The sequence below is a fragment of the Psychromonas marina genome (assembly GCF_030161115.1).
Classification (GTDB): domain Bacteria; phylum Pseudomonadota; class Gammaproteobacteria; order Enterobacterales; family Psychromonadaceae; genus Psychromonas; species Psychromonas marina.
Window position 1 is genome coordinate 1 of the sequence record NZ_BSPQ01000005.1, and the last position, 57671, is coordinate 57671.

Genomic DNA, 57671 nt, shown 5'->3' on the forward strand with positions numbered 1-57671 from the left:
CAGTTGCGCCGATGGTAGTGTGGGGTCTCCCCATGTGAGAGTAGGTCATCGCCAAGCGCCTAATTTAAAAAAACCCAGTGAGTTAACGCTTACTGGGTTTATTTAATTCTGATGATTCAAATAATCATCCAGAAATTTATAATAATAATTATTATTTACAGATTTTTTCTGACGACAATAGCGCTGTGGTCCCACCTGATCCCTTTCCGAACTCAGTAGTGAAACGCAGTTGCGCCGATGGTAGTGTGGGGTCTCCCCATGTGAGAGTAGGTCATCGTCAGATCCCCTTTTGCTGATATGGCTCAGTTGGTAGAGCGCACCCTTGGTAAGGGTGAGGTCGGCGGTTCGAATCCGCCTATCAGCACCATATCTTCATATTAATACCTCCTTTGAAACACAATCCTTAGCTAAATCGCTATAAACATTACTATTTAAATACTTTTCAGCTTAGCTATTTCTGTTAATATTTTGTAATACCTATCATTTAATGTAACCCTGCTCTTACACATTTTAATTTTGTCTGTGTAATCGTATTTAATTTACTCATTTATATTATTCCCAATTCTGGTATCAAAGCCACTTGCCGTTAGTTTATGAAGGAAAACATGAATAAAAGACAGTTTATCGCACAGTGTTTGCGTTTTAATCGCAAGTCATACATTCTTGCCGTTATTCTGATTTTTATCGTGAATTGGCTTCAGGTCGAAATACCTCGCTATATTCAGTTAGCAATTGATTTAATTGACGATTCATCAGCAACGGGTCATGCAGACCTTTCTCGTTATGTGTGGGTAGTTGTGGCTATGTCTGCTGTGATGATTGTGGCGCGTATATTCTCACGTATTTATGCACTTAACCCTGGTCGAATCATTGAAGCGATGTTAAAAAATAAGCTATTGCAAAAGCTTAACCGTCTACCTAACTCTTTCCATGAAAAATTTTCTTCAGGCTCGCTAATTTCTATTATTAATAACGATCTTAACGGTGTCCGTATGATGTTTGGCACTGGTTTTTTGCAGCTAGTAAATGTGTTCTTTGCTCTTTCATTAACCCCTTTATGGATGTGGCGTATATCACCTGAACTCACGCTTTATTCAGCTATTCCAATTTCTATCGCATTTGTAATTTTTCGTATCGGTTTTAAACGTATGAAAAAATATAATGCAGAGCACCTTTATCGCTTACAGGACCTGTCTGCTCAATTAATGAAGTTTTTAGCAGGTATCGATCTGATTAAAAATCAGCAAATGTCTCCTTGGGTGCAAGCAGAAGTAGAAAAACGAAATCAGCGTCTATTACGTTGTAGAATACAAATCTCCCGCATTCAAATATTTATTATGCCTGTTCTAGACTATGCCAATAACGTGATGAAAATTCTAATTCTTGGTTTAGGTGGTTATATGCTAATGAAGCAAGAGCTTACATTGGGCGAAATAACTGCTTTCTTATCCTATTCAGTTTTGCTCGCGATGCCATTAATGCAATTAGGGCGCATCGCCACTATCTACCAGCGCGGTATGCTCAGTATTGAGAGTGTGCAGCGAATTCTTAATGCACAAGTCCCCGAACAAGATCAGTCAATTCTTTCTCAGCCCGAAGTGGATCAACTTAAGGGAAAAACATTGTCGGTACGCAATCTAAACTTTAGTTATGATGATTCACGACTGGTGCTTAAAAACATCAGCTTTGATGTACCAGTCGGCAAAAAAGTTGGCGTGCTTGGTAGTATTGGCTCAGGAAAAACTACCTTAGTTAATTGTCTTAATCATTATCTTGAGGTGCCTAAAGGCACTGTTTTTCTTGGAGATAGAGATATAACTTCCTTTGCACGAAGTGATTTGCATCGTTATATGAAGACGATAACGCAGACCCCTTATCTATTCTCAGCAACGATCGAAGAAAATATCCGTTTCGGTAGTGATAATGAAAGTATTGATAAATATAAAATTGAACAAGTACTGGAATTAAGTCAACTGGCTAATGATGTTTCTCGTTTCGATAAAGGAGATCAGACCCTAGTCGGGGAGAAAGGCATTATGTTATCCGGCGGCCAAAAGCAACGTTTAAGTATTGCACGTGCGCTACTTAATCCTATTGATTTGATTATTATGGATGATGTCCTTTCGGCTGTTGATTATGAAACGGAACGTAAAATTTTGCTGGGAGTCTTTCAGCGACTAGAAAATCAATCCGCCTTGGTGGTCTCTCACCGTGTAAGCGCGTTAGAGTATATGGATGAAATTATCGTGCTTCATGAAGGCGCAATGATTGCGAAAGGAAGTCATCAAGCATTGTTGAAAACCTGTCCTTATTATTATGAGACTTGGCAGTTGCAACAGAATGAAGCCGAGGAGCAGCAATGCTAAATTATAATGGTGATATCTATTATTTAAAAAACTTCTTCCGCTTTGCGAAAAAATATAAGGCTTCTGCTTTATTGGGTATCGCTATGTTGCCGCTTTCCATTATCACTAGTTTATTATTTCCGTGGCTGATTATTCAAGTCATTGATGTGCACCTAGTGCAAGGAGATATGGATGATTTATGGTGGTATATTTTCTACTTACTTGCTGTGTTAGCAATAAACTATGTTGTTGATGCGACCTATGCATACAACTTAAGAAAAACCGGCCAATATGCCATTACAGATATGCGCTCGGCATTATTTGCTCGGGTGCTAAAATTACCGCGTAGCTACTTTGATAACAAACCGACAGGTGTCACGCTCTCTCGTTTAACCAGTGATTTAGAAGCGATAGGTGAAACCTTTGTACAGGCTATTGTGGGTTTAGTAAAAGATTCAATTAATACCATTGCGTTATTAATCATGATGCTATTTATTAATTGGCAGTTAACACTTGTGGTATTAATTGTAATGCCACCCGTTATGTATCTGACCGTGTATGTGCGTAATCGTCTGCGCGCGATGAACTTAATTACTCGATCTTCTCTAGCACGTGGTATTGGTTTTTTACAAGAGGTGTTGTTAGGCGTGAAAACGGTTCAGTTTTACCGAGCTGAAGAGCAGGTTGAACAGAAATATAAAAATTTTAACGATGAATTTTTAACCGCACAGAAGAAGGCTAATAAATATGATGCGGTCTTATTTGCCTTTATTTCTGGGATTACCTCAATAACCATTGCATTAATGATCTGGTATGGCTCAGGGTTAGTTTTAGCGCAAACATTAACATTAGGTGTTTTGATCGCTTTTATTAATACGCTTGAGAAGGTTTTTGTGCCGATACGCGATTTTACCTCGCAAATTGCAGCTATTCAGCGATCATTTGCTGCCTTTGAACATATTGAAGAGCTCTTTGTTGAACCTATGGAAGAAGATGGTCGAAAGCTACTTTCGACAGAGCAAGTTGCGCCACAGTTAGCCGTTTTTCATCGCTTAGAGTTCAAAAATGTTAGCTTTCGTTATACGCCTGATCTGCCCTATGTTTTGAAAGATGTCTCCTTTGTGTTAGAAAAAGGCAAGCAAATAGCCTTAGTTGGATCAACGGGCTCAGGGAAATCCACCATTATTCGTTTGATTGCAAAAACCTATCAGGACTATGAAGGCAGTATCCTTTTAAATGGTATTGAGCTTTCTGAAGTTTCAGTTGATGATTGTACTCACTTATTCTCATTGATGATGCAGGATGTTTATCTGTTTGAAGAGAGTATTCGCTTCAATATTGCGTTGGGTAACGCAGACATTTCAGCAGCGCAGGTCGAGCAGGCTGGTCGTTATGTTTATGCTGATAACTTTATTCAGAATTTGCCTGGAGGGTATGATTTTTGTTTGGATAAAAACGGCACAAATCTTTCTAATGGTCAGACGCAACTTATCTCTTTTGCTCGATCCGTTGCTCAAGGCGGGCAAGTGATGATGCTCGATGAGGCAACTAGTTCAGTTGATTCTATTACAGAGAACCTCATCCAAAAAGCAATGCAGCGCTTGTTTAGCGATAAAACAGTTATTGCAATTGCACATCGCCTTAGCACTATCCGTCATTCTGATACTATCTTGGTATTAGAACAAGGTGAAGTTGTAGAGAAAGGAAATCACCAGCAGTTGGTTGCTAAACAGGGCATCTATGCAGGGTTGTTGAGTGAATCAACCCTCTCATTATAAATACAAAAAAGCAGGAGCCAACACCCCCTGCTTTAGTGCCGTTTTGATATAACCTACTTGGCATTCTAATAAATTTAATAAGAAATTTCGCCTTATCTTAATATTGAGGTTACCTTACTATTTTGCTGGTAAATTGAACTTCTGTTTTAGGCTGTAAATTAAATGACAAACCGATGTTGCTTCAATCTTCACACTGTAGTGACCTTTTAAAATTTTACTAATTCTCTTATACTCTGTTTTAATATTCTGATTATCATCATCTTTATTAAGAGATCTCATGACCACAAAAACTATACGTATCGCAACACGACACAGTCCTCTTGCTATGTGGCAAGCCAATTTTGTAAAAGCTGAACTGCTAAAATTTCATCCTGATTTAATTGTTGAATTATTACCGATGAAAACCAAAGGCGATATTATTCTTGATACCCCACTTGCTAAGGTTGGTGGTAAAGGTCTTTTTGTTAAAGAGCTTGAAGTGGCCATGTTAGAAGGGCGTGCTGATATTGCAGTACACTCGATGAAAGATGTACCGGTCGAGTTTCCAGAAGGTTTAGGCTTAACCATTATTTGTGAGCGTGAAGACCCACGTGATGCATTTGTCTCTAATAATTACACTAGCATTGATCAACTTCCACAAGGAGCAGTTGTGGGCACTTGTAGTTTGCGTCGTCAGTGTCAGTTGAGTGAATTAAGGCCTGATTTAATCATCAAAGAGTTACGTGGTAATGTGAATACACGTTTACGCAAGCTTGATGACGGTGAATATGATGCGATTATTTTGGCTGCTGCAGGTTTAATCCGTTTAGAGATGCCAGATCGAATTGCGAGTTTCATTGAACCAGAAATAAGTTTGCCTGCTGTTGGGCAAGGCGCGGTTGGTATTGAGTGTCGTTTAGATGATGCACAAACTATTGCGCTATTAAAACCGCTTGAACATCACAAAACCCGTCAACGTGTTACTGCAGAACGTGCCATGAATCTTGCTTTACAAGGCGGGTGTCAGGTACCAATTGGAAGTTATTCTATATTTAAACAAGATAAACTTTTCCTACGTGGTTTAGTGGGAAGTGTTGATGGTACAAAAATTATACGTAAAGAGATAACGGGTAACCCAGAGGATGCTGAGCAGATGGGGCTTACCTTAGCGAAACAATTATTAGACAGCGGTGCAGAGCAGATTTTAGCTGAAGTTTATAAAAATAATGGCTAAACCAAGGTTATTAGTTACCCGCTTCGCACCCCATGCACAGCGATTAAGTGATTTATTGAATGAGCATGGTATTTTTACTATTGCTCAACCCCTATTAGAAGTAAATGCTATTGAGGGGAAGGGCTTTCCATTGAGTAAGTCCTATGACTTTATTGTTGCGGTTAGCTGCAATGCGGTTACTTATAGCCATCTCAACCTACAAGGGAAAGAATGGCCTAAAAGTCATTATTTAGCGGTTGGTGAAGCAACTAAATCACTATTAGAAAAGAAAACCAAGCAATTAGTTACTATCCCTGAGACTGTCTTTAATAGTGAGGGGTTGTTGGCATTACCGATCTTAAAAAATGTAGATAATTGCTCTATTCTTATTCTACGTGGGTTAGGTGGGCGAGAGTACTTGAAGCAGCATTTATGTAAACGTGGTGCCTTTGTAGACTATTATGAATCATATCAGCGCGTTGCTATCGCGTTACCTACAATAATGATGTCACAGAAATGGCAACAGCAGGGTATTAATGGTGCTATTATCAGCAGTATTGAATTATTAGAGCAGTTAATCAAAGTGACTGCAAAAGAACAGCAAAGCTGGCTTAAATCGATAACGCTATTCGCTGCTAGTGAACGAATTATAAATTATGCCCAAAGCTTGGGCTTTCATCATACAGCGTTGTTACCGAGCATCGCTAATCAAGATATTATCGATTATTTTACTAACGAGGATAGTTATGACTGAAATTGAAAATAAGATAGAGCAGGATGTACAGCCTGTTATTCCCCAGACGGACAGTCAGAAGTCATCAAAACGTGCGTTAGGCGTTGCTTTGTTATCCTTGTTTTTAATCATTTTTTTTATGATTACCGTTTTCTATTTTCATAAAAGTAATAATGCATTAGTTGTTGCTCAACAACAGCAAATAGAATCATTATCTAAGAGTGTTGCCACTCAGTCTGCACAGCAAAAAACGCAATCAGGTCAATCGTTACAAACTAAAGCGTCTCTAGAAGCACAGCTTGAAAAAGTAAATCTTCAGTTGCAGCAGGTTAATAATGTAAACAAGATTGTTAAGACAGATATCCAATCCTTACAACGTAGTTTCTCTGCTTCAACTATTCGTCACCCAAACGATTGGATCCTAGCGGAAGTTGAGTATCTCATCTCTCTTTCAGGCAGAAAAATTTGGTTAGAGAATGATACTAAAACAGCGATTTCACTATTAGTTGCCGCTGATCAGCGTATTGTCGAACTTAATGATGCCAGTCTAAGCCCGCTACGTGGTGCTCTGCTGGATGACATTAACAAGCTGGAAGCGTTACCCAATCTAGATACGGATGGTGTTATTTTAACATTAACTAGTTTAGATCGTACCGTTGATAAATTACGCTCAACCAGTTTGCTCATGCCTGATGCAAGTGAAAATAACGATACAGAAGTCTCCTCAGACATTAATGACTGGAGTGCTAATTTAACTAAATCTTGGCATGTCTTTATCGATAGTTTTATCACGGTTAATAAACGCGACAGTAAAGTTGAAGCGTTATTATCGCCAGAACAAAGCTGGTATTTACGTGAGAATATACGTAATAATTTATCAAAGGCTGAGTTTGCAATTTATCGTCAGCAGCAGGATGTTTATGATATTGCTTTACAAAATACGTTAACGTTATTGACTACTTACTACGACCTTAAAGATAATACTACGGGGCATTTCTATAAATCTATTCAGCGTTTAAGTAAGCGTAACGTATCGATAAAATATCCTGATCAACTAAAAAGCGCACCACTGCTAGAGCGCGTGATCGAACAACGTTTAAAAAAATCACTTGCTAGCTCAAATCTGAAATAGGAGAAACATGATGATTAAAATGATTCTGATTATTTCGGCCCTGATAGCTGGTTTGATTCTTGGCCCTGAAATTAGTGGTAACAAAGGTTATATCCTGATCTCCTTTGATAGTTATACCACCTATGAAACGACCATTATTAACGCTGGCTTTATAGCCATTATATTTTACTTTTTGCTATTACTTGCTGAATGGGTTTTACGTCGGTTACTCTCGATGAGTGCATTGACTCGAGGTTGGTTAGGGCAGCGTAAAACCAAAAAGGCACAAAAAAATAGTTTGTTAGGCATGTGGGCATTGTTCGAAGGTAATAATAAACAAGCACACAAATTACTTTCTAAGTCGGCACCACGAACAGAGTCCCCTGCACTAACTTATATTGCTGCTGCTAAGGCTGCGCATCTCCAGGGGTTATATGATCAACGAGATGATCATCTACAACTTGCTTCTGAAAGCCAAAAGGGCGCACAACTTTCAGTTGGTTTGGTTTGGGTTGAGCTACAGCTTGATGCAAAACAATATGAAAATGCCTTAGCTACCCTAAGTGAATTAGCGTTAGCTTTCCCTAAAAATAAACGTATTGCTTGTCTCTATTTGGAGATATACCCAGCGTTAAATGAGTGGAAAAAATACATTCAGGTTTTAAATGAGCAGCGTAAAGTGCTTAGTTATAATGAACTGGAGTTTGCTGCTCTGGAATTAAATGCTTATCAGCACTTTTTTAAACAGCTTGCATCGGACAGTGCTGAATTATTAAAACTATTTTGGGATAACAAAGCACCTCGTTGGATGCGAAAAGAGTTAAATTATCAAAAAGCGGTGTTAGATGCCTACATAGCAACAGATAATGGAAAATTTGCAGAGGCTTTATTAATTGAAAAACTCAATAAACAGTTCTCTATACCGTTATTAGAATATCTAGATAAAGTGGTCGTTGTAGATCATTATCCACTGATTCTATTGCTTGAGAAAAAGCTTAAAAAAGTTGAACAGAAAGGTCTCGTCCATCAAGCGTTAGCTAAATTAAAGCTCAAAGAAAATAATGTTGAGGCTGCGATCAAACACCTTGAGGTGAGTTTAGAGACAGAGGCGAATGTTAAGGATTGTGCACTGCTTGCTGAACTACTAGAGCAGCAAGATCGCAAACAACAAGCTGCTATCTATTATCGCCAAGGATTATTATTAGCGACTTCAACTAATCGAGCAGTCACAAAATTGTAATAATAAATTTGTAATATTAACGGGCAGGGATCTGCCTGCTTTTTATATAGGTGATTTCTATGTCAATACATCCACTTTTTCCACTTTCTATTAACAATAGTGAAGCAAAAATTATTTTGACCCCTTGTCCTGGCACGAAAGAGGCAGATCTTAGTAGTTCATTAAATGAATTAAAAGCTGCGGGTGCTGAGGCGGTACTTACTTTTATGACTCAGTCAGAGTTAGATAAAAATGAGTTGTCGAATATTGGCGAATCGGTCAAAGCCAAAGGGATGTCTTGGTTCCACTTACCTATTATTGATGATGAAGCGCCTGACGACCCTTTTTTATCTGCGTGGAAAACGGCGGGACCAGCCGTTCATCGTTTGATCGAACAAGGAAAAAACATTGCCGTTCATTGTAAAGGGGGCTCAGGCCGAACAGGTTTAGTCTCGGCACAAATTTTATTAGAGCGCGGAGAAAATATTGAGCCGTTAATGAAGCGTATAAAGGTATTACGTCCCAATGCATTTATACATGCCTGCCACCGTGATTACTTGGCTGATCTTAACCAACAACTGCATAATAAATAATTATACCTAATAAGCGCAATCATTTGGTTATGTGGTTGTGCTTCCCTACCTTTATTTTTTTACTGTCATCTACTTGTCATATTTCATCATTACCATTATGCTAACTATCAATATACGTTATTTCATATATACGAAAAATGGGATGTGATAATTTAATGCAAGCAATCGATCTTTTTAAAGCCCTTTCTGATGCAACACGCTTAAAAATAGTGATGTTAATTCAGCTTGAGGGAGAACTTTGTGTTTGTGAGTTAATGACAGCACTTTGTGATAGTCAGCCAAAGATTTCTCGCCATTTAGCGCAGCTAAAACGGATGGGGTTATTATTGGATAGAAAGCAAAAACAGTGGGTTTATTATCGATTAAACCCGGCGCTAAAGGGCTGGATGCTACAAGTGATTGTTGAAGCTTGTAATAACAGTGAGCAGTTTCTTAATACAAACAGGGCAACATTATTATCGATGAGTGATCGTCCTAATAATTGTTGTAGTTAAATTTAAAGGGCAAAAAATGAAAATTAAAGTAGGTATTAATGGCTTTGGCCGTATTGGTCGTCTAGCGTTACGTGCGGCATATGATTGGAAAGATGTTGAATTTGTATTAATTAATGATGTTGCTGGTGATGCTAAAACATTAGCGCATTTATTAGAGTTTGACTCAATTCAAGGGCGTTGGAATCATCAGGTAGAAAGCGAACAGCAGCAGATTATTATTGGTAAGCATAAAATTAAATGTACTCAAGAGTCTGAAATAGCTGCTGTAGATTGGTCTGCTTGTGACGTTGTGATTGAAGCAACTGGCGTGAATCGCGATGCTGCATTATTACAAACCTATTTAGACCAAGGCGTTAAGCGCGTTGTTGTTTCTGCACCAGTGAAAGCAGAAGGCATTGCTAATATCGTTGTAGGTGTAAACGATGATATTTTCGATCCGGCATTGCATAAAATCGTCACAGCGGCTTCCTGCACAACTAACTGTCTTGCACCTGTGATTAAAGTTATTAATGAGAAAATCGGCATTGAACAAGTTGCGTTCACTACTATTCATGATTTAACGAATACACAGACTATTTTAGATGCACCACATAAAGACCTACGTCGTGCACGTGCCTGTGGCATGAGCTTAATCCCTACTACGACCGGATCTGCAAAAGCGATCGTTGAGATATTCCCAGAGCTCGCAGGGAAAATTGACGGCCATGCAGTGCGCGTTCCACTGGCTAATGCTTCACTAACTGACATTATTTTTAATCTAAAAGAAGATGTAACGGCAGAGCAAGTTAATCAATATCTAAAAGATGCATCAGAAAATGAGCTGAAAGGCATTTTAGGTTTTGAAGAGAAACCATTGGTCTCTATCGATTACCGTGGTGACCAACGTTCGACAATTGTTGATGCCTTATCAACGATGATGGTTGGTAAGCGTATGTTGAAAATATATGCTTGGTATGACAATGAAATGGGCTATGCAACACGTACTGCTGAACTGGTGAGAACGGTCGGTCTGTCTGATAAATAATTATTTCCAGCTTTGGGTTAAGCAGAAAGCGTTTAACCCAAAGCATATACGATTAGTTTTTCAATATGTACCTTATACTGAGTAATCATTAAAAATGTTAAAAAATCTCTCGAGTGACCTAAAGCAATATCTTGTTATAACAGGTAATTACTGGGCATTTACGCTAACCGATGGCGCTTTACGTATGTTGGTTGTGCTGTATTTTCATCAGTTAGGTTACGATGCATTACAAGTGGCATTTCTGTTTTTGTTTTATGAGTTTTTCGGTATTGTGACCAATTTACTGGGGGGATGGTTAGGGACAAAACTTGGGCTAAACCGTACCATGAATATCGGCTTACTGTTGCAAGTGTTTGCATTGCTGATGTTGGTTTTACCTGATAGTTATCTCTCCATTGCTTGGGTAATGTTTGCGCAAGCGTTATCGGGGATAGCGAAAGATCTCAATAAAATGAGTGCAAAAAGTGCGATTAAGCTGTTTGTAAAAGAGGGCGATCAAGGTCAGCTTTATAAATGGGTGGCGATATTAACGGGTTCTAAAAACACTTTAAAAGGGATGGGATTTTTTCTTGGTGGTTTACTGCTGACGTTAATTGGTTTTCAGTCGGCGATGCTATTAATGGCCAGTGTGCTATTGGTGGTATTTTGTTGCAGCTTATTTTTATTAAAAGCAGATCTTGGAAAAATCGAGCGAAAAGTTAAATTCAAAGAACTTTTCTCTAAAAGTGATGCTATCAATCGCTTATCGCTTGCACGCTTATTTCTATTTGCTTCGCGTGATGTGTGGTTCGTGGTTGCTTTGCCTGTTTACTTTAGTGAAACATACGGTTGGAGCTCATGGACAATCGGTACATTAATTGCGATCTGGGTCATTGTATATGGTGGTATTCAATCAATTGCACCTTATTTTACCGGTAAAAAATCAGGTCGGGTGCCAGATGGAAGAAGTGCCGCTTTATGGGCCTTTGCATTGATATTTACGCCCCTATTTGTCTTTTTTAGTCTCCCTGTCTCACCGTGGTTAGTGGTGATTTGTTTATTTATATTTGGCGCACTATTTGCGATTAACTCTTCATTACATAGCTATCTGATTGTGAGTTATGCGCAACGTGAAGGTGTTTCATTAGATATTGGTTTTTATTATATGGCGAATGCGATGGGGCGGTTAATTGGTACACTTTTATCTGGTTGGATATTTGTCACCATGGGGCTCGGCGCTTGTTTAGTTGCTTCAAGTGTTTTTATTACCTTAGCAATGCTGTTCTCTTTAAAATTGCCAAAACATCAAACTCAAACAATATAGATAAGAATTACTCTCAACAAACTAGTATCAACAATTAAAATGTTATAGTATAACGTTCCAAAAAAGTAAGTGTTATAATGTAACACTTACTGATACTTGTTTTGTTGAGATGATACTATTATGTTGCTGCCACTAAGCATATTTGCCCTATTTCTTGGGCCTATTACTTACCGTTTATTAAAACGTCAACCAGGTTGGTTAGATCTGATGGATGCGTTTATTTTTGTCACTATTTCGGGGTTGGTACTATTTCATATCCTTCCTGAAGTGATGCACAGTGGCGGCCCTATCGTTCTCGTGTTAACCGCTATTGGTCTACTTGCGCCAAGCTGGATAGAAAAATACTTCCATAAAGCGGCGCATCAAGCCCATCAAACAACGTTATTTTTAGGTGTATTAGGTCTTGTTGTGCACGCTATTGTTGATGGTTCAGCCTTAGTCGTAGAGCCTGGCGATCATACTGCGTGGTTATTAGCCTTAGGAGTTTTATTACATCGCTTCCCTGTAGGATTAACCGTTTGGTGGTTATTACGTCCTCAATATGGTCGCACATTGCCGTTAGTTATATTAGGCGCTATGTCTGTTGCTACCGTAACGGGGGCTGTATTTGCAGAGCACTCAGTAGCGCATTTAAATGGGCAGTATTTAGCATGGTTCCAAGCCTTTGTAATGGGCTCAATTATGCATGTTGTATTACACCGTCCCTATTTAAAATCAGGTAAACACTCTCACGACCACAGTTCAGTGTCAGAGCAGGATGATGATAAATCAGAAAACCGTTATGCGGCAGGTATTGGTAGTATTCTTGGTGTGCTTGTTTTAGCGGCTGTCTTATTGCCTCATTGGTTAGGTTATGTTGAGCATAATCATGATCATGGTGCCCCTGCTGTTGAAGTCGTTCAGGCTAGCAAAATGGATGCTCATGACGGTCATGATCACGATACACTTGATCACAGTGCAGATGTTCATGAAGAACATGATCACGATGCGCATGAACCCAGTGTAGATACTCATGAAGATCACGATTTACATGATCACAGTGCAGATGTTCATGAAGGACATGATCACGATGCGCATGAACCTAGTGTAGATACCCATGAAGATCACGATTTACATGATCATAGTGCAGAGAATCATGAAGGGCATGAGCACGATTTACATGATCATAGTGCAGAGGCTCATGAAGAGCATGATCACGATTTACATGATCACAGTGCAGAGGCTCATGAAGAGCATGATCACGATTTACATGATCACAGTGCAGATACTCATGAAGAGCATGATCAAGATGCGCACAGTATAGAGACTCATCAAGATCACGATGTACATGATCACAGTACAGAGGCTCATGATGAGCATGATCACGCTTCGCACGAAGGACACGATCATGCTAGCCATGATGGTGAGGAATCGCATACTGCATTGACACTCATCAATCTTGTCAAAGTTGCATTGTATAGCGCACCGATGTTGCTATTAGCTTATTTTTTAAGTGCATTGATGCATTATTTCAAACCAAAATTTTCAATTATGCCGATGCAAGGTAGTAAAGATTTTTTCAAGGATAGCCTAAAAGGAGCGACCTATGGATTGCCACTGCCTGTTTGTTCGCCAAGTGCGAGCAAGATGCATCAACAATTATTAGGTTTAGGAGCAAACCAAACTTTTGCGACTGCATTTTTAATTGCGACACCAATTATCGGTTTTGATGCACTACTTATCTCATTGCCGTTATTAGGTGAGCAGATGTTGTTATTGCGTTTGAGCTTAGCGGCTATATTTGCGGTCTCTATTGCATGGTTATTAGGGCGACATTTTAAAACGCCAATTTCGTCGATTGCTGCACATAGCTGTCAAGGAACGAAACCGACGTCTCGATTCCTTACTGCGATAAAGCAAGGGTATCAGCATCAATTAGATCATACTGCGCCATGGGTGCTATTAGGTTGGGCTGTTGCTGCTTCACTATCAACAGTGCCTGTCTGGTCATTCTTTGATCAAGCATTATGGTTGCAGATATTAGTGATGCTGGTTATCGCTTTTCCATTTGCACTGTGTGCGACTGGTATTACACCAGTGATTGCGATTTTATTAATGGCTGGTTTATCACCAGGGGCGGCAATAGCTTTCTTTTTGATTGCACCAACGATTAGTCTTGAGCTGCTTAAAACGTTGCGAAAACAGCAGGGATTTTTTGCTGCACTGAGTCTTGCAATGTTGATGATGGTCGGGGCATTTTTAACGGGATTATCATTAAACCATTTAATTGATGTGTTTACACCAACTTGGCTGGAGCAAAGTATTGGTGATTACAGTCTATGGCAAATGCTAAGCTTGGGTATCATTCTCGTACTGTATTTCAGCTCTCTATTGCGCCGAGGTGCACGTAGCTTTATGGCTGAATTAGTGCCTGATAGCTTGTTGAAACATACTCATCATCACTAAGATTTTATGATGCCTTAAATCAATAAGGGGCTGCTGATAAGTAACCCCTTATTCGTCTACATTACTCGCTATGCAAAACGCTTATTTAAATATTCGCTAATGGCAGATGACTCATACATCCAGGTAATATTTTCACCCTCTTCAATACGTAAACAAGGAACTTGTACCTTGCCGCCAAGTGATGCGAGTTGTTGTTTATTTTGCTCATTTTTTGCATCAACGATTGCAATGTTTAAACCATTACGGCGAATATCGCGGCGGACTTTTACACAAAATGGGCATGCTTGATATTGGTAAAGCTGTAACGATTTAGTTTGTGCATCAATAGTAGCTTGGGCGGAGGCCTCTCGTTTTAATTTTTTAGGGCTAAATACAAAATTAAGTAATAAAATAATACGACCTAAAATCCAACGAATAATAAACATCTGGGCTCTCTTTTAATTGTTATAAAGTTGTAGCGCAGTGTAACGGAAGTGTTAGATACACTCAATTATTCCCTAAAAAGAGTTGATCATGAACAAAATAGAAAGCCCATGTGTACGTAATTGCTGCCTTAATGAAGAAGAAACCTGCACTGGATGTCTGCGTAGTTTAGATGAGATAAAAGCGTGGGGCGAGGCGAGCGATGAACTAAAAAAAGAGATTTTAGATCGCATTAATGTGCAGAAGCAGGCACTCAAATAATCACCTAGAAAGTAGTGTTTAATATTATTTCACTGCTGCTCATATTTCTTTGGAATGAAGAACTTAAAGAAGATCAAGTTGCGCTTGCACTTGCTCTAACTGAAATTGATTAAATACTAAGATTCCATTATCACGAAGTAGTTTAGTGGTCACTCCTTGTCCATCGATGATTGTTCTGGAAAAGTTACCGTCATAGATACTTGAACTCCCACAGGATGGGCTTCTCTCGGTTAAGATCACAATCTTTATTTGCTGCTTTAATGCCAATGCGAGTGTTTTTTCTGCCCCTCGTTGAAAAGCTTCCGTGACATCGGTATCTTGGTTTGTTTTCACGCTGCCATTGATTTGTATTTCGGCAGCTGGGCGTGGCGTTGTTAAGCCTCCCAATACTTCGGGGCAAACAGGTAATAAAAGTCCCTGTGAATGCCATCTTTCAATTAACGGATCATCTATTTTTTTTTGCTTTGCATCATAACGTACTCTCTCTCCTAATAAGCATGCACTGATTAATATCTTGTAAGTGTTGTTGTTCATATCCTAACCTTTATGTTGAATAAATGTGCCGGTGTTGCACTATATTAATGCGCAAATGTTCTATTTTTGTTAAATAACCTTTCTCATGGCAAGGTTATGTTGCCCGGTTGTTGTGTATTTGTTATCAAACTTTAATCAAATACATCATGATTATGGTGATCAAGTGAGTACTCTTGATATTTATCAAGACAATTAAATGACTTCTTAGTAGTCTAGCCTCGATAAAAATACAGTTAAATCTATCGAGGATAATATGAGTAAACAAAAATTAGTGATCATTGGCAATGGCATGGTTGGCCATCGCTTTATCGAAGACTTTGTTGAAAAGGCTGACTTAGAACAATTTGAAATTACCGCTTTTTGTGAAGAGCCTCGCGTTGCATATGATCGCGTTCATTTATCCTCTTATTTTTCTCATCATACCGCAGATGAACTTTCTTTAGTAAAAGAAGGTTTCTATGAAAAACACAATATTGAAGTGTTAATTGGTGAGCGTGCTTTAACTATTAATCGCCAAGAAAAAGTCATTCACTCGCAAACAGGTCGCGCTGTCTTTTACGACAAACTTATCATGGCCACTGGTTCATACCCGTGGGTGCCTTCTATTAAAGGTAATGAGAGCAAAGACTGTTTTGTTTATCGTACGATTGAAGATCTCAATGCAATTGAAGCAACAGCTCGTCGTAGTAAAAATGGTGTTGTAGTTGGTGGTGGATTACTTGGTTTAGAAGCAGCTGGCGCATTAAAAGCGCTGGGTGTAGAAACACATGTTATTGAATTTGCACCTGTACTAATGGCTGAGCAGCTAGACCAACACGGTGGTCAAATATTACGTAGCAAAATTGAAAGCATCGGTGTAAATGTACACACGGGTAAAAATACACAAGAGATTGTTGTGGGTGGTGAAACTGCACGTAACACCATGAAATTTGCTGATGGTACACAGCTAGAAGTTGATTTTATCGTATTTTCTACCGGTATTCGTCCACAGGATAAACTCGCTAAACAGTGTGGTTTAGCAACGGGTCGTCGTGGTGGTATTACGATTGATAATAACTGTATGACCTCTGATCCTGATATCTATGCGATTGGTGAATGTGCTTCTTGGAATGACAAATTCTTTGGCTTAGTGGCGCCAGGTTACAACATGGCAAAAGTGGCTGTGGATAACATTTTAGGTCGTGACAATGAGTTCACTGGCGCAGATATGAGCGCAAAACTGAAATTATTAGGCGTTGATGTAGGTAGTATTGGTGATGCCAATGGTCGTACGCCTAACTGTAAAAGCTATGTTTATTTAGATGAGAATAGCTCTGTCTACAAACGTATTATTGTATCGGAAGATGGAAAAGAGCTACTCGGTGCAGTATTAGTTGGTGATACAGATAGCTACAGTGATCTTCTACAGTATAAATTAAATGGTATTGAGTTACCGAAGCACCCTGATTCATTGATCTTACCTACTCATGCGGGTGGTGAAAAAGTTGGCCTAGGTGTTGATGCGCTACCTGAAACTGCACAAGTGTGTTCATGTTTTGATGTTAAAAAGTCAGATATCGCCGATGCTGTCGCTGCGGGTCATATAGCGATCGATGCGATTAAAGCAGAAACGGGTGCAGGTACTGGCTGTGGTGGTTGTGTACCACTCATTACGCAAGTATTAAATGCAGAATTAGTTAAACAAGGGATGGAAGTTAAAAACCACCTTTGTGCACATTTTGAGTATTCTCGCCAAGAGCTATTCCACCTAATTCGTATCGAAGGCATTAAAACCTTTAAAGAGTTGTTATCGAAATATGGTAAAGGTTATGGCTGTGAAGTGTGTAAACCAACAGTGGGCTCTATTTTAGCCTCTTGCTGGGGTGAGCATGTATTAACAAGAGACCATAATGGCCTGCAAGATACCAATGATATCTTCCTTGGTAATATGCAAAAAGATGGTACTTACTCGGTTATTCCACGTATGGCTGGTGGTGAAGTAACACCAAAAGGTTTAGCTGCAGTAGCAAGTGTTGCTGAGCAGTATGAGCTATATACAAAAATTACAGGTGCACAACGAATTGGTTTATTCGGTGCGCATAAATCAGATCTACCTGATATCTGGAAGCAATTATTAGAAGCTGGCTTTGAAACTGGTCAAGCCTACGCTAAAGCACTACGTATGGTGAAAACATGTGTTGGTAGCACATGGTGTCGTTTTGGTGTGCAAGACAGTGTTGGCCTTGGTGTGGAATTAGAACATCGCTATAAGGGTCTACGTACACCGCATAAAATGAAGTTTGGTGTCTCAGGTTGTACGCGTGAATGTGCTGAAGCACAGGGTAAAGACGTGGGTATCATCGCAACTGACGCGGGTTGGAACTTATATGTATGTGGTAATGGTGGTATGAAACCACAGCATGCATCACTACTTGCTTCTGATTTAGATAAAGAGACATTACTTAAGTACTTAGATCGTTTCATGATGTTCTACGTGCGCACTGCAGATAAATTAACGCGTACTTCTGTTTGGTTACAAAACCTAGAAGGCGGCATTGAGTATCTACAGCAAGTTGTGATGGAAGATAAATTAGGCATCAACGTTCAACTTGAAAAAGAGATGGCTGAGTCAATTGAAAATTACCACTGTGAGTGGGCGACAACACTAAAAGATGAAGAGCAATTACAACGCTTTACGCACTTCATTAATAGTGATGCACAGGATGATAACGTTGTATTTACACCTGAACGTGGCCAAAAACGTCCTGCATTTTTAGATGAAAAAGCACCAACGTATAAAATAAATCTGGAGGAAGTGTAATGAGCAAGTGGATTAAAGTATGTAATTTAGAAAGCGTTTTTCCTTCTACTGGCGTTTGTGCATTAGTAGGTGATAAGCAGGTCGCTATATTTCGCCCAAATGATGATGAGCAAGTTTATGCTCTGAGCAACATGGACCCATTTGCGCGCGCTAATGTATTATCGCGTGGTGTTATCTGCCAGCATAAAGATCAGCTCTGGGTTGCTTCTCCACTTAAAAAACAGCGTTTTAGTTTAGTTGATGGTAGCTGTTTAGAGAATGCAGAGGTTTCAATTGAAGCTTATAAAGTGCGTGTCAAAGATGGCGGCATTGAAGTACAGCTATAAGTAATGGCTGAGATTTAATAGATCAAAAGCTCTTTATCTATTGTGATGGCTTAACGGTTATTCATAATAAGTTGGGAGCTTTTCTCTATTCAATTTTAACTTTAACTTTAACTATAGGGATTTACCCATGTCTTACAATAAACCTGCTGATTTCGTACAAACCATGATCGATGTTGGCGAAGCGAAAATAAAAACAGGTACGCGCGATCTTATCTTACGTGGCACGATGGCTGGCATTATTTTGTCACTTGCTGTTGTTGTTGCTATCACTGCAATGGTTCAAACAGGTATACCGCTTGTTGGCGCGCTTGTCTTCCCCGTTGGCTTTTGTATCTTAAGCCTGATGGGCTATGACCTTGTTACAGGTGTATTTGGTTTAGCACCTTTAGCTAAATTTGAGAATCGCCCAGGTGTTTCTTGGGGTCGTATTTTACGTTGTTGGGGATGGGTTGGTTTAGGTAATCTGATTGGTTCACTGATTGTAGCTTACTTAATTGCTATCTCATTAACGATGAACTTTTCAATTGATCCAAATGCAGTGGCACAAAAATTTATTGCTGTTTCAACAGCACGTACTGTGGGCTTTGAAAACTTAGGTGCAGATGGTTGGATTACTTGTTTTGTTCGCGCTATTTTTTGTAATCTAATGGTTTGTTTAGGTGTTGTTGGTGGTATGACGGCACGCTCGGTAGCTGGAAAAATCGCTGCAATGTGGTTGCCTATCTTCATCTTCTTTGCTTTAGTTTTTGAACATACAGTAGTAAACATGTTCCTATTTCCTCTAGGCATGATTTTAGGTGCTGATTTTGGTATCGCAACTTGGTTGAACTTTAACCTTATCCCAACTATCTTAGGTAATGTTGTTGGTGGCCTGCTATTTGCTACTATCCCTCTTTACTTAACACATAAAAAAACGTCTGCTTCTTTAGACGCAAAGTAATAAACAATAAGTAATATGTTATCTATCTAGCCTCATGTATCTGCATGGGGCTTTTTTATTGGTTAGCTTTTATTCCAGGAACTTCATCATTTAGTTTCTAAAGCGGTTTAATCGTCTGTTTCAGTAGTTTGATAGGCATACCCGTATGTTACATATTTCTTGCGATGTTCACGGATTGTAACCAGCCACTATCTTCACGATACCTTGCTAGAGATGCACCAATTATGCCCCCTGATTTTCTCTGTTATAAATAACTATTTTGCTATCTTTTACTGCTTAGCTCTCGTTACATTTTTCTTTTATGAGTGTTAATGGGGAGGCATCTTGTTAAATTATAATAATGGATTGTTTATCAGAGATGACTCTGTATTTTTTACTTTATGGAGGCCGTGAGATGAAGTTTAACAATAGGGTATTTGAGATGGTTATGAATAAAATAACAAGGCGCTAATAATAAACACATTAGCGCCTTTTTATTAAGGAAAACGTTAAATTGTTATACGATAGTCTTAGTCATATCATTAAATAGCCAAATCATATAACCGATATAACCCGATAATAGTAATGCCCCTTCAAAGCGACCCAATCGACCTGTTTGACCTTTTCTCCACGCAATAGAGAAGAGCATCAATGCGACTGTTAAACCAATCATGACCGGGTAATCTCGCACAAGTACGGCCACTTCAAATGTATCTGGGTGAATTAATCCAGGTAATGCCATTACACCAAGGATGTTAAAGATGTTTGAGCCAATAATATTACCTACTGCTAGATCAAACTCTTTTTTACGTGCAGCAGCAACAGTTGCGGCTAGCTCAGGAAGACTAGTACCAATGGCGACAATCGTTAAGCCAATGATAAGATCGCTGACTTGGAAGTATTCAGCAACCTCTACCGCACCCCATACTAATATTCGAGAAGAGGCGATTAATACCACAACGCCAACAACAAGCCATTTTAGTGCAACACCTTTACTTACTTCTTCTGGCATCTCATCTAATATTTCTTGTGGTAACTCATCATCTCCATTTTTTCTTGCTTCCCACACGGTGAAGGCTAGCATTGCAAACATCATCAGTATGAGTATCAATCCATCAATAAAATCAAGGTGTTGATCCCATAAGATAAAGTAGCTAAAAAGTATGATTGCTAATAAAACCGGCATTTCACGTTTAAGTAGTTTAGAGTGGATTTGTAGCGGGTAAAAAACAGCAGTAATACCCAACATTAACCCTATATTGGTAATATTTGAACCGATCGCATTACCAATTGAAAGTCCTGTATTACCGTCTGCAGCTGCCATTGCGGAGACTAACATTTCTGGTGCAGAGGTTCCTAAACCGACAATGACAACACCCACAATCAGTGGTGAAATTGAAAAACTGCGTGCTGTATTTGAGGCGCCTAAAACGAATTTATCTGCACTCCAAATGAGTAAAGCAAAACCGATTAGGATGGCTAATGCAGGGTATAATAACGTAATCAAAATAATTCCTTTTAGACTATTGTACTATTAAAATATAATAAGCATTTATACTGATAAATACTTTAATTGGCTACACATAAATGATGTTTATGTCTTTGTAGTTGACTTTATTGTCACGTCTTGAGTTGTTGCGCTTAGTAATAAGCAATTAACAATTATACTATTTTTAAATGCCACCAGTAAAATAGTTCGGCAGGTATAAAAAAACGCCGAACATTTGCATGGTCGGCGTTTTTTTAAATTGGTAAAGTCTGTTGGTTATTAACCACGACCTTCTGCAATTGCAGCAACAGCAGCTAATTCAGCAGCTTGCTTCTCATGCTTTTCTTGACGATCTTGAACATCCATTAATTCGTTAGTAATTAAACGTTCTTCAATTTCACGTAAAGCAATAACGGTTGGCTTGTCATTTTCTGGATCAACTAAAGGTGTTTTACCTTGAGTTGCAAGCTGACGAGCTCGACGAGATGCCATTAAGATTAAATCGAAACGGTTACCAACTACATTTACTGCATCTTCAACGGTTACACGTGCCATTGCTGAACTCCAAAAATTAATTACATAAAAACGGGCGCTTATTATACAAGCATAATAGAGTTTGATCCAGCGCTACTTTAGCAGCTCAGCGATCATCTCTTGGTACAGCATAGATTGTTTGTTCTGTTTACTGCGCTGTGCAGCGACTATCTGCGCTAGCTCTTTACTTGCTACTTCAAAATCATCGTTAATAATCAGATAGTCATACTCATTATAGTGCGACATTTCTGATTGTGCTTGCGCCATACGTTTAGCAATAATTGTACTGCTATCTTGACCACGTTTATTGAGTCGCGCTTCCAGTTCATTACGATTTGGCGGAAGAATAAAAATACCCACTGCCTCTGGCATCATTTCTCGTACCTGTTGAGCGCCTTGCCAATCGATATCTAGGAAAATATCAGTACCTTTTTGTAATGCTTGCTCAATAGTAATACGTGACGTGCCGTAATAGTTTCCAAATACTTCTGCCCATTCAAAAAAGGCATTCTCAGCGATAAGTGATTTGAAGCTGTCAACGTCCACAAAATGGTAATGTTCGCCATGGTTTTCACCAATTCGAGCTGCACGTGTTGTGTGAGAAACAGAAACTTTTACATCCCATGAGCGCTCTTCTTTCAGTAATGCACTGATAAGACTAGATTTTCCTGCTCCACTTGGAGCTGAAATAATATAAAGAGTACCGAGTTGAGACATAGTTACTGTTCCTAAAAAAGATTGAAGCGCGGATTATCGCTTATTTTTTAAGTGATGTCTTTTAATTAGCATGCTTTTAATGGTTATTTAAGCGCACATTGACGACATTTTTTTATTTGCAGGGGCTGCTTGAGTTTTATCCATTAATTTTTAACGATTGAGGGCAATACTTTGTTCACGTAAAAAAGCTATTTTTTGGTCAAAATAGGATTCATCTAACCACCCCTTCGCAACTGCGATATCAATATGCAAGCCGATAAGCCAGATGTGACGTATTGATACGAGCGTATCGATCAAGTCTTGCTCTTTTGTATCTAATGGATAGTGTTTGAGGTAGCTTTGTAAAAAACGTTCCCAGATAGATAATGATTTGTTCTCAGTTAATAAAGACCATTTAAATACCGCTAAATCATAGCTTCGCAACCCTAAACCACAACAATCAAAATCAAAAAATCCAAGTTGTTGATTATTGATATGTGCGTTTCCACCGTGTAGGTCTCCATGGCAAAAAAATAGAGTTGGTGCCTTGTCTAAAGCTTGCTGCAACCTTGTTGATAGTGTTTGCGCATATGCTTCTATAAATAACCAATCATCATGACGCTTTGTTAAAAAAGGCTTAATGCGCTGCAATGGCTCTGTTAGTAGATGTTCAACATTTAGCTCTGCACGTTGATAGCTGCTATGAAATTGTGCTGAACTTTGGTGCAGTTTTGCCATATGCTTGCCGTATAAAGCACCATTTTCTGGGATTGAAAAGTCTAACTCTTTACCGGGGATATAGTGTGTAAGCACCGCGTAACGTAACCCTTCCGGTGCGTGAAATGGAATGATGTAATCTCCTTCACAGGTTGGAATTGGGAAAGCTACGTTAACTCCTTTTTTTTGCAAATATAGTAAGGCATCTAACTCAAAGCTTATTGCTTGATGAGTACGCCAATTATGACGGTACAGTCGTAAAATATAAGTTTGTGTCGCAGTAATTACTTTATAGGTATCGTTTAATCCCTGACACCAAAATAGACACTCCTCAGGTTTGTCTATTTTAAACAGTGGAATAATGTCACTTAATAGCGCGTTTGTGCAAATAGCGGAGTAGGTAGCGGGCAGTTGCAACATTATCTCAATCCTTTTTTAGGGATATTATCTTGTTGTTATTTCGAGAAAGCAATGAGGTTAGCTATTCATGGGCAAGTAGGGGGCATAAAAAAACCAAGGTATTAGCAACCTTGGTTTTTTATTTTACAGGTTTAAAGTAAGGGAAATATTATTTTTCCACTACAAAAGAAGGAGAGAAAACTGATACGCGGCGGTTTTTCGCGCGTCCTTCAGATGTTTCATTACTTGCAATAGGTGATAACTCGCCTTCACCAGAGGTACTAATTCTATCAGCTGAAATAGCATACTCTGTTGTTAAGAAATCACTAACGGTATTAGCGCGTTGCTCAGAAAGGTTTTGATTTAGCTCTGAAGAACCGCGTGAATCCGTATGACCAACAAGTACTACTGTAGATGTAGGGTACGCTTGTAAATGTTCAATAAGAGGTTGTAGTTGTTCAACTGACTGATCACTAAGCTCTTCTTTGTCGAAATCAAAGTAAACTTCAACAGTCATTGGTTCAACATCGATCATCTCTTTTTCAACAACGATCACAGCCACTTCTTCAACAACGACTTCTTCAACCATTACCTCTTCCACAACTTCAGTCATTGGTGCTTCAGTCACGGCTACATTTTTATGACCGCCCCAGCTATAAATGAACCCAAGTGCTAATAGGTGGGTATCCCATTCAGATTCATAAGGAGAATCATTTAATGTAAGGTTATTATAATATTGGTATTCTAAACGAACTGAAAAATCATCAGTAAAGTGTTGTTCGATACCGACACCTACTGTGCCATCAACATCTTTATCTTTTAAGCCAAAGCCTTCAGCTTGATAACCATAAACACCCGCTTTTAAAAATACATCAAATGAGTCGCTTGTTTCCCAAGTAAATTTACCGACAAGTTCGATTGCGTTAGATTCGACACTTTTTGAGTTATCGATCTCTAGTTCGCCGAGGTAGGTATAACCCGCTTCTAAACCAAACCAATCATTAAAGCTGTAGCCTAAAAAGACGCCTGCAGCGAGGTCTTTATCATCTTTAACACTATTTGACCCTGAAGCATTTTCGAAGTCAGCGTAGTGCGTTGCACCTACACGTGCACCGACATACCAAGGGTTATCTTGAGCATTTGCCGCTACATTACCTACAAAAAGTAGCGATCCTAAAACAACTATACGCTTATCCATTTTAAATTCCTTAACCTAGTTTAATCAATTTTATAACTTTTACGCTGCTTGTTATTTAATCCATCACCATCAGCAGCTGTCGTTTTACATGCAAAAAAATTAGCATGTAATCAAAAGCATAGTAAAAAAATATAAAATAGGCGAGTGATTTCACAAAGATAATTGTTATTAATGTAGTCACACTCAAATTTTTATTAATTTTGTTGTCAGGTTGAATAAGTTGTTGTAATAAAATTTCAGTTTTTCTTAAAAGTAGGGGTCTTATAGTGTCTATTTCTTAGTTTGTATCTTATGAACTTATAACGACTGAACGTGCGTCGCTTTGTTTTTTAGTTATACTGAGGATCATCCTGCCGTTAATTTAATGAGTTATTGATGAACTACCTTGCCCACCTCCATATTGCAGAACATACACAAACTAGTTTTTTGGGTAATTTTTTAGGCGATTTTGTGAAGGGAAACCCTGATGGGCAATTTAATCATAACGTAGTAAAAGGTATTCGTTTACATCGATTTGTGGATAGTTATACCGATAGTCATCGGCTTATAAAGTCTGTGAAACCGCTGTTTGATAAAGCGCTACGTCGGTTTTCACCTATTGCTTTAGATATGTTTTGGGATCATTGTTTAGCAAAGCATTGGTTAGATTTTTACGGTAAGCCATTAGCGGAATTTTCTGCTCAGGCACAAGTTGTTATTGCTAATGAAAAGAGCGAGTTAGTTGACCCATTGCCGCAACAGTTTGAAAAAGTATCTCAACTAGTGTGGCAAGGTGATTGGTTTGAGCATTATCGAGACATTCAAAATATTGATTTTGCATTGCAGCGTATTGCTTCTAGAAGGCCAAGAATGGCACCTTTAGCAGGGACATTTGTGACATTATCGCAACATTATGAGCAATTGAGTGACACTTTTTTTGAATTGTATCCAGATCTATTGCTTGCAGCGACCGCAGAAACAAAAAAAGAGACGATATAGTCTCTTTTTATGCGGATAATTAATGCTTATTAATCTTTAAACAGATGCTTGATATTTTCAAGGTCTGTTTTTCCGTTTTCGATCTCTTCAAGGTTTAATCCAGTCACTTCGTGTGGGAATACTAACCACTCTTCCGATTCGTGGATAAAGTAATCAGGAACCATATCAACGGCTTTATTTTTTGGTTTGTAGTACGGTGTTGCGATACGTACGTCACGTGGCATGTTAAGGCGCATTAATTCATTTAATTTTTCTTTTAATGCAACAACACTGCGACCCGAGTCGAATACGTCATCCACGATTAATAACCCATCGTCGGCATTTGCGTTTTCGATAATGTAGTGCAAACCGTGTACTTTGATGGTTTTGCTTTGCTTACCGATGCCGTAATAAGAAGAAGTTCGAACAGCAATATGGTCAGTTTCTACTTTTTTGAAATCAAAGTATTCCTGCACAGCGATACCGATCGGTGCACCACCACGCCAAATACCAACAATAAATTGTGGACGAAAGCCGCTTTCGTAAACCTGTGCGGCTAAACGAAATGAATCTTCCAACAGTGTTTTTGCGGTGATAAATACTTTGTCTGACATAGAACCTCTCCTGTTAATAGTTGGGAAAGTTTAGACTAACGTCACAAAAATTCAATAACTAAAATCAATCAGAGTGGGTTTCTAAGCGCATATTATCGTTATTTTATAAGCAATAATAAGTCATGATAGGAACTGGGATGATAATTTTTTACCATTTGCGGTTGAATGATCTGATTTAACAACTATTTTCCAAAAAATAGTTTTGTTTTAATGAGGAAATTAAGTACCTTTATTTATGGTTATTGCGTTATATAAAAGAGGAAGTAACGGATGCATCTTTGTTTTTCAATCACCGCTCATGGCAATGGTCATGGTGCCATCACATGTTCAGTGGTCAACCGTGTGATGCAACATTATCCACAAATAAAAATTTCGATAATGACGTTATTGCCAAAATGTTACCTCGACTCACGTTTAGTTGCTCAGTTTGACTATTACCCTGTAGGTTCAGATTTTGGCATGTTGATGTCTTCTGCAATTGGCATTGATATTGTGAATAGTCGTCATCAATATCAAACACTATTTGAAAATTGGCAAGCATACGTTGATCAGGAAAAACAGATTTTAAGTGCTATAAAAGCAGATGTGCTTATTAGTAACATCTCTCCGATAAGTTTAGATGCTGCACATCAGTTAGGTATCAAAACAGCTTCCGTTGCGCCATTTAATTGGGCACAAATCTATCAAGCATATTGTTTAGATGGCAGCCTGGAAACGTTAACGGTATATCAAAAAATGAATTCCGTTTATCAAGCGGTGGAACAGGTATTTAAGCCATTACCTTTTGTTCCCTTAAATGATGGTAAAGAGATCGCCATTGCTAGTATTAATGACCAACCGATAGCTGATTTATTGACTTTACAGCAGCGGTTACCAAGTAATGTAAATAAAATTGGCTTGGTTGCCTTAGGTGGGTTGCCTTTTCCTTTAGATTTAGGCCGTTGGCCAACAATAAAGGGAATGCACTGGCTGGTGGATCAAGATATACCAGCAGCACGAAAAGATATGAGTCAAATTAAGTCGCTAAATATCCCATTTCTACAGCTTGTTGGTGCCTGTGATGTGATTATTACTAAACCTGGTTATGGTACCTATTGCGAGATTGCTTCTTTAGCAAAATATAAAAAGATTCGAGCGATTAGTTTAAAACGTCCTGATTGGCCAGAAACCCCCTATTTGAATACTTTTTTAGCACAGCGAGTCCCATTTGTTGAGGTTGATCAGGTTAGTTTAAGCGGGCAAGCTTTAGAGAATGTGATTGAAAAATTAGATCGGCTTAATTATCCCGAGCAATTAGTTTGTGAAGATGGAGCAATGCAGTTGGTTAAAAGATTACTTAATTAAGAGGGCTGCAGAGGAAACTTTGGATGAATGCGCTTAATAGTCTTAAGCGCATTAAAAGTGCGATTAACTAAGCGGGTGCTTTACTGAGTTGAGGCCCTGCACTAACAAGGTCTTTACCTTGTTGTTTATCAGTGTAGCGATCAAAGTTTTCAATAAATAACTGCGCTAGGTTTTCTGCTTTTTCATCCCACTGTGTACTATCCACATAGGTATCACGAGGATCAAGAATGCCACTATCAACATCGTGAAGCGCTAAGGGTACGGTCAGATTAAACAGTGGTATCTGTTTAGTCTGAGCGTGCTCTATTGATCCATCTAGAATGGCATCAATAATACCGCGTGTATCTTGAATAGAGATACGTTTACCAGAGCCATTCCAGCCAGTATTGACTAGGTAAGCTTCAGCACCACAGGCTTCCATCCGTTTGACCAACTGTTCTGCGTACTGAGTTGGATGGAGGGTGAGAAATGCAGCCCCAAAACAAGCAGAAAATGTAGGAGTAGGCTCAGTAATACCACGCTCTGTACCTGCGAGCTTCGCAGTAAAGCCAGAGAGGAAATGGTATTGTGTTTGCTCTTTTGTTAATTTTGCAACGGGAGGTAAAACACCAAAGGCATCGGCAGTTAAAAAGATAACTTTTTGTGCATGACCGCCTTTAGATATATTTTTAACAATATTATCGATGTGGTTGATAGGGTAAGAAACACGGGCATTTTCTGTTTTACTCGCATCATCGTAATCAACGACACCTTGATCGTCTATAACGACATTTTCAAGCAGTGCATCACGGCGTATTGCACCATAAATATCAGGTTCAGCCTCAGCGCTTAAGCGGATGGTTTTTGCGTAACAACCACCTTCAAAATTGAATACACCATCGTCATCCCAACCATGTTCATCATCACCAATGAGGGCACGTTTCGAATCCGTAGAAAGGGTGGTTTTACCGGTACCTGATAGGCCAAAGAAAATAGCCGTATCACCTGCTTCACCAATATTTGCAGAGCAATGCATAGAAGCCATGCCGTTAAGAGGAAGTAGGTAATTCATCACTGCGAATAAACCTTTTTTCATCTCGCCACCATACCAAGTGCCGCCAATGACTTGCACCTTTTCAGTCAAGTTAAAGGCTACAAAATTTTCAGAATTAAGGCCCTGAGATTGCCAATCTGGATTGGTTGTTTTAGAACCATTCATGACCACAAAGTCAGGTTCAAAATCGATAAGTTCTGCATCTGTTGGGCGAATAAACATATTCTTAACAAAGTGAGCTTGCCATGCGACTTCCATGATAAAACGCACTTTTAAGCGAGAGCTTTCATTCGCGCCACAATATGCATCAATAACAAATAATCGTTTGTTAGATAATTCACTGCAGACTAGTCTTTTTAAATGGCTCCACGTTGATTCGTCGATCGGTTTGTTGTCATTTTTACCTTGATCGCTCCACCAAATAGTGTCGCGAGTCGTATCGTCTTTTACAATGTATTTATCTTTTGGCGAGCGCCCTGTAAAGATGCCCGTGTCAACAGCTACCGTGCCGTTTGATGTGACAGTTCCTTTTTCAAAACCAGTTAAATTATCTGCAATTTCTTCATTGAAAAGCACTTCATAACTCGGGTTATACACAATTTCAGAAATACCTGTAATACCATATTGATTTAACATGTTTGGTGCTAATGCAGTCATATTCAGTTCCTCTAAAGTGATTGAAATATCATTAGTTAGATTAGGGGAATATGGGCAGAGTGGCTGAGAGGTAGGTCATATATATGATTAAAAAATCGCCACAATGTAAAATAATTGTAGCGATTATGTAACGCGTTTTGAATGGTGGTTTTGTATTATAAATTGTAAGTTGCGTGGGATCACGCATCTGCCATTATTTAGTGTTGTTGGTTGTGCTCATCACCTAATAAAATTTGTAGATCGCTAACTTCAAAACGGTAATCATTTGCACAATATTCACAATGCATCTCAATCGCACCGCGCTCTTTTATAATCTCTAAAATCTCTTCTGGTGTAATAGATGCAAGTGATGTTAAGCAGCGCTCTTTTGAACATGAACATTTAAAAGTGATGGGTTGTTTATCAAATAAACGCACCGTCTCTTGATGGTATAAGCGATACAGAAGATCTTCAGCTGTTAACGTATAAAGTTCTTCTTCTTTTGCTGTATTTGCAAGGGCACAAACATGTTGAAAATCTTCTTCATGATTTTCACTTGTTGCAGGCAGTGTTTGGATTAAGATACCAGCTGCTTGGGTGCTGTTTGCGTGCAAAATAACCTGTGTTGGTAGTTGCTCTGATTGTTCAAAGTAATTCTCTATACAAGCACTCAAAGATTCTTCTTGTAGGTCAACGATACCCTGATAACGTTCACCATTATCAGGTGTAATGGTTATCATCATGTTTCCTTTACCGACGATCTGGGTAAATGATAAACCTGTTGTGTCACCCTCTACACGTGCTGTACCACGGACTTGTAAGTTTTGGTCCGCATTAATAACCGCCATTTTTAATGGTCCATCACCTTGTATTTGTACGGCAATTTTTCCTTCAAATTTAAGCATCGCAGTTAATAGCGTTGTCGCGACTAAAAGTTCGCCGACAATCTTAGCCACTTCAGGACTGAAGTCGTGATTTTTAATGATCTCTTTAAAGCTGTGGTCTGCATTCGCGATTTCGCCACGGATTTGATAGTCATCAAAAAGGAAGCGTTGTAGTTGGTCAGTCATGTTTTTTATCTCTGTTAGTCAAAATTGGCAGTATTACGTTGAACTTTTGCTTGTATCAACTCTCTACGCTGTTTTTTATTTGGTTTTTTATCTGGGTGTGGTGCATTTTGTAAGCTGAGTTTACGTAACACAGAATATTCTTCGCGTTTCTTTATGCTCTCAGCTGTTTCTTGATATAGGGTAATTGCTATCGGCGCACCACGGCGTTGATCCGATAATTGTTCAATGCTTACTTGCTTTGATACATCCCCTTGGCGAATGGTCAATAGTGCACCTAATTCGACAACTTTGCTCGCTTTGGCACGTTGACCATTATAGTGCACTTTGCCACCGTTAATCATGTCGCGGGCAATACTTCGTGTTTTATAGAAGCGTGCAGCCCACAACCATTTATCTAAACGAATTTTTTTATCAGACATTGTTCTGCTCACTCGTTAAATTTTTAAGATCAAAGAGTAACTTTTTACTCGTCCATTTTTATAATTAGCAGCAAAAAATATATTTTTTTTGCTAACTATGTAGTGCATACAGAGGTTTAAGCTCTTCATGGCACATAATTTTAGCTATTCACTTGTTGCTATCTGTTCCCTAGGGTAGCATATCGCTTCATTATATTTGTACGAAAACAGGGTTGTTCTCAGTGCCATTAGCTACTTTTTTACAAAAAACTCCGACGCTTATTTTGGCCATCATTAGCGTATTATTAGCCTATCAATTAGCGCTATTAACTTGGACCTTTGTACCGCAACAAAAAACGGCTCTTCTCTGGACACCTGCGCCTGCAAATAATAACTCAAGCACGACACAAATAGATACGCAGCAGTTACAGCAGCAGCACCTGTTTGGTAAGAAAGCTGAGCAAACTGAAAAACCGGAAGAGGTCGTTAAACCTACTCTTCAGAGCACTGATATTACTAATGCACCAAAAACCAAATTAAACCTACAGCTTGTTGGTATTGTTGCAGCAACAGATCCGAACTATTCAAGCGTGATAATTAGCCAAAAAGGTAAGCAAGATAGCTACTTTATCGACTCTAAAATAGAGGGCACCCGTGCGCTGATTGCTCATATTTATCAAGATCGTGTTATTTTAGACGTTAATGGCTCACTAGAAACATTAATGTTAGATGGGGTCGATGAGTTAGATAAACAACACCAAAACAATAAAAATAGTAATCCAGTTGTACAAAAAAACAGATCCAGTCGAAGTACAAAAAAGAGACCTAAAACGGTTAACTTAGATCGTGAGGAATTACTTAGTAACCCAGGCAAGTTGACCGATTATATTCGTATTTCACCAGTACGAAAAGATGGTCAAATAGCGGGTTATCGTGTTAAACCGGGTAAAGATAAAACTATTTTTGAAGAATCGGGTCTAAAAAGCGGTGATTTAGCCGTTGAATTAAATGGCATCGATTTAACAGATACTCAACAGGCAGTTACATTAATGAAAGAGTTTCCAACCATGACCGATATGACTTTGTCTGTTGAGCGTGATGGGCAGTTACATGAGCTTTATTTCAGTATTCCATAGTAGATAGAGGCACTTTTGCTAAGCAGTAATATTACAAAATCGAGAGAAAGTTGGAGTTGTATTAAATGGTATTTTTAGGGATGAAAAACAGAGTGAGTAAACTACTTAATTTAGGCTTTTTAGCTGCTGCATTAAGTGTTACTCAAATGAGCTCTGTAGTTGCGGCGGAATATTCAGCAAGTTTTAAAAATGCTGATATTAATGAATTTATCAATATTGTTGGTAAAAACCTTAAGAAAACAATTATTTTAGATCCAACGGTACGTGGCAGTATCAATGTGCGTAGTTACGACTTACTTAATGAGGCCCAATATTATCAGTTTTTTCTGAATGTATTAGAGGTCTATGGCTTTGCCATTGTAGAAATGGATAACGGTATTGTTAAAGTCATTAAGGCAAAAGATGCCAAGGTTTCAGCTATTCCCGTCGTGGATGATGGCGAGCAATTCAGAGGTGATGAGATGGTCACCCGTGTTGTCCCGGTGACCAATGTTTCTGTGCGTGAATTAGCACCACTTCTACGTCAACTTAACGATAATGCCGGTGGCGGTAATGTTGTTCATTACGATCCTTCTAACGTTATTATGATCACTGGACGTGCTGCAGTGGTAAACCGCTTGGTGCAAATCATCAATCGTGTCGATAAGGCGGGCGACCAAGAGGTTGATATCGTTAAGTTGGAATATGCAAGTGCATTGGAGATGGTAAAGGTAGTTACTGCAATTCAAAAGCCGGCATCGGGTAGTAAAAACACAACACCCAGTATATTACTGCCAAGACTTGTGGCTGATGAACGAACCAACTCTTTGATTATTAGTGGTGAGAAGCAAACTCGACAGCGCATTATTACCTTAGTAAGAAAATTGGATAATGAACTGAAAAATGATGGTAATACACGTGTCTTCTACCTGAAGTATGCCAATGCAGGCGAAGTGGTAGACGTGCTAAAAGGGGTAAGTAAAAGCCTTGAGAAACCAACGAGCAAGAGTAGCTCTTCTTCATCAAACCGATCAGGTCTCAGTATTGAACCTCATGAAGGCACCAATTCAATTGTTGTTTCAGCACAACCTGCATTAATGTCTTCATTGAGCAGTATTATTCGTCAGCTAGATATTCGTCGAGCACAGGTATTAGTGGAAGCGATTATTGTCGAGGTATCAGAGGGTGATGGTATAAATCTTAGCGTGCAATGGGCGACACCTGCTGGTGGTACATCGTTCAACGATAATGGCGTTTCAACGGGTGAAGTGATCGGTGCCGCTTATCAAGTGCGTAATGATGACGATGATCTTGATGGTGTGATTGATGTACTTGGAAAAATTTCTGGTGGTGTAGCGGGTTATGTTGGCGATGACTGGGGGGTAATGTTACAAGCGATTAGCTCTAACTCTTCATCTAATATTCTTGCAACACCGAGCCTGACAACACTTGATAATCAAGAAGCGAACTTTATTGTTGGTGATGAAGTACCTGTACTAACAGGAGCAACATCAAGCTCTGGTAATGACAACCCATTCCAAACCATTGAGCGTAAAGAGGTGGGTATTAAACTGAAGGTGACGCCACAAATTAATGATGGTGATGCGGTGCAGTTAGTGATTGAGCAAGAAGTATCAAACATTAAAGGTGAAACGTCAGTTGATGTTATTTTTGCAACACGTTCAGTGAAAACAACGGTACTCGCGAAGTCGGGTGAAACGATAATTATTGGTGGTTTAATTGATGAACAAGTCAGTGAAAGTGTCAGTAAAGTACCATTACTAGGCGATATTCCATGGTTGGGGCACTTATTTAAATCTACCAAAAGTAGCACTGAAAAACGTAACTTAATGATCTTTTTGCGCGCCACCATTATTCGTGATGATGAGACCATGAGTAACCTTAGTACGCGCAAATATGGATTGATGCGTGAATTGCAACTTGGCCGTGGTGAAGATGGTATTAATCTGATGCCAAATACCAATGTTCCAGTATTGCCTGAGTGGGGCCAAAGTCATGAGATAAACCCTGATGAATATCTTTCTAAAAAGGGGTTGAAAAGAGCAAAGCAATCTTTGACTGAACAAGAGAAAAAAGCTCTTTCCCTAGATAGCATCGATGCACAGGACGATAAGTAATGAGTACACTTGATGATGAGCTATTAATGGGCATCAATGAGAGTGGGGAGCATGTTGATGCGACTCCACGTGGACAGTTGCCATTTCCTTTTTCTAAAAAGCATGCGTTAGTTGTTTTTAATGAAGGCAATAACAGTGAACTCTGTTTTAAAGAGATACCTAGTGCAGATATTTTATTCGAAGTTCGTCGTGTATTAGGGCATAGCTTTGAATTAACACAGGTCAATGGTGAGCGTTTTGAACAGCTAGTGGGTATTGCTTACCAATCGTCGTCATCGGAAGCGCAGCAGTTGATGGAAGATATTGGTAGTGAAGACTTCTTTACCCTTGCTGAAGAGCTACCGGGTGATGAAGATCTACTTGAGGCAGAAGATGATGCGCCAATTATCAAACTGATTAACGCCATGTTGGGTGAAGCGATTAAAGAGGAAGCGTCAGATATTCACATCGAAACCTTTGAAAATTCATTGGTGATCCGTTTCCGTATTGATGGTGTCTTACGTGAAATCCTGAAACCACAACGTAAATTAGCGGCATTGCTTGTTTCGCGTATTAAAGTGATGGCGAAATTGGATATCGCCGAAAAGCGTATTCCACAGGATGGTCGTATCTCATTGCGTATCGGTGGACGTGCAGTTGATGTACGTGTGTCGACGATGCCATCGAGTCATGGTGAACGTGTGGTATTGCGTCTACTTGATAAAAATGCGATTAAGTTAGACCTAGACACATTAGGTATGACGACTCAAAATCATCATCTGTTGCGTGATCTTATCCATAAACCACACGGTATTATTCTGGTAACGGGACCAACGGGGTCGGGTAAAAGTACCACGTTGTACGCGGGTCTATTAGAGATTAACTCACGCGATCGTAATATTTTAACCGTGGAAGACCCGATAGAGTATGCCATTGATGGTATCGGTCAAACACAGGTAAATAGTAAAGTAGATATGACCTTTGCACGTGGTTTACGCGCAATATTACGCCAAGATCCCGATGTCGTCATGATTGGTGAAATACGTGATTTAGAAACGGCGCACATTGCCGTACAAGCCAGTTTAACCGGGCATTTAGTATTATCAACACTACATACTAATACCGCCGTCGGTGCAGTGACACGTTTGAGAGATATGGGCGTTGAACCCTTCTTATTATCATCGAGTATTTTAGGTGTACTGGCACAACGTCTAGTACGCCGTTTATGTAAGCATTGTCGTGAGGCACATCCTGCAACAGAAAAAGAGCTGCAGATTTTAGGTGTCAAAGGCAATGGAAATCCACAGGTTTATCGCGCAATCGGTTGTGCAAAGTGTAATCACAGTGGTTATAAAGGGCGTACCGGTATTCACGAACTCTTAGTGGTGACCGATGAAGTCAGAGAATTGATTCAAAATGGTGCCAGTGAGCAAGCGGTTGAGAAAGTGATCCGTCAGACCTCTGCCAGTATTCGTGATGATGGTATTGCTAAAGCTCTCGATGGCCAGACAACATTGGAAGAAATTTTCCGTGTGACAAGAGAGGATTAGCGTGGCTACTTTTGCTTATAAAGCCATTGATGCGAATGGTAAACAGAAAAAAGGCACACTAGAGTCCGATTCTGCGCGTCTATTGCGTCAACAACTGAGAACCATGGGATTGACCCCGATCGAGGTTGAGCCGGTAGCAAATAAAGCGACAAAATCGGGTTCAAACCTATTACGCAGTAAAATAAAAACCTCAGAGCTAGCGCTTATTACTCGTCAGTTATCAACATTGGTGGCGTCATCTATTCCGATTGAGGAGTGTCTGCACGCGGTTGCTGAGCAGTGTGATAATCCTAAAATTAAAACTATGGTCTCGTCGGTACGCAGTGCTGTTATTGAAGGTAATACGCTTGCTGATAGTATGCGTGGTTTTCCACTGATTTTTGATAATCTATTTTGTGCGATGGTGGCGGCCGGTGAAAAATCGGGGCATCTTGATAAAGTATTAGATCGCTTGGCGGATTATGCTGAACAGCGCCAAGAGATGAAAAGTAAGATGATGCAAGCCCTGATATATCCAATTGTATTAACGCTGGTGGCTATTTCAGTGGTCGCTATTCTACTGACCTCAGTCGTACCCCAGGTTGTTGGCCAGTTTGAGCATATGGGTGCAGACCTACCGGGATCTACACAGTTTTTGATCGCGGCAAGTGACGCGTTAAGCGCTTATGGATTGTATTTTTTAATACTCATGATCGGCGCTATTTTTATGCTTAAAGTGTGGCTTAAAAAAGAAAAAAATCAGCTTGTCTTTGACCGACAACTATTGAAAATACCGGTAATGGGCAAGGTGGTGAATGAGCTCAATACTGCTCGTTTTGCGCGTACCTTAAGTATCCTTAATAGTAGTGCTGTCCCCCTTTTAGAGGCGTTAGGTATTGCGGGTAACGTATTGAGTAATTTACATATTCGCTTAAAAGTGGGTGAAGCAACCAATTTAGTGCGTGAAGGAACCAGTCTTGGGCGTGCATTAGAGAGCACGAAGCTTTTTCCGCCAATGATGTTGCACATGATTGCGAGTGGAGAAAGAAGTGGTGAATTAGGCAATATGTTGGAACGATCTGCGGATAATCAGGACAAACAGTTTTCGGCACAAGTTGCTGTCGCGTTAGGGGTTTTTGAACCGGCGTTGGTAGTTTCGATGGCCGGCGTGGTATTGTTTATCGTGGCAGCAATCCTACAACCTATTTTACAGCTTAATAATATGGTTTCAGGTTGATTGGTAAGCCTTAAATTATGACATTTATATTTAATTTTAAAGAAGGAAATATCGTGAAAAATAATAATAAAAAACAGAGCGGTTTTACGCTACTGGAGATCATGGTTGTTATCGTTATTCTTGGGGTGCTTGCGTCAATGGTTGTACCTAACTTAATGGGTAACAAAGACAGAGCCGATCGTCAAAAAGTGGTTTCAGATGTGATTGCATTAGAAAATGCGTTAGATATGTACCGATTAGATAATAGCCGTTACCCAACGACAGATCAGGGGCTTGAAGCACTGCAAACCAAACCAAATGGCGATCCTGAGCCACGTAATTACCCTGAAGATGGGTATATTAAACGTCTACCTGAAGACCCATGGGGTAATGCTTACGTATTAGTGAGCCCTGGTGAGCATGGTCGTATTGATGTGTTTTCAGTTGGGCCTGACGGTGAAGAGGGAACCGATGACGATATTGGTAACTGGAATCTAGATGGTAAAGACACTGACCAATAAAAGTGTTTAACCGCTTCCAAAAACAACGTTTCCAACGGGGCTTTACCCTGTTGGAAATTATGTTAGTGCTGGTTGTTATTGGCATGGCGTCGGTCGGCGTGATGATGACGATGCCACAACAAGCGAATAAAGTTGCCGATGTTGATTGGCAAGCGCAGCGTTTTAGCACGTTATTGCAATTTGCAGAGGATGAAGCGCTTATTTCTGGGAAAGAGCTCGCGCTTGTTTTTACAGAAAATAGCTATCGTTTCTCCTTTTATGATTATGCGACTAAAAAATGGCTCGCCTTACCTGAAAGCCAGATTGGCGATATTTTTGAGATCCCTGAGTCTATTGAGTTCAGCTATACCCTATTGGGTTCAGTCTGGGATGAGATTGAAACGCAAGATGAAGAAAGCTTTATCGACAAATCATATTTAGTTGAAACGGAGGGGGATGATGAAGTCGAAAGTTTTACTCCTCAGGTTTTTATTATGTCGAGTGGTGAAGTGACGCCTTTTGCTGTGCTGTTTACAGAAGCGTCAGGTAGCAATAAGCGTAGTAGCACACTTGAAGTAAGCATGAGTGGTGCAATTACCCATATCAAGCCAGGTGAACAATGAATCGCTTTATCTCTTTTAAGAGACAAGCAGGCATGACGCTATTGGAGGTAATGTTAGCCTTAGTCATTATGGCAACCTCTGGTGTTGCTGTCATGAATGCAGCTTCTGGTGCATTAAACAGCCAAGCGCATCTCCAAAATAAAACCTTCGCACTGTGGGTTGCGAGTAACGGCTTAGCTGAACTGAAATTACAAAAAATATGGCCATCAGCAAGTTGGCGATATGATACCGCTGAATTCGCTGATGCAACCTGGTACCTGCGCTATAAAAGTGTAGAAACTGGTGATAATGATTTTAAAGCATTAGATATTGAAGTCAGTGATGTGAAAGATGGTCGCGCCCTCGCGTATATGAGGACTTACATTGCAAAGCCGTAACGCCAATAAAAACATGCATGGTTTCACATTGCTAGAAGTGTTGATCGCTATCTCTATTTTTGCGCTGATGAGTATGGCAGCTTATCAAATATTGCAGGGTGTTATTCGCAGTGGTGAAATTAGTAAAAGACACAGTGAAGAGCTAGTCACTATTCAGCGTGCAATGCTCATTATTGAGCAAGACTTTACGCAAATTGTTGCGCGGGCATCAAGAAGTGAAAGCGATGACAGTGATAACATCCGTGTATTAAATATTGGTAAATCCCTGTATGGCTCAGAAGATGAGGGCATAGAATTTACCCGCCTAGGTTGGACCAATCCGCTTAATATGCTACCTCGCTCTAATTTAGTACGCGTGCGTTATCGTTTAGTTGATGGACAATTGCAGCGTCAGTATTTTTTGTATCCGGATATTGTGGCTGGGCAGGAGCCTGAAACGCAGGTGTTATTAGATAACATTGAAACATTAAGCTTTCGTTTCTGGAATAACGGTTGGCAAACTACTTGGACGGACAGTAATAGCTTACCAGCAGGTATTGAGATTAACTTTACCAGTAAAAATTTTGGTGAGATTAACCGCATGTTTTTAGTGTCACAGAGTGGGGTTAGCGAGTGAGGAGTAAGCCGTCGCTTAAAAAGCAGCAAGGTATTGCGCTAATCACGGTATTAATGATTCTCGCGATTATGGTGACCATTGCGGCGACGATGACCGGTCGTCTGACACTCAGCTTAAAGCGTACTGAGGGACTTATTTTCTCACAAAGCGTGTACTGGTATGGTCAAGCTGCGGGTGATTTTGGGCGGATGATATTAAACCAGGATCTCGATGACAGCAGCGTGGTAAGTTTAGATCAAAACTGGGCGACGCCTGATATGATTTTTCCACTGGAAAATGGACATATTGGTGGTGAAATACAAGATATGCGTAGTTGTTTTAACCTTAATGCGCTTGCCGTGAAAGATGGTGAGAATGTTCGTGCCGTCCCGGTCACGCAATTTCAATCATTATTAGAGGCGCTTGGTGTTAATGACTATAGCGCTGAAACGATAGCGGAATCGAGTCGAGATTGGGTTGATACAAATGACGTGAGTAATGCATCACAAGGTGCTGAGGACAGCACCTATCAAGCGCGAAGTGTGCCGCATTTGGCAGGTAATAACTTGATGGTTGAGGTGAGTGAGTTACGCGCCGTTCAAGGGGTGAGCCAATCGATATATGAACATATTGCTCCTTACTTATGCGCAATTCCTTCGCGCGATCAAAGCATCAATGTAAACACGGTGAAAATTGAACATGCTGCCTTGTTATATGCATTGTTTGAAAATGATTTTGATCTTCCATTAAACGATTTTACGCGTTTATTAGAAGACCGACCGACCAGTGGTTGGGATACTGTTAATGATTTTTTAGAGTCTAATTTATTTGATGAACTGACGTTCTCAAGTGAATTTAAAAAGTATTTAAGTGTGAGCAGTGAATATTTTCAACTAAATGGACTCGCTGAATTTGAAGATCGCGTGATCGCGGTACAAATATTATTTGAAATGGATGGCAACAAGGCCAAAGTGATTCGATACCAATCGGGTGGGCTTAAATAGATGGAGAGTGTGGGTGAGTGAACGATTAATAATCCGCCTAGCAAGTGAAGCTGCGCAAAAACAGCATTGGCTTATCTGGTCTGATACTGAAAAAGAGATCATCGCCTCTGGCGAGGTTGATAATGCAGAGCAACTGAATACATTAACTGAAAAAGCGTTATCTCGACAGGTGATCTGTCTTTTACCTGGTGTGGATGTGACCATTAAAGAGGTCGCAATTAATGGCGTCTTTAATCGTCAAATGCAGCAAGCACTTCCCTATTTGATTGAGGAAGATCTTGCTGGTGATGTAGAGAAATTACACTTAACAGTGATCGCTAAACGTACTGACCTGGTCCATGTAGCGATCTGCGATAAACATCGCATGGTAAATTGGTTAGCGTGGTTAACTAACGCTGAAATTAACTGTAAACAGTTTATTCCTGAAGGCTTGGCATTACCGACACCTGTTGATAATAGTTGGCAGGCGGTGCAGCTTGATAACAACTGGATTGTTCGTGAAAATAAATCACTTGCATGGAGCTGTGAAGCCTCGCTATTAACGCCGATCTTAGCCAGCAAAATTGAACCTGAGAGTCACCAACTCATTGAGTGTTTCAGCCCTGCTGCTGAAACTGAGCATGGAGATTGGCAAGCGGTTCAACCCACGTTGCCGATGGAGTTACTCGCTAAAGGAGCGTTAGTGAGTAATATTAACCTTCTGCATGGCGAGTTCAAGCTGAGCAAAGAGAGTAATAAAATGCTGCTGAAATGGCGCTTGCCGGCTATTTTTGCTGCTTTCTTATTTGTGATTAGCTATGCCAATTTGTACGTCGAAAACCGTCATATTGCAATGCAAACTGATCAGGTAAAAGAACAAGTTGAAGAGGTTTACCAGCTCGCTTTTCCTAATCAAAATAAACTCGCTTATCCACGCATTAAGCGCAGAATAACGACCATGTTATCTGAGCTAGATAATGATAGTAGCTCTGCTGATTTTCTATTAATGCTTAATGAAATTGCACCTGGATTCCAAAATAATAAAGCGCTAATGATCACGACGCTTAAATATGACGCAGTAAAACAAGAGATGCGTATTTTAGCCTTAGGTGAGAACTTTCAAGCTTTTGAAAAGCTTGCTACTGAATTGCCAAAGCATTATAGCTTGCAACAGGGCGCATTAAATAGCAGTAAAAACAAAGTGAGTGGTTTACTGACAATAAGGAAAGAGTAGTCATGGAACAATTTAAAGCGTGGTGGGAAAGTATTACCTCGAGAGAACAATTGTTAACGATGATCAGTGCTGCTGTGATCGCGATTGCCATTATATTTTGGGGAATTTGGACACCATTAGTAGATCAGGTTAACGACAGTAAAAAGCAGTTAACGCGTGCCCAAGCAACACTCAGTTGGACACAGGAAAAGGCGGATGTTGTATTACAGTCAGGCAGTGCTAAACCATCTTCAAGAGGTGGTAATTTAACGCAAATCATCAATAGTAGTGCACGTCGAGATAGTATTACTTTTTCACGCGTCGTTAATAAAAATGACAATATTGAGGTATGGATAAATGAAGTGCCGTTTGATTCTTTTGCCAAATGGATCGCTAAGCTTAGCAACCAATATGGTGTGTCAGTATTAAGCGCGGATTTAGCTAGAACTGACCGTGATGGTTATATTAAGGTTAACCGTCTACTACTGGGCATGTAATGACAGTTGCATCAGTCACCTATAAATAATAAAAATAATATCGCATAGGGAACTCTTTAGAGAACTGTTATGAAATTAAAAATCAGCTTGGCATTTTTTGTCTTATATATTTTATCGTTACTATTCACCGTGCCTGCTACCTTAGTCACGCGCATTATTCCTGAAAATACAGGTATTGAAATTGGTCATGTTACGGGAACCGTTTGGAATGCAAAGCTTTCTGAAGTGAATTATCAGAATCAATTTCAATTAAAGACACTGACTTGGGATTTTGATTGGTCGGCATTATTAGCACTGCAATTAAAAGCTGATGTTAAATTTAATAATGGTCGAAACCAATTGAATGGTACTGGCTCCGCTATTTATTCGGCGTCAGGATTAGCGGTTGATGACCTAAAGGTTAATATGCAAGCAACCGAATTACTTCCCTATTTAGCCTTACCGGTTCCCGTTACGCCATCAGGGAAATTTACCTTGGTGATTGAGCATGCTTCTCAAGGGGCACCCTATTGTAATGAGCTAGATGGTTATTTAGTTTGGCAAGGCGCTAATGTCGAAACGCCAATGGGTAATATCGATCTAGCGAGTCCAAATGTTGATTTAAGCTGTAAAGAGGGAGGAGTCGTTGCTTCACTTAAGCAGCAATCAGAGCAATTAACAACCAATGCAGAGGTTAAGCTTAGTGAGGGCGGAAGATATCAATTGAAGGGCGATATTAAGGGGACAGATCAGCTTGACCCAACTATTTTGCAGGCGCTTTCATGGATTGGTCCAAAAACAAAAACGGGCGCGACATTATTAAGTTTTAAAGGACGACTATAAATAAAGCGAAGCGGGCTACGGTGTTATTTATCAGTAACGGATACAATAAGTGATCGAGTAATAAGTTTATTACTTTCAACGCTAGAATATTAATCTGTATAGATATACACTGTGTATGTTTACAGTCAATAATTTATAGCGAGGTAAGTGATGAAAGAGTTAACTAAACGCCAAGGTGAAGTATTGGATGTGATCAAAGATTGCATCAGTAAAACTGGCATGCCTCCCACCCGTGTTGAGCTGGCTAAAATCCTCGGATTTCGTAGTGCAAATGCTGCAGAAGAGCATCTAAAAGCGCTTGCGCGTAAAGGTGCTATTGAGATTCTATCAGGTACCTCTCGTGGTATTCGCATCGTTGAAGAGCATAAAAGTAATATAGTGCCAATTGAGCAGGGGTTACCCCTCGTTGGTATGGTTGCTGCTGGTGAGCCAATTCTTGCTGCTGAACATGTAGAGTCTCACTATGATGTTGATCCCACTCTCTTTCACCCCGCTGCAGACTTTCTTTTACGCGTTCAGGGTGAGAGCATGAAAGATATTGGTATCATGGATGGTGATCTCTTAGCTGTGCATAAAACCCAAGACATCAGTAACGGCCAAGTGGTTGTTGCACGTGTCGAAGATGATGTGACGGTTAAGCGTTTTTACCGTGATGGTAGTGAAGTCACTCTAAAAGCTGAAAATATTAAGTTCTCACCAATTAAGGTAGACCTTGAGCATCAATCTTTTGATATCGAAGGCATTGCTGTTGGTGTTATTCGCACCGCTGATTGGATGTAGGGAAGCATAATGAAAAAAGGGTGGTTGATTGGTCTGCTAGTGATAGCGGTAATAGTTTTTGCTGTTGTACAAAGTGGTATTGTAGAAAATGACACGTTGAAAAGTGACGTTATCATTGCTAATCCTGCAGTAAGTATTTCCGATAACCCCTCTTTAATAATGCAAAAAGCAGGTAAGGTATTACCTGAATTTTCATTTGAGATGGCTGAAAATAAAGCGTTTTCTAATCAAGATCTTTCTGAGCATTGGACGCTATTTTTTATCGGTTATACCTTTTGTCCTGATATTTGCCCAACCACCTTAGCTGATTTAGATCGTGTCTATCCTGAATTAAGCAAACCACCCTATGATAATGTGCAGATAGTTTTTGTATCAGTGGATCCCAACCGTGACAAAGCCAATAACCTCGCTGAATATGTCAATTATTTCAATGCCAATTTTATTGGTACGACAAGCACCCATGAAGTCCTTTTCCCGTTCTCTCAGGATTTAGGCTTGGTATATAGCATTGTTGAAGAGGGAGATCTTAAAGGTAATAAAGATGCTTATTACTTGGTAGACCATAGTGCTTCTTTAGTATTGGTAAACCCTGATGGCGAGCATCAAGCTACCTTTAAAGCAGTACTCAATGAGGATGGTATTCCACATGTCGATATGGACCAGATGACGGAAGGTATTCATAAGATTATAGATCTTGATAACTAGCAGTCGTTATTCGCGATCTATTATTAGTACTTTCGCAGGACTGAATTGCTGTTTACAATAGATAAATCGTCATCCTACTAAGCCACAAAAATGCTAAAAAATGCCTTTCTAAATATCACTAACCACCAAAAAATATTTGCCATCGCACTACCGATGATGCTGTCTAATATTAGCGTGCCTTTATTAGGGTTGGTGGATACAGCGGTGATCGGTCATCTTCCTGAGTCATATTACTTAGCTGGTGTAGCGGTTGGCTCAATGGTAGTCACATTACTATTTTGGATTCTAGTTTTTTTACGCATGTCGACCACGGGGCTGGTTGCGCAAGCTGTTGGTGCAAATGACCACCCACAAGTTTTACGTCTATTGATGCAATCCATTTTTATCGCATTAATTCTTGCCATCATAATTTTACTACTACAATCCCCACTATCGTCACTGGCCTTTCATTTTGTAGAGGGCAGCGATAAGGTGCTCTATTATGCTCAACAATATTTTGATATTCGTATCTGGAGCGCGCCAGCGGCATTGATAAATATGGTGTTATTAGGTTGGTTGCTCGGCATGCAAAATGCCAAAGCACCGATGCTGCTGTTGATCGTCGCTAACACAGTTAACATCGTATTAGATTTACTGTTTGTCGTCGGTTTTGAGTGGGGGGTAGCTGGCGTTGCATGGGCTTCATTGTGTGCAGATTATATTGCATTAGCCTGTGGATTATTTATTGTATACCGGACTATCAAGCCTTTTTATACACAAGGTGATATAACGCGCTTATCTAAACAGGTATTTAACCTTAAAGCACTCGCTCCTTTTATTTTGCTTAATCGTGATATTTTTATCCGCACTTTGTGCCTGCAAGTGACCTATACCTTTATGACCATGCAAGGCGTTAAATTGGGTGATGATATCGTCTCTGCCAATTCAGTGTTGATGCATTTCTTATTGATCATCTCATTCTCAATGGATGGTTTGGCTTATGCCGTGGAGGCGTTGGTAGGAAAAAATATCGGTCAGCGCTGTCTACAAAAATTAAGGGAAAGTATTTATCTGACGTTGTTCTGGGCATCAATTTTTAGTGTCGTGCAGTTGCTATTGTTTTATCTATTTGGTGCTTGGCTAATTGAGCAGATTACATCAATTGAAGCAGTACAAACAGAAGCGATGCGTTATCTGCCTTGGTTAATTTTAATTCCACTTACCTCAATGTTAGGTTTTGTTTTTGATGGTGTATTTATCGGTATGACACGAGGTACTGAGATGCGTAATAGTATGATATTTTCACTGCTGGTGGTCTATTTCCCGGTATGGTTTATGTTTGCTAATGAAGGCAATCATGCGTTATGGATTGCAATGAATGCCTTTATGTTTGCACGCGGAATTAGTTTATTGTGGATCTATAAAAAGCTAGAACGCAGGCAATTATTGCTCGTTTGAGTTATTGCTACTAAGCGTGACGTGTCTCTAGGCTTTTAAAGATTTAGTCCAGAAAAGTGCGCTGCCATGGGTAGGATCAAGCTGGTAATCTGCATAGCCCTCTTTTGCATAAGCATTTTTTGCAATCTGATTGCCAGAAAGCACCTCTAAGGTAATCTTGCAGTAGTCACGCTGTTTCGCTATTTTTTCAATTTCCGAAAATAACATTTTGCTAAGGCCTAGCCCTCTAAATTGATCAACGACAACCACATCATGGATATTAAATAATGGCTTGCAAGCAAAGGTAGAAAACCCTTCTATCGCTGTCAGTAACGCAGCGGGTTGACCCTCTTTAAAAATCAATACAATCACTACATCATTACGTTTTAATAACGTGCCTACTAAGTTTTCTTTAGCAAAATCGGAAAGATCTTCGCCACCGCCCATCGGGTCACATGCATAGTGAGACATCAACGCTAAGTATGCGTTAGCATGTATTTCGTTGTGTAAATCTGCTTCAGTAATAGTAAACATTTCAGGTCCTTATAGTTAGTTTATTGGCTGATACTAGCACTGATTACAAATGGATATGGATATTAAATGTGTGTTCCTTGAAAAACAGTGTTAGACTTCTAGATGGCTAAATTGAGTTTTAAATAACATATGGAGTTGCTAATGCCTATTCGTATCCCTGATGATCTACCCGCTGCGGGTATTTTAAAGTCTGAGAATATTTTTACTATTTCAGAATCACGTGCAAGTCATCAGCATATTCGTCCACTGCGTGTATTAATTTTGAATTTAATGCCTAAAAAAATTGAGACAGAAACACAATTAATGCGTTTACTGTCTAATACCCCTTTGCAGGTCGATGTTGAGTTAGTGCGAGTAGATGCGCGTGCATCACGTAATACTCCCCAAGAGCACCTAGATAAATTTTATGGCGACTTTGATCGTGTAAAAAAACAAAAATGGGATGGCTTTATTATTACCGGAGCACCACTGGGTAAGATTCCATTTGAAGATGTTTATTACTGGGACAAATTTAAAGAGATCGTTGATTGGTCGCATCACAATGTTACTTCGACTCTATTTTTATGTTGGGCGGCGCAAGCTGCGCTTAATCACCTGTTTGATATCAAAAGAGAAACGCGAGACCAAAAGCTATCGGGTATTTACAAGCACACTACATATAACCATCATCATCCGTTAGTGCGTGGTTTTGACGACCAATTTTGGGCTCCTCTGTCTCGTTTTGCTGACTTTAATTCAAAAACAATTAAAGCAAATAGCGATTTAACCATTTTTGCCGATGATAGTGATGCCGGTGTTTATTTAGCTGCGAGTCCAGATTGCCGCCAAGTTTTTATTTCTGGTCATCCTGAATATGATGCCAATACATTAAGTAACGAGTACTTGAGAGACTTAGATGAAGGGTTAAATCCAGACCTACCCGCAAACTATTATCCCGATGATGATGAGAACCAAATCCCGCGTGCTAAATGGCGTAGTCATGGTAACTTGTTGTATAGTAACTGGTTAAATTATTGCGTATACCAAGTGACGCCCTACGACTTAAATGAACTAAAATAAAAAATGTGACCTAGCTAGTAAATTATTCTGTTAATTATTTTTTATACTGGCATTAACTTACATGCAACCTACACTTAGAGGTAATTCATGAGTGAGAGGAGATTTAATTAGTACCTAGCACAGCAACCAATGAATAGCCTTTTAGGCGACTGACAAGTTAGGAAGTTCGACATAATTATTGCAACTTCAAACGTTTTTCTAACGATTTTTGTCAGATGATTTTCTTGTTGATAATCTAAAAAAAGAGGGAGGCAGTATCAGTACTTCTTATCAGTTTTTAGTAAGGCATATACCCAACTAGAAGTTACAAAAAGTAACTTATTTACCCAATTGGGTGCTCGGGAAAAGCCTTTTTTATTTTAACCAACAGCCTGGTCGGAGTTGAATAGAATAAAATGCTGGTTGTCGATTCAATCAATTATTAAATGGAGGAGTTATTATTATCACTTCATATCAGTTTTTAGAAAAGAGTAATAAACCTTAGGAGTTTGTTTTTTTAAGCAACTCAACGCCAAAATTGGCACTTTAATTACTCTTTTTTACAACGTGATAGTCGATTATAAGTTAAGTGGTTTTTGTTTTAATTGTGTATTTTTGTAAGTTAATGTCTTTATCTGTTAAGCCTGTTTTTTGTAAACACTTGTTTGAATTAAGTTTATGTTTATTGGGATAATGGAGTACAAGCGCTGATGGATGGCGAAAGACTTGAAGTAGTAAATCGCAAAACCTATTTTTTATAATGGCATGTCCAACGTTCTTTTAAGATAAAGCGAGCTGCACTTAGCTCGCTTTTTTTATGCCTATTTTCCGTGCTGCTCAATTATTATTCCAATGGAATTTAATAGGTGAGCAGAGTTTGCGTAGGAAAAATTATTACTAACAAGGCTTGAGTTGTAGGCTTTCGAGAGATTAACTGCGTTAATCCTCTATCGGATAATTAAATTAAAGACTTTAATTCTTTAATAGTTGCTCTCACTTCAAAACTCACAACGCAGTTAGGGATAATTTTAACCCGCAAGAATGCTCATTTTATTAATTCCTTTGGTATTATTACCGCTCTCTTTTCCATCACTCGTTTTTCTCACGTTGTTTATTTAAATATTTCAATTTAATCCACTCTGTTATCAAGAGTCTGCGTGTAACTTTTATGTTAAACTTCGCGCTCTGTTTGTAACTACTTGTCGTATTTTATTTACAGCATACAGGGTAGTTATCTTTGTTTTATATAAGAAGTGTAGGGAACGCTATGTCAGTCATCGATCGCAGTGCATTAATTAGATCACAGTTAGAAAAACACATCCTGCTTATTGATGGTGGTATGGGAACCATGATTCAAGATTACAAATTTGAAGAGCAAGATTATCGTGGTGAACGCTTTGCTGATTGGAAATGCGATGTTAAAGGAAATAATGACTTATTGGTTCTAAGTCAGCCACATATAATCGAAAATATTCATAAAGAATATCTTGATGCAGGGGCCGATATCCTTGAAACCAATACGTTTAACGCAACGACGATTGCAATGGCTGATTATGAGATGGAATCTCTTTCTGCTGAGATCAACCGAGAAGCCGCGCGTATTGCACGTAAAGTTGCAGATCAGAAAACCGCAGAAACACCAGATCGTCCCCGCTTTGTTGCCGGTGTATTAGGCCCAACAAACCGTACCTGTTCTATCTCTCCAGATGTAAACGACCCTGCCTTTCGTAATGTAAGTTTTGACGAGTTAGTTGAAGCTTATACAGAATCTACTTTGGCATTAATCGAAGGTGGTTCAGATCTTATTTTAGTCGAAACCGTATTTGATACGCTTAATGCAAAAGCGGCTGTTTTTGCAATTAGTGGTGTATTTGAAGAATTGGGTTATAAGTTACCAGTGATGATTTCCGGTACCATTACCGATGCATCAGGGCGTACTTTATCGGGACAAACAACCGAAGCATTCTATAACTCACTACGTCATATTGAGCCAATTTCATTTGGCTTGAACTGTGCGTTAGGGCCTGATGAACTTCGTCAGTATGTGGCAGAAATGTCACGTATCTCTGAAACCTTTGTTTCTGCGCATCCAAATGCGGGTTTACCAAATGCATTTGGTGAATATGATTTAGAAGCCAAAGAGATGGCGACGCATATTAAAGAGTGGGCAGAAAGTGGTTTCTTAAATCTAGTGGGCGGCTGTTGCGGTACTACACCTGCGCACATTCGAGCGATGTATAAGGCAGTAGATGGCGTTAAACCGCGTGAATTACCTGATATTGAAGTCGCATGTCGACTAAGTGGTCTTGAGCCCTTAACAATCAGCAAGAGCTCGTTGTTTCAAAATGTGGGCGAACGAACCAATGTAACCGGTTCTGCTCGTTTCAAACGTTTAATCATCGAAGAACTTTACGATGAAGCATTAGATGTTGCGCTGCAGCAAGTTGAAGCCGGCGCGGATATTATTGATATCAATATGGATGAAGCGATGCTTGATTCATTATTTGCGATGAAACGTTTCTTAAACCTATGTGCTTCTGAACCTGATATTTGTAAAGTGCCAATTATGGTCGATTCTTCTAAATGGGAAATTTTAGAAGAGGGCCTTAAGTGTGTTCAGGGTAAAGGTATTGTTAACTCGATCAGTATGAAAGAGGGGGTGGATAACTTTATCAAGCAAGCGACACTGATTCGTCGTTATGGTTTTGCGGTTATCATCATGGCCTTCGATGAACAGGGGCAAGCAGATACCCGCGCGCGTAAGTTTGAAATTTGTCAGAAATCTTATGATATTTTGGTTAATCAAGTGGGCTTTCCACCAGAAGATATTATTTTTGACCCGAACATTTTTGCGGTTGCAACGGGTATCGAAGAGCATAATAACTATGCGGTTGATTTTATCGATGCGGTTAAAGATATTAAAGATAATTTGCCACATGCGATGATTTCAGGTGGTGTTTCTAACGTTTCTTTCTCATTCCGTGGTAATAACCCCGTGCGTGAAGCGATTCATGCCGTCTTCCTGTATTACTGCTTCAAGAATGGTATGGATATGGGCATTGTGAATGCTGAGCAATTAGCGATTTATGACGACATACCCAAAGAGTTAAAAGATGCAGTTGAAGATGTTGTTCTTAATAAAAACCCTGATGCGACCGACGCGCTGTTAGAGATTGCAGATAAGTTCCGTAATTCAGGGCAAGAAAAAATAGATGATGGCTCTGCATTATTATGGCGTGAATTACCCGTTAATGAACGTATTGCACATGCACTGGTAAAAGGTATCACTGAGTTTATTGAAGAGGATACCGAAATTGCGCGTCAAAATGCAGATAAGCCGATTGAAGTGATTGAAGGGCCGTTAATGGATGGCATGAATATCGTCGGTGATCTGTTTGGTGCAGGTAAAATGTTCCTACCGCAAGTGGTTAAATCAGCACGTGTAATGAAGCAAGCGGTGGCCTACTTAAACCCTTACATCGAAGCGACGAAAGAGGTTGGTGCGACCAACGGAAAAATCGTTATGGCGACGGTAAAAGGTGATGTTCATGATATTGGTAAAAATATCGTGGGCGTAATTTTACAGTGTAATAATTATGAGATTATCGACCTCGGTGTAATGGTGCCAACAGAAACTATTATTAAAACGGCGATTGCTGAAAATGCTGACATGATTGGTCTTTCAGGGTTAATTACACCCTCACTAGATGAGATGGTTTATGTCGCGAAAGAGATGCAGCGTCAAGGTTTGAAGTTACCCTTATTGATTGGTGGTGCAACGACGTCTAAAGCCCATACTGCAGTGAAAATTGAACAAAACTACGATGAACCGGTTGTTTATGTTTCTAACGCGTCACGTGCAGTTGGTGTCTGTCAGTTGCTGTTGAACCCAAAAACTAAACCTGATTTTATCACTAAATTAAATACCGATTATGATCGTGTTCGCGAACAACATGCTAATAAACGTCCGCGTAGCAAGCCTATTTCACTAGCGCGTGCGCGTAGTAACAGTGCCAAAATAGATTGGAACAGTTACCTGCCACCAGTGCCTAATAAGCTAGGCACACAAGTTATTAAAAAGATGCCGATTAAAACGTTACGTGAATATATCGATTGGACTCCATTCTTTATGACTTGGGGACTGGCGGGCAAATACCCGCGTATATTAACCGATGAGGTGGTGGGTGAAGAAGCAACACGTTTGTTTGCCGATGCATTAGCGATGTTAGACACAGTTGAAGCGGAAGGTGAAATCTCTGCCTCTGGTATTGTTGGTATCTACCCTGCGAATAGCGTGGGTGATGATATTGAAATTTATACTGATGAGTCGCGTTCTGAAATAGCGCAAATTAGCAATCAATTACGTCAGCAATCAGAGAAAAAGCCACCGTTTGTAAATCATTGTTTAGCGGATTATGTTGCACCTAAATCTTCTGGGCTTGCGGATTACATTGCTGCATTTGCCGTGACTGGTGGTATTGGTGAGCGTGAAGTGGCGGATCGTTATAAAGCCAATAATGATGATTACAATGCCATTTTAGTGCAGGCTGTTTGTGACCGTTTAGCAGAAGCTTTTGCCGAATACTTACATCAACAAACACGTAAAGATTACTGGGGGTTTGCTGCAGATGAGACCTTAGATAACGATGGTATGTTACGTGAAAAATATCAAGGTATTCGCCCGGCACCGGGTTACCCCGCGTGTCCTGAGCATACTGAAAAGCAGATCATTTGGGACTTAATGAACGTTGAGCAAGAGATTGGTATGGAGCTAACAACAAGTTACGCAATGTACCCGGGGGCTGCAGTATCTGGCTGGATCTTCTCTCACCCTGAAAGTCGTTATTTTGCCATTGCACAAATTCAGCAGGATCAAGTTGAAGATTATGCACAGCGTAAAGGCTGGGACCTATTAACTGCAGAACGTTGGTTAGGTCCAAACATTAGCTAAATTCACTTATTGTTAATTACGCGTTAGCTATTATGCCGCCCTAGATGCGGCATAATTTTAACTGAGTTATTATAAACATTAATCTATAGCCTGTTCTCCCCATCTGATTACCAAATTAAGACTAAATTTAAATTTATTATCTTTATTACTCTTGAGCAGGGAATTTAAACACTTTTATTGTCTAACTAACTGTTTTAAATTAAATGTTTTTTTATTTTAAAAATACAGTTTTGGCTTTTGCTGTGGTAAATAACTTTTTAGCCCTTTCTTTCTAGGTAATATCTCTCTATCATTAATGATCCGTTTTTACAGTTGGTTACCCTGATGCCTAAGATCACTCAGCAAGACATTTCCACCAGTTTTGGTCGCAATATTATCGACCGTGGCACCCTTTATTTTAAAGAGAGTCGCGTATTATCTTGTGATTTTGATGAACAACAAAATAAACTTAGTGGCAGCATTAAAGGTAGTTCTGATACACCTTACCAAACCAGCGCAATGATTAAACCTTCTAACAAGGGCGGTTTTATTATTCATAGTACTTGTTCTTGTCGCGTAGGCTGGAACTGTAAACATGCTGTCGCATTATTGCTTGCTTATCAAGCAGATACGCCAAATTATAATATAGAAAACAGCTATCAAACTTGGTATGAAATGCTTCAAGGGCAGCTAGATAAAAAACAGCCAAAACCGGTTGTTAGTGCTTATGAAGGTTATTTCCGTCTTTCATTTATCAAAACAGCCTACAACCATGCACTACAATATATTCAGGTTGAGTATGGCTCTGTACGTTTTTTGAAAAGTGAAAACGTCAGTGTTTTTGCAGAAAAAGACCTTATCTCTGTGGTGGATAATGAAACATGGATGGAGAGTTATAAGTGGGTTAAGCCGGAAGATGTTAATATTCTTCAGCTGCTACTGGCTAAAGAGGGACGTGTTGCAAAATTAGCTAAAACGACGATTCATACTCAACATGACCTTTTAGCATTACAACAAATCTTAGCGACAGGACGCTGTTTTTGGCGTGAAATGGCGTTACCTATTGTTGCCTCTGAAGCGAAAGCGCTACAGCTACAATGGCATGATGATGCCGACCTGAAACAACTTGAAGTGTCGTTATTAGAAAGTGAAAACTGGTTATTGGTTCCGACACCAACACCTTATTATATCGATACAGACACTGGTGCTGTTGGCGAAATAACAAGTGAGTTTGATCGAGATTGGATACTTTCACTTATCCAAACCCCGCCGCTAGCCGATGAACAGTGTAAACATTTTACAGAACAGGTCTCACTTCGCTTTCCTCAAGCCGTTTTACCCAATCCGATCGCTTATCAAACAAGCGAGCTAAATGCGCCGCTGCGCGTTGAATTTAGTTTGACCAGTAAGGTAGTTAAAGGTAACCCGTTATTTATTAGCCGTTTGTCTTTCTTTTATGGTGATTTACGTTTAGATCCGGTCGTACTTGAAGAGTTAACACGTAATCAGTTCATGTTTAACAATGAGATCGTAACCATTAAACGTGATATTGAAGCTGAAACCTTTGCCCTCAACGAATATGATCAGCTGTGTCTGTTAGATCTGTTGACTTATGATGATAAACAGCCCAAATCGACGCAGCAATTGGGGATTTTACCCCCAGAGCTTGGTGGTTCTCAGCAGTTCCAATGGTTATCATTTTTAACAGCTCATAAGGCGCGTTTAGAGGTAATTGGTTGGGAATTTAATATTGCTAGTGATTTAGTATTAGAAAGTGAACAGATAGACAGCATTGATATCGCTATATCAGAGCAGGGAAACTGGTTTGATTTAGGTGTGTCGATTGAAGTTGAAGGCAAGCGTATCGAGCTCTTACCTCTGTTATTAGAGTGGTTACGAAGCAATGAAGATTGGCAGCAAAACAGTTTTGATATTCTATTAGCGCAAGCAAATGGCCGACCTCTTCGTGTCAAACGTAGTTCTATTCAGCCAATTTTATCTATCTTACAAGAGTTAGGTGAAGTGAATAATGACAATATTAAATTACCACAAAGCCAAGCTGCGCTACTTGCACAATTACCTGAAATTAATAAGTGGGTTGGTGGTGATCATGTCAAAAGCATCGCAGACAAACTAACTAATTTTACCGGTATTGAAACGGTGGAAGTACCGAGCGAGCTTAAAGCGACACTACGTGATTATCAGTTAGCCGGATTAAATTGGTTAGTATTCATGAATGAATATGGTTTTTCGGGTGTGTTGGCCGATGACATGGGGTTAGGTAAAACGATTCAAGCATTAGCTTATCTACTTTATAAAAAGCAACATCAGCAATTAACGCAACCAGCCATTGTTATTTGCCCTACTTCATTAGTCGGTAACTGGATGAATGAAGCGGCTAAGTTTACGCCTGATTTGAAAGTGTTAGTGTTACACGGTGCGGATCGACACCAGTACTTTGAAACTATTTTAAATTATGATTTAGTCATCACGACGTACCCACTGGTAGGGCGTGATTTTTCCCAACTTGAACCGTTACAGTTTTCAGATTTAATTTTGGATGAAGCACAAACCATTAAAAATCCATTGGCCAAAATGACCAAAAGCATTAAGCAGTTAAATGCTAAGCAGCGTTTATGTTTAACGGGTACGCCGATGGAAAATCATCTTGGTGAGTTATGGTCACTGTTTGATTTCTTAATGCCGGGTTTTTTAGGAACACACACCACCTTTAATCGTTTCTATCGTAAAGGTATTGAGGGTGAAGGGAATCAACAGATACAAGATTGGTTGATTCAAAAAACGCAACCGTTCCTAATGCGTCGTACTAAAGATGAAGTGGCAAAAGAGCTACCAGCTAAAACTGAGATTGTGCACAAAGTCGTACTGCCAAATGATCAACGTACCTTGTATGAAAGCATTCGTATTACGATGGAAGCAAAAGTACGTGATCTACTTAAAGAGAAAGGCATGGCGCGCAGTCGCATTGAGTTTTTAGACGCGTTACTGAAACTGCGTCAAGCTTGTTGTGACCCACGTTTAGTGAAGTTAGAGCATGCACAAGGCATTAAAAGTTCTGCTAAATTAGATTTCTTAATGGAGATCGTACCTGAGATGATTGAGGAGGGAAGACGTATCTTAATCTTCTCTCAGTTTGCAACCATGCTTGGTTTGATTGGTGATGAACTAGAAAGTAAAGGCATTAACTATGTGAAACTGACAGGGCAAACACGTAATCGAACTGAGATTATCGATAAATTCCAAGGAGGTGAGGTGCCTATTTTCCTTATCTCACTAAAAGCGGGTGGCGTAGGTTTGAACTTAACCGCTGCTGATACCGTTATTCATTATGACCCATGGTGGAACCCTGCTGTTGAAAATCAAGCGACGGATCGTGCTTATCGTATTGGTCAAGACAAGCCTGTTTTTGTTTATAAGTTGATTTGTGAGCAAACCGTTGAGGAGCGTGTACTTGCATTGCAAGCCCGTAAACAACAGCTTGCAGATAGTGTATATGGCAAGGAGCAAGAAGATAAGTTTGCACCAGACAGCAGTGATGCATTATTGAAGCTATTTGAGCGTTATTAACAAATCATTAAATGTAATAACTAAAAAAGCGAAGATTTATCTTCGCTTTTTTGTTCCATTTTTCTTTGTAATTCGTAATAACACTTAATTATTAATGTTTTAAGCTAATATCAGAAAGTGGAATACAACTACAAGCTAGTATATAACCTTGTTCTAACTCTTCCGGACTAAGTGCTTCATTGTTTAGAGTCTGCACCTCCCCTTCAATCAGTTGAACTTTACATCGTCCACATTTTCCACCTCGACATGAGAAAGGAATTGGGACGCCAGCTTGTTCAGCTTGATCTAATAATAGTTGTTGATTATCTCCTGCTACGGTTAATGCTGATTGTTGGTAGTATATTTGTAATGATTTTTTATTATCGGCTAGCGAATCAGATTGTGCTGTATATGAAATAGCTTCCTGTGTTGCTAACACGTGTACCTCATCACCCGCTCTAATTAGTCCACTATTTAAAGGAATGAGGTTTTGCCCGAAGTCTATTTCTCCCTGGTGATAACGAAATTTAGCTAAGGTTGCTAATGGTTCATTGTCTGTTGGAATGCCTGTTTTAGGATCAACGTTAATAAAAGTACAGCGTGAACAAGGTTTACTGATTTCAAATTCAACTTCCCCAATTTTTATGCGTAACCAACTATCTTCTATAAATGGAAAATCACCTTTGATAACAATATTGGGGCGAAAATGCAGTGCGCTAACGGGACTTTCTAGCTTACTATTAAGCTGATCAATTGAGGCTTGATTAATTAATAGCAGTGGGTAGCCATCTGCAAAAGCGACCGAGGTGTCGCGATCTTTAATACAACGTTGGCTGCTTTCCGCGAAAAAAACCAACTGACAAGGTTGCTTTAAATAGGTGGAGAACCAATGGTCGTAATCTTGATGACAGTGCAAAGCATTTACCGTATCAGACCATATATCAGCACTGATCACCTGCGTTGAAAATTGTTCTGGGTCGATGCTTAACTGCGCCATATTAGGGGCATTTAGTTGTAATATTTTTCGTGAAAACTGTACATCTATCTGCGTTAGCTGAGGATGTGTTCGCCCTGTAATAAATTGTCCATCTAAGTCAATTAACATATAACGACGATCAAAACTTAGCCCTTTTTCTTCAACGAATGCGGCAGGTTGACTGATCGCTTTCACCGATTTAATTGGGTAAATGTAAATGTCTGTTAATGCTTGCATCTATTTAACTCGCTCTGCTAAATAACCATGATAATCAGGAATGCGGGTTTGGTAAGTCTCGTTAATATGTAGAGAATCCATAATAAAATCAGCAGTCGCGATATTAGTCGCAACAGGAATATTCCACACTGCGGCTAAGCGCAATAATGCTTTAACATCCGGATCATGTGGTGCTGCATTCATTGGGTCCCAAAAAAAGATTAAAACGTCTATCTCTCCTTCTGAAATTTTAGCACCTAATTGTTGATCGCCACCCATTGGCCCTGAAAATAAGCAAGTAATAGGCAAAGACAACTGCTTTGATAAGATAGAGCCTGTTGTGCCTGTTGCATAGAGGTGATGTAATTTAAGTGCTTCTAAGCGTTGTTCTGACCACTTTAATAGTTGCTCTTTCATGTTGTCATGTGCAACTAATGCAATGCGTTTGTGTTTTGTTAATTCACGAGTGATGTAGTTCATGTCGAATCCTTTCCTAAGCTTGTAAAGTGAGGTTTATAGATTAAGCTAATAATGCAGTAAAATTAAATAATTAGGGAGCTTTTATGTCAAATGGTGATCAATTACCACTTTCTTCAGCTTCGCAGTTGCTGGCATCATTAACGCTCGACTCAAGTTGTAAATTTATTGCTTTAAAAATAAATAGAGAGGGGTTGAATACTGCATTACATGCTATCTATATCGAAACACAGACACAACCATTTGATCTTCCTTTTGTTGCATTGGTGACGGTGGCTGAGTGGGATGGTAAATGTGCAAGAGAGGAGTTCTTTATTGAAGCAGAAAGTGCGACTTTATTAATGCAAAAGTTGCAGCGTTTTGATGAAATAAATCGTTTTGCGTTTATGCAACTGCCTCATACCGCCACTATTGACCTAATGGCAATGCAGCCTCAAGCGTTATGTTGTCTGTTACTTCCTGAGCTTGGTCTATTTAATAAAAATGCATCAGATGAGGAATTACGTACTTTAAAAAACAATGCAATTACGCTATTAAATCGACTAGCGTCTACTGAATAAACATCAAAATTAGGGTTAAATAATTTAACCCTAATTCTTACTAAGCGATTATGCAGAGTAGTGGTTATCACCAAACATCCATTTATACATTAGCCAAATACCGAGTATTAACGTAATAGTGATAGAGATAAAATTAGAGCCTAGATGCGGATATAACGCCCCTGTAAATGCAGAGTAAGAAAATATCCCCATGAAAAAGGTCGCCCATGCTGGTTTAATACTTGCTTCGTTATTGGCTTCTTTAATATAAAAACCATAAAAGTGGTTTATTGCGAAAAAGAGTGTGAAAAAGGGAAAAAC

General features: G+C 39.5%; 51 protein-coding genes, 1 tRNA gene and 1 rRNA gene (1 of these 53 running past the window's edge). 38 read left to right on the forward strand and 15 right to left on the reverse strand.

What is annotated here, in order from left to right:
- Positions 1-167 precede the first annotated feature (167 nt).
- The 13 genes from rrf (at position 168) to QQK09_RS08620 (ending at position 14237) form a co-directional block, all read left to right on the forward strand.
- Positions 168-283, forward strand: a 5S ribosomal RNA gene (gene rrf, locus QQK09_RS08560).
- Between the two features lie 8 nt (positions 284-291).
- Positions 292-367 (forward strand) — tRNA-Thr (locus QQK09_RS08565).
- Between the two features lie 238 nt (positions 368-605).
- Positions 606-2366, forward strand: a complete 1761-nt coding sequence (locus QQK09_RS08570) for an ABC transporter ATP-binding protein (protein ID WP_284203713.1) — start codon at positions 606-608, stop codon at positions 2364-2366.
- The gene (locus QQK09_RS08575) at positions 2360-4123 is read left to right on the forward strand and encodes an ABC transporter ATP-binding protein (RefSeq protein ID WP_284203715.1); all 1764 of its coding nucleotides are present in this window, start codon (positions 2360-2362) and stop codon (positions 4121-4123) included. Before QQK09_RS08570 ends, QQK09_RS08575 begins: the two co-directional genes overlap by 7 nt.
- Before the next feature lie 277 nt (positions 4124-4400).
- Positions 4401-5336, forward strand: a complete 936-nt coding sequence (gene hemC, locus QQK09_RS08580) for a hydroxymethylbilane synthase (protein ID WP_284203716.1) — start codon at positions 4401-4403, stop codon at positions 5334-5336.
- The gene (locus tag QQK09_RS08585) at positions 5329-6069 is read left to right on the forward strand and encodes a uroporphyrinogen-III synthase (RefSeq protein ID WP_284203717.1); all 741 of its coding nucleotides are present in this window, start codon (positions 5329-5331) and stop codon (positions 6067-6069) included. The genes hemC and QQK09_RS08585 overlap by 8 nt, the downstream gene beginning before the upstream one ends.
- Complete coding sequence (locus tag QQK09_RS08590; protein ID WP_284203718.1) at positions 6062-7180, forward strand: uroporphyrinogen-III C-methyltransferase; 1119 nt, start codon at positions 6062-6064, stop codon at positions 7178-7180. Before QQK09_RS08585 ends, QQK09_RS08590 begins: the two co-directional genes overlap by 8 nt.
- Positions 7181-7187: 7 nt before the next feature.
- Positions 7188-8399, forward strand: coding sequence for a heme biosynthesis HemY N-terminal domain-containing protein (locus QQK09_RS08595; RefSeq protein ID WP_284203719.1), 1212 nt, complete (start codon positions 7188-7190; stop codon positions 8397-8399).
- Positions 8400-8458: 59 nt separating this feature from the next.
- Positions 8459-8971: a cyclin-dependent kinase inhibitor 3 family protein gene (locus QQK09_RS08600; RefSeq protein WP_284203720.1), complete on the forward strand. Its 513-nt coding sequence runs from the start codon at positions 8459-8461 to the stop codon at positions 8969-8971.
- Between the two features lie 155 nt (positions 8972-9126).
- Positions 9127-9465 (forward strand): metalloregulator ArsR/SmtB family transcription factor, encoded by a 339-nt coding sequence (locus QQK09_RS08605; protein WP_284203721.1) that lies wholly within the window; start codon positions 9127-9129, stop codon positions 9463-9465.
- Between the two features lie 16 nt (positions 9466-9481).
- Positions 9482-10489: an ArsJ-associated glyceraldehyde-3-phosphate dehydrogenase gene (locus QQK09_RS08610; protein WP_284203722.1), complete on the forward strand. Its 1008-nt coding sequence runs from the start codon at positions 9482-9484 to the stop codon at positions 10487-10489.
- Between the two features lie 94 nt (positions 10490-10583).
- Positions 10584-11792, forward strand: a complete 1209-nt coding sequence (gene arsJ, locus QQK09_RS08615) for an organoarsenical effux MFS transporter ArsJ (protein WP_284203724.1) — start codon at positions 10584-10586, stop codon at positions 11790-11792.
- Between the two features lie 120 nt (positions 11793-11912).
- Positions 11913-14237, forward strand: coding sequence for a permease (locus QQK09_RS08620; RefSeq protein ID WP_284203725.1), 2325 nt, complete (start codon positions 11913-11915; stop codon positions 14235-14237).
- A 68-nt stretch (positions 14238-14305) separates the two neighbouring features.
- On the opposite strand, the gene QQK09_RS08625 is transcribed toward QQK09_RS08620, so the two are convergent.
- Positions 14306-14662 (reverse strand): glutaredoxin family protein, encoded by a 357-nt coding sequence (locus QQK09_RS08625; protein WP_284203726.1) that lies wholly within the window; start codon positions 14660-14662, stop codon positions 14306-14308.
- Between the two features lie 88 nt (positions 14663-14750).
- Here QQK09_RS08625 and QQK09_RS08630 point away from each other — a divergent pair, with 88 nt between their 5' ends.
- Positions 14751-14921, forward strand: coding sequence for a DUF1289 domain-containing protein (locus QQK09_RS08630; protein WP_284203727.1), 171 nt, complete (start codon positions 14751-14753; stop codon positions 14919-14921).
- 63 nt (positions 14922-14984) lie between these two features.
- Here the strand turns inward: QQK09_RS08630 and QQK09_RS08635 are convergent, their stop codons facing one another.
- On the reverse strand, positions 14985-15455 hold the full coding sequence (locus QQK09_RS08635) for a 2-thiouracil desulfurase family protein (RefSeq protein WP_284203728.1): 471 nt from the start codon (positions 15453-15455) through the stop codon (positions 14985-14987).
- 253 nt (positions 15456-15708) lie between these two features.
- Between QQK09_RS08635 and nirB the strand changes: the two genes are divergently transcribed.
- From nirB to QQK09_RS08650, 3 genes are all read left to right on the forward strand, one after another.
- On the forward strand, positions 15709-18255 hold the full coding sequence (gene nirB, locus QQK09_RS08640) for a nitrite reductase large subunit NirB (RefSeq protein ID WP_284203729.1): 2547 nt from the start codon (positions 15709-15711) through the stop codon (positions 18253-18255).
- Positions 18255-18581, forward strand: a complete 327-nt coding sequence (gene nirD / locus QQK09_RS08645; RefSeq protein WP_284203730.1) for a nitrite reductase small subunit NirD — start codon at positions 18255-18257, stop codon at positions 18579-18581. The genes nirB and nirD overlap by 1 nt, the downstream gene beginning before the upstream one ends.
- A gap of 127 nt (positions 18582-18708) precedes the next feature.
- Positions 18709-19521, forward strand: a complete 813-nt coding sequence (locus QQK09_RS08650; protein WP_284203731.1) for a formate/nitrite transporter family protein — start codon at positions 18709-18711, stop codon at positions 19519-19521.
- Between the two features lie 496 nt (positions 19522-20017).
- On the opposite strand, the gene QQK09_RS08655 is transcribed toward QQK09_RS08650, so the two are convergent.
- The 5 genes from QQK09_RS08655 to QQK09_RS08675 all read right to left on the reverse strand — a co-directional run bounded on the left by QQK09_RS08655 (position 20018) and on the right by QQK09_RS08675 (position 24533).
- Complete coding sequence (locus tag QQK09_RS08655) at positions 20018-21007, reverse strand: calcium/sodium antiporter (protein ID WP_284203732.1); 990 nt, start codon at positions 21005-21007, stop codon at positions 20018-20020.
- Between the two features lie 261 nt (positions 21008-21268).
- On the reverse strand, positions 21269-21544 hold the full coding sequence (gene rpoZ, locus QQK09_RS08660; protein WP_101108266.1) for a DNA-directed RNA polymerase subunit omega: 276 nt from the start codon (positions 21542-21544) through the stop codon (positions 21269-21271).
- Positions 21545-21616: 72 nt separating this feature from the next.
- Entirely contained in the window at positions 21617-22240 is a 624-nt protein-coding gene (gene gmk / locus QQK09_RS08665; protein WP_284203733.1) for a guanylate kinase, read from the reverse strand.
- Between the two features lie 150 nt (positions 22241-22390).
- Positions 22391-23356 carry a phosphotransferase enzyme family protein gene (locus tag QQK09_RS08670; RefSeq protein ID WP_284203734.1) on the reverse strand — a complete coding sequence of 322 codons (966 nt, stop codon included), beginning with the start codon at positions 23354-23356 and terminating at the stop codon, positions 22391-22393.
- 148 nt (positions 23357-23504) lie between these two features.
- Positions 23505-24533, reverse strand: a complete 1029-nt coding sequence (locus QQK09_RS08675; RefSeq protein ID WP_284203736.1) for an OmpA family protein — start codon at positions 24531-24533, stop codon at positions 23505-23507.
- Between the two features lie 375 nt (positions 24534-24908).
- Between QQK09_RS08675 and QQK09_RS08680 the strand changes: the two genes are divergently transcribed.
- Positions 24909-25511: an acyl carrier protein phosphodiesterase gene (locus QQK09_RS08680; RefSeq protein ID WP_284203737.1), complete on the forward strand. Its 603-nt coding sequence runs from the start codon at positions 24909-24911 to the stop codon at positions 25509-25511.
- A gap of 29 nt (positions 25512-25540) precedes the next feature.
- Here the strand turns inward: QQK09_RS08680 and QQK09_RS08685 are convergent, their stop codons facing one another.
- Positions 25541-26104, reverse strand: a complete 564-nt coding sequence (locus QQK09_RS08685) for a phosphoribosyltransferase (protein WP_284203738.1) — start codon at positions 26102-26104, stop codon at positions 25541-25543.
- Positions 26105-26374: 270 nt separating this feature from the next.
- On the opposite strand from QQK09_RS08685, the gene QQK09_RS08690 reads away from it, so the two are divergent.
- Positions 26375-27448, forward strand: coding sequence for a hypothetical protein (locus tag QQK09_RS08690; protein ID WP_284203739.1), 1074 nt, complete (start codon positions 26375-26377; stop codon positions 27446-27448).
- A 67-nt stretch (positions 27449-27515) separates the two neighbouring features.
- Here QQK09_RS08690 and pckA read toward each other — a convergent pair whose 3' ends face one another.
- From pckA to hslR, 3 genes are all read right to left on the reverse strand, one after another.
- On the reverse strand, positions 27516-29138 hold the full coding sequence (pckA, locus tag QQK09_RS08695) for a phosphoenolpyruvate carboxykinase (ATP) (protein WP_284203740.1): 1623 nt from the start codon (positions 29136-29138) through the stop codon (positions 27516-27518).
- Between the two features lie 197 nt (positions 29139-29335).
- A complete protein-coding gene (gene hslO / locus QQK09_RS08700) occupies positions 29336-30187 on the reverse strand; it encodes an Hsp33 family molecular chaperone HslO (RefSeq protein WP_284203741.1) in 852 nt (283 codons plus the stop codon).
- Positions 30188-30201: 14 nt separating this feature from the next.
- Positions 30202-30606: a ribosome-associated heat shock protein Hsp15 gene (hslR, locus tag QQK09_RS08705; RefSeq protein WP_284203742.1), complete on the reverse strand. Its 405-nt coding sequence runs from the start codon at positions 30604-30606 to the stop codon at positions 30202-30204.
- A 221-nt stretch (positions 30607-30827) separates the two neighbouring features.
- Here hslR and gspC point away from each other — a divergent pair, with 221 nt between their 5' ends.
- The 15 genes from gspC (at position 30828) to QQK09_RS08780 (ending at position 45094) form a co-directional block, all read left to right on the forward strand.
- A complete protein-coding gene (gene gspC, locus QQK09_RS08710) occupies positions 30828-31721 on the forward strand; it encodes a type II secretion system protein GspC (RefSeq protein WP_284203743.1) in 894 nt (297 codons plus the stop codon).
- Positions 31722-31801: 80 nt separating this feature from the next.
- On the forward strand, positions 31802-33838 hold the full coding sequence (gene gspD / locus QQK09_RS08715; RefSeq protein WP_284203744.1) for a type II secretion system secretin GspD: 2037 nt from the start codon (positions 31802-31804) through the stop codon (positions 33836-33838).
- Between the two features lie 26 nt (positions 33839-33864).
- Positions 33865-35367 carry a type II secretion system ATPase GspE gene (gene gspE / locus QQK09_RS08720; RefSeq protein ID WP_284204116.1) on the forward strand — a complete coding sequence of 501 codons (1503 nt, stop codon included), beginning with the start codon at positions 33865-33867 and terminating at the stop codon, positions 35365-35367.
- 1 nt (position 35368) lies between these two features.
- Positions 35369-36583: a type II secretion system inner membrane protein GspF gene (gspF, locus tag QQK09_RS08725; RefSeq protein ID WP_284203745.1), complete on the forward strand. Its 1215-nt coding sequence runs from the start codon at positions 35369-35371 to the stop codon at positions 36581-36583.
- A gap of 17 nt (positions 36584-36600) precedes the next feature.
- Positions 36601-37083 (forward strand): type II secretion system major pseudopilin GspG, encoded by a 483-nt coding sequence (gene gspG / locus QQK09_RS08730; protein WP_284203746.1) that lies wholly within the window; start codon positions 36601-36603, stop codon positions 37081-37083.
- A 2-nt stretch (positions 37084-37085) separates the two neighbouring features.
- Entirely contained in the window at positions 37086-37685 is a 600-nt protein-coding gene (gspH, locus tag QQK09_RS08735) for a type II secretion system minor pseudopilin GspH (RefSeq protein ID WP_284203747.1), read from the forward strand.
- Positions 37682-38062, forward strand: coding sequence for a type II secretion system minor pseudopilin GspI (gene gspI / locus QQK09_RS08740; RefSeq protein ID WP_284203748.1), 381 nt, complete (start codon positions 37682-37684; stop codon positions 38060-38062). The genes gspH and gspI overlap by 4 nt, the downstream gene beginning before the upstream one ends.
- Positions 38049-38678, forward strand: a complete 630-nt coding sequence (gene gspJ, locus QQK09_RS08745) for a type II secretion system minor pseudopilin GspJ (protein ID WP_284203749.1) — start codon at positions 38049-38051, stop codon at positions 38676-38678. The genes gspI and gspJ overlap by 14 nt, the downstream gene beginning before the upstream one ends.
- Entirely contained in the window at positions 38675-39661 is a 987-nt protein-coding gene (gene gspK / locus QQK09_RS08750; protein WP_284203750.1) for a type II secretion system minor pseudopilin GspK, read from the forward strand. The genes gspJ and gspK overlap by 4 nt, the downstream gene beginning before the upstream one ends.
- Before the next feature lie 13 nt (positions 39662-39674).
- Positions 39675-40874, forward strand: coding sequence for a type II secretion system protein GspL (gene gspL, locus QQK09_RS08755; RefSeq protein WP_284203751.1), 1200 nt, complete (start codon positions 39675-39677; stop codon positions 40872-40874).
- Between the two features lie 2 nt (positions 40875-40876).
- A complete protein-coding gene (locus tag QQK09_RS08760) occupies positions 40877-41350 on the forward strand; it encodes a type II secretion system protein M (protein ID WP_284203752.1) in 474 nt (157 codons plus the stop codon).
- Between the two features lie 69 nt (positions 41351-41419).
- Positions 41420-42172 carry a type II secretion system protein N gene (locus QQK09_RS08765; protein ID WP_284203753.1) on the forward strand — a complete coding sequence of 251 codons (753 nt, stop codon included), beginning with the start codon at positions 41420-41422 and terminating at the stop codon, positions 42170-42172.
- Between the two features lie 150 nt (positions 42173-42322).
- Positions 42323-42952: a transcriptional repressor LexA gene (gene lexA / locus QQK09_RS08770; RefSeq protein ID WP_284203754.1), complete on the forward strand. Its 630-nt coding sequence runs from the start codon at positions 42323-42325 to the stop codon at positions 42950-42952.
- A gap of 9 nt (positions 42953-42961) precedes the next feature.
- Entirely contained in the window at positions 42962-43657 is a 696-nt protein-coding gene (locus tag QQK09_RS08775) for an SCO family protein (protein ID WP_284203755.1), read from the forward strand.
- A 90-nt stretch (positions 43658-43747) separates the two neighbouring features.
- Positions 43748-45094 carry an MATE family efflux transporter gene (locus tag QQK09_RS08780; protein WP_284203756.1) on the forward strand — a complete coding sequence of 449 codons (1347 nt, stop codon included), beginning with the start codon at positions 43748-43750 and terminating at the stop codon, positions 45092-45094.
- A gap of 27 nt (positions 45095-45121) precedes the next feature.
- Here QQK09_RS08780 and QQK09_RS08785 read toward each other — a convergent pair whose 3' ends face one another.
- A complete protein-coding gene (locus tag QQK09_RS08785; RefSeq protein WP_284203757.1) occupies positions 45122-45607 on the reverse strand; it encodes a GNAT family N-acetyltransferase in 486 nt (161 codons plus the stop codon).
- A gap of 141 nt (positions 45608-45748) precedes the next feature.
- Here QQK09_RS08785 and metA point away from each other — a divergent pair, with 141 nt between their 5' ends.
- The 3 genes from metA to QQK09_RS08800 all read left to right on the forward strand — a co-directional run bounded on the left by metA (position 45749) and on the right by QQK09_RS08800 (position 55163).
- Entirely contained in the window at positions 45749-46666 is a 918-nt protein-coding gene (gene metA, locus QQK09_RS08790) for a homoserine O-acetyltransferase MetA (RefSeq protein WP_284203758.1), read from the forward strand.
- A gap of 1246 nt (positions 46667-47912) precedes the next feature.
- Complete coding sequence (metH, locus tag QQK09_RS08795) at positions 47913-51596, forward strand: methionine synthase (protein WP_284203759.1); 3684 nt, start codon at positions 47913-47915, stop codon at positions 51594-51596.
- A 324-nt stretch (positions 51597-51920) separates the two neighbouring features.
- Positions 51921-55163, forward strand: coding sequence for a DEAD/DEAH box helicase (locus QQK09_RS08800; protein ID WP_284203760.1), 3243 nt, complete (start codon positions 51921-51923; stop codon positions 55161-55163).
- Between the two features lie 91 nt (positions 55164-55254).
- On the opposite strand, the gene QQK09_RS08805 is transcribed toward QQK09_RS08800, so the two are convergent.
- Both QQK09_RS08805 and QQK09_RS08810 read right to left on the reverse strand, forming a co-directional pair.
- Positions 55255-56355 carry a YcbX family protein gene (locus tag QQK09_RS08805; protein WP_284203761.1) on the reverse strand — a complete coding sequence of 367 codons (1101 nt, stop codon included), beginning with the start codon at positions 56353-56355 and terminating at the stop codon, positions 55255-55257.
- Positions 56356-56814 carry a methylglyoxal synthase gene (locus QQK09_RS08810; RefSeq protein WP_284203762.1) on the reverse strand — a complete coding sequence of 153 codons (459 nt, stop codon included), beginning with the start codon at positions 56812-56814 and terminating at the stop codon, positions 56356-56358.
- A gap of 83 nt (positions 56815-56897) precedes the next feature.
- On the opposite strand from QQK09_RS08810, the gene QQK09_RS08815 reads away from it, so the two are divergent.
- Positions 56898-57371 carry a hypothetical protein gene (locus tag QQK09_RS08815; RefSeq protein WP_284203763.1) on the forward strand — a complete coding sequence of 158 codons (474 nt, stop codon included), beginning with the start codon at positions 56898-56900 and terminating at the stop codon, positions 57369-57371.
- A gap of 48 nt (positions 57372-57419) precedes the next feature.
- Here the strand turns inward: QQK09_RS08815 and QQK09_RS08820 are convergent, their stop codons facing one another.
- Positions 57420-57671, reverse strand: the 3' portion of a protein-coding gene (locus tag QQK09_RS08820) for a DUF1422 family protein (RefSeq protein WP_284203764.1). Its footprint extends 108 nt past the window's final position; the window shows 252 of its 360 coding nt (coding positions 109-360); the start codon falls outside the window, past its right edge; the stop codon is at positions 57420-57422.

Excerpts from the sequence above, each read along its gene's own strand:
- QQK09_RS08785 (WP_284203757.1), bottom strand. The coding sequence starts at position 45,607 with ATGTTTACTATTACTGAAGCAGATTTACACAACGAAATACATGCTAAC.
- QQK09_RS08630 (WP_284203727.1), top strand. The coding sequence starts at position 14,751 with ATGAACAAAATAGAAAGCCCATGTGTACGTAATTGCTGCCTTAATGAA.
- QQK09_RS08670 (WP_284203734.1), bottom strand. The coding sequence starts at position 23,356 with ATGTTGCAACTGCCCGCTACCTACTCCGCTATTTGCACAAACGCGCTA.
- QQK09_RS08635 (WP_284203728.1), bottom strand. The coding sequence starts at position 15,455 with ATGAACAACAACACTTACAAGATATTAATCAGTGCATGCTTATTAGGA.
- hslO (WP_284203741.1), bottom strand. The coding sequence starts at position 30,187 with ATGACTGACCAACTACAACGCTTCCTTTTTGATGACTATCAAATCCGT.
- nirD (WP_284203730.1), top strand. The coding sequence starts at position 18,255 with ATGAGCAAGTGGATTAAAGTATGTAATTTAGAAAGCGTTTTTCCTTCT.
- gspD (WP_284203744.1), top strand. The coding sequence starts at position 31,802 with ATGAAAAACAGAGTGAGTAAACTACTTAATTTAGGCTTTTTAGCTGCT.
- QQK09_RS08805 (WP_284203761.1), bottom strand. The coding sequence starts at position 56,355 with ATGCAAGCATTAACAGACATTTACATTTACCCAATTAAATCGGTGAAA.
- gspE (WP_284204116.1), top strand. The coding sequence starts at position 33,865 with ATGGGCATCAATGAGAGTGGGGAGCATGTTGATGCGACTCCACGTGGA.
- QQK09_RS08800 (WP_284203760.1), top strand. The coding sequence starts at position 51,921 with ATGCCTAAGATCACTCAGCAAGACATTTCCACCAGTTTTGGTCGCAAT.
- QQK09_RS08625 (WP_284203726.1), bottom strand. The coding sequence starts at position 14,662 with ATGTTTATTATTCGTTGGATTTTAGGTCGTATTATTTTATTACTTAAT.
- QQK09_RS08810 (WP_284203762.1), bottom strand. The coding sequence starts at position 56,814 with ATGAACTACATCACTCGTGAATTAACAAAACACAAACGCATTGCATTA.
- QQK09_RS08610 (WP_284203722.1), top strand. The coding sequence starts at position 9,482 with ATGAAAATTAAAGTAGGTATTAATGGCTTTGGCCGTATTGGTCGTCTA.
- pckA (WP_284203740.1), bottom strand. The coding sequence starts at position 29,138 with ATGACTGCATTAGCACCAAACATGTTAAATCAATATGGTATTACAGGT.
- hslR (WP_284203742.1), bottom strand. The coding sequence starts at position 30,606 with ATGTCTGATAAAAAAATTCGTTTAGATAAATGGTTGTGGGCTGCACGC.
- QQK09_RS08575 (WP_284203715.1), top strand. The coding sequence starts at position 2,360 with ATGCTAAATTATAATGGTGATATCTATTATTTAAAAAACTTCTTCCGC.
- QQK09_RS08570 (WP_284203713.1), top strand. The coding sequence starts at position 606 with ATGAATAAAAGACAGTTTATCGCACAGTGTTTGCGTTTTAATCGCAAG.
- gspG (WP_284203746.1), top strand. The coding sequence starts at position 36,601 with ATGACATTTATATTTAATTTTAAAGAAGGAAATATCGTGAAAAATAAT.
- QQK09_RS08595 (WP_284203719.1), top strand. The coding sequence starts at position 7,188 with ATGATGATTAAAATGATTCTGATTATTTCGGCCCTGATAGCTGGTTTG.
- QQK09_RS08620 (WP_284203725.1), top strand. The coding sequence starts at position 11,913 with ATGTTGCTGCCACTAAGCATATTTGCCCTATTTCTTGGGCCTATTACT.
- rpoZ (WP_101108266.1), bottom strand. The coding sequence starts at position 21,544 with ATGGCACGTGTAACCGTTGAAGATGCAGTAAATGTAGTTGGTAACCGT.
- arsJ (WP_284203724.1), top strand. The coding sequence starts at position 10,584 with ATGTTAAAAAATCTCTCGAGTGACCTAAAGCAATATCTTGTTATAACA.
- QQK09_RS08765 (WP_284203753.1), top strand. The coding sequence starts at position 41,420 with ATGAAATTAAAAATCAGCTTGGCATTTTTTGTCTTATATATTTTATCG.
- nirB (WP_284203729.1), top strand. The coding sequence starts at position 15,709 with ATGAGTAAACAAAAATTAGTGATCATTGGCAATGGCATGGTTGGCCAT.
- QQK09_RS08780 (WP_284203756.1), top strand. The coding sequence starts at position 43,748 with ATGCTAAAAAATGCCTTTCTAAATATCACTAACCACCAAAAAATATTT.
- QQK09_RS08675 (WP_284203736.1), bottom strand. The coding sequence starts at position 24,533 with ATGGATAAGCGTATAGTTGTTTTAGGATCGCTACTTTTTGTAGGTAAT.
- QQK09_RS08605 (WP_284203721.1), top strand. The coding sequence starts at position 9,127 with ATGCAAGCAATCGATCTTTTTAAAGCCCTTTCTGATGCAACACGCTTA.
- QQK09_RS08590 (WP_284203718.1), top strand. The coding sequence starts at position 6,062 with ATGACTGAAATTGAAAATAAGATAGAGCAGGATGTACAGCCTGTTATT.
- QQK09_RS08760 (WP_284203752.1), top strand. The coding sequence starts at position 40,877 with ATGGAACAATTTAAAGCGTGGTGGGAAAGTATTACCTCGAGAGAACAA.
- QQK09_RS08680 (WP_284203737.1), top strand. The coding sequence starts at position 24,909 with ATGAACTACCTTGCCCACCTCCATATTGCAGAACATACACAAACTAGT.
- metH (WP_284203759.1), top strand. The coding sequence starts at position 47,913 with ATGTCAGTCATCGATCGCAGTGCATTAATTAGATCACAGTTAGAAAAA.
- hemC (WP_284203716.1), top strand. The coding sequence starts at position 4,401 with ATGACCACAAAAACTATACGTATCGCAACACGACACAGTCCTCTTGCT.
- QQK09_RS08690 (WP_284203739.1), top strand. The coding sequence starts at position 26,375 with ATGCATCTTTGTTTTTCAATCACCGCTCATGGCAATGGTCATGGTGCC.
- lexA (WP_284203754.1), top strand. The coding sequence starts at position 42,323 with ATGAAAGAGTTAACTAAACGCCAAGGTGAAGTATTGGATGTGATCAAA.
- QQK09_RS08775 (WP_284203755.1), top strand. The coding sequence starts at position 42,962 with ATGAAAAAAGGGTGGTTGATTGGTCTGCTAGTGATAGCGGTAATAGTT.
- metA (WP_284203758.1), top strand. The coding sequence starts at position 45,749 with ATGCCTATTCGTATCCCTGATGATCTACCCGCTGCGGGTATTTTAAAG.
- QQK09_RS08650 (WP_284203731.1), top strand. The coding sequence starts at position 18,709 with ATGTCTTACAATAAACCTGCTGATTTCGTACAAACCATGATCGATGTT.
- gmk (WP_284203733.1), bottom strand. The coding sequence starts at position 22,240 with ATGTCTCAACTCGGTACTCTTTATATTATTTCAGCTCCAAGTGGAGCA.
- gspI (WP_284203748.1), top strand. The coding sequence starts at position 37,682 with ATGAATCGCTTTATCTCTTTTAAGAGACAAGCAGGCATGACGCTATTG.
- QQK09_RS08585 (WP_284203717.1), top strand. The coding sequence starts at position 5,329 with ATGGCTAAACCAAGGTTATTAGTTACCCGCTTCGCACCCCATGCACAG.
- QQK09_RS08815 (WP_284203763.1), top strand. The coding sequence starts at position 56,898 with ATGTCAAATGGTGATCAATTACCACTTTCTTCAGCTTCGCAGTTGCTG.
- QQK09_RS08600 (WP_284203720.1), top strand. The coding sequence starts at position 8,459 with ATGTCAATACATCCACTTTTTCCACTTTCTATTAACAATAGTGAAGCA.
- QQK09_RS08685 (WP_284203738.1), bottom strand. The coding sequence starts at position 26,104 with ATGTCAGACAAAGTATTTATCACCGCAAAAACACTGTTGGAAGATTCA.